Below are 56,477 nucleotides of genomic sequence, written 5' to 3' on the forward strand. Positions count from 1 at the left end.
AAGGTCACGCCGGCTGCGGTCATCCGGGCGTGGTCGCGGGCGAAGTCGTCCGTGTGCAGGAAGAACCCGACGCGTCCGCCGGTCTGGTCGCCGATCCGGCCGCGCTGGTCCTCGTCCTTGGCCCGGGCCAGTACCAGCCCGGTGGCGTTCGCGCCGCCGCCCGGCTCGACGACGACCCAGCGCGATCCGTCGGGACGCGGGGCGTCCTCGACGAGCCGGAACCCGAGGGCCTCGGTGTAGAAACGAATGGCCTCGTCGTAGTCGCCGACGACGAGGGTGACCAGGGCGACGCGTCGCATCGGTACCTTCCGATCCGGGGTGGTTAGCCGGTGAGGTTATACGTAAAACGTCACGGACGCCAGTCGCTGTTCTACGCGCGTCACCACCGGCGGGACACGGGCGCCGGGGATTCGTCCGGGACGGCGGCAGTGCCCCTCTCACCCTCGGACGCCCGGGACGGGCCGGAGGCGTTCCCGGGCGCGTTCGCGCGGGGCCCGGACCGGACGGGTGCGCCGCGCGCGGAGCCGGCCCGCCCGTCGTACTCCTCGTTCCGGCCGGATGGGGCGCCGTGGCGTCCTCGCGAGAGTCCCGGTACGGCGGGGTGGCGAGGTCAGACCGCCCGGGTGCGGGACTCGTCCAGCCGCGTCAGCTCCTCCTTGGTGAGCCGCAGCGCGCCCGCGGCGACGTTCTCGCCCAGGTGGTCGGGGTTGCCGGTGCCCGGGATGGCGAGGACGTGCGGGCCCTGGTGCAGCGTCCAGGCGATGCGGACCTGCGCGGGGCTCACACCGTGGGCGTCGGCGACGGAGAGCACCTCCTCGTCGTGCGCGGTCGTCGTGCCGCGCTCCCCGGCCCGCCCGGCGACGGCGTAGAACGGGACGAAGGCGATGCCGCGCTCACCGCACTGCCGCAGCACCTCGTCGTCGACCGGGTCGGGCCGGTCCACCGCGTACCGGTTCTGGACGCACACCACCGGCGCGATCTCCAGCGCCTCGGCGAGGTGGCGGGGCTCGACGCCGGAGACGCCGAGGTGCCGGATCAGGCCCTTCGCCCGCAGCTCGGCGAGGGAACCGAAGTGCTCCGCTATCGAATCCTGCCCCTGGCGGCGGAAGTTGACGACGTCGAGATGGTCCCGCCCGAGCTGGCGCAGGTTCTCCTCGACGTGCCCGCGCAGCTGGTCGGGCCGCGCCGCCGTACCCCATCCGCCCTGGTAGTCGCGGTAGGGGCCGACCTTGGTGACGACGACCAGATCGTCCGGGTACGGGGACAGCGCGCTGTTGATCAGTTCGTTTGCGGAGCGCAGCGAGGAGAAGTAGAAGGCCGCCGTGTCGATGTGGTTCACACCGAGTTCGACGGCCTTGCGCAGGACGGCCAGTGACCGCTCCCGGTCACTCGGTGTCCCGTGGTGGAAGGCGGCACTGCCCGTCAGCCGCATGGCACCGAACCCGAGGCGACGGACGGGCAGGTCGCCGAGGTGAAAGGTGCCCGAGGCGTCCGCTGTGATCGTTTCTGCTGTCATCGGCGGAGTCTGGCACACGGCGGCCGGCTGTGGACCGGCCCGGTCCCGGCCATCACGCGCGTCCGGGACGGGTCGGGCTTCGGAAGATCAGCTCAGCGGTTTGGACAGCACCGCCTTGCGGTGGCTGAACGTCTCGATGGAGTAGCGGCCGTGGTAGTTGCCCATGCCGCTCTCCCCCACACCGCCGAACGGCAGGTCGGAGACGGTGAGATGGGCGAGCGGCAGGCCGTAGCCCAGGCCGCCGGAGGACGTCTCGGCGGCGATGCGCGCACGGGTCTCCTCGGACTCGGTGAAGACGTACAGCGCGAGCGGTTTGTCCCGGTCGTTGATGAAACCGATCGCCTCGTCGAGGCCTGCCACGGTGACGATGGGCAGGATCGGGCCGAAGATCTCCTCCCGCATGACAGGCGCGTCGGGGGCGACGTCCGCGAGGACGGTGGGCGCGATGTACCTGTCCGTACGGTCGCTGCCGCCGCCGACCACGACACGGCCGGAGCCGAGCAGCCCGGACAGCCGGTCGAAGTGCCGCTCGTTGACGATCCGCCCGTACTCCGTCGAGGCGGCCGGGTCGGTGCCGAACAGGGCCGCCACGGCGCGGACCAGCGCACCTTCAAGGGCGGCGGCGGTGTCCGGGTCGGCCAGGACGTAGTCGGGGGCGACACAGGTCTGGCCGGCGTTGAGGAACTTGCCGCGCGCGAGCCGGTCGGCGACGACGTCGAGATCGGCGCCGCGGTCCACGAACGCCGGTGACTTGCCGCCCAGTTCGAGGGTGACCGGGGTGAGGTGCTCGGCGGCGGCGCGCAGCACGATGCGGCCGACGGTGCCGTTGCCGGTGTAGAAGATGTGGTCGAAGCGCTCGGCCAGCAGGGCCGTGGTCTGCGGGACCCCACCCTCCACGACGGCGACCGCCTCGGTGTCCAGATAGGCCGGGATGAGCTCGGCCAGCGCGGCCGAGGTGGCCGGGGCCAGCTCGCTCGGCTTGGCGAGGACCGCGTTGCCCGAGGCGAGCGCGCCGACCATGGGGGCGAGCAGAAGCTGGGCCGGGTAGTTCCAGGGCGCGATGATCAGGACGACACCGAGCGGGTCGTACTGCGTCCAGGCCGTCGCGTCGGCACCCAGGTGCGCCGGGGCGGGCGCGGGCTCGGGGCGCAGCCATGCGTCCAGGTGGCCGAGCGTGTGGTCGATCTCCCGGACGGTGAAGTCGATTTCGGTGCGGTAGGCCTCGGTCCGGCTCTTGCCGAGGTCGGCGTTGAGGGCGGCGGCGAGGTCGGCGCCGCGTTCCGTGAGCATGGCGCGCAGCCGGCGCAGCTGCTCGGTGCGCCACTCGACGGGCTTGGTGCGCCCGGTGTCGAAGGTGGCGCGCAGCCGGGCCACGACGTCGGCGGGCTGCTCGGTGCTGGAATGAGTCACGGGTGCCTCGCTGGTGGCGGCCCGGGCCGGATCGGCCCGGGCCTGGGGTCTCGGTCAGTAAGATGTATATACCAACCTTTCATGACCTCAAGTTGATTCCGGGTCTGCCAGTGAGCGGAGTCACGTGCCCGGAGGCGGCGGGGCCTCGGTGGGTCACGTCTCCGGAGGGGAGGTCTCGCGTCGGCGGCGCTCCAGATACGCGCGTTCGGCCTCGCTCTCGGCCAGCTCGGCGGCGGTGCCGTACTCGTCGGCGGCCTCAGCGGGCCGGCCGAGCCGGCGCAGCAGATCCGCGCGGACGGCGTGCAGCACGTGGTAGCGGCCCAGTTCGAGCGCGTCCACCAGGTCCAGGGCGCGAGCGGGCCCCTCGACCTCGGCCACCGCGACGGCCCGGTTCAGGGCGACGACAGGAGACGGCGCGACAGTCATGAGCTGGTCGTACAGGCACAGGATCTGCCGCCAGTCGGTGGCGGCGGCGGTGGACGCGTCGCTGTGCACCGCGTTGATCGCCGCCTGGATCTGGTACGGGCCCGGCTGGTTGCGGCGCAGACAGCGGCGGACCAGCTCCTGGCCCTCGGCGATCAGCGCCCCCTCCCAGCGGGTCCGGTCCTGACCGGGCAGTGGCACCAGGGAGCCGTCCGTGTCCCGCCGGGCCGGCCGCCGGGCCTCGATCAGCAGCATCAACGCCAGGAGGCCGGTGACCTCCGGCTCGTCGGGCATCAGCGTGGCGAGCAGCCGCCCGAGGCGCAACGCCTGCGCGCAGAGGCCGGCATCGCCGGTGTAGCCCTCGTTGAAGATCAGGTAGACGACGGCGAGGACCGCGTCCAGCCGCTCGGGCAGATCGGCCTCGCGCGGCACCCGGTACGGGATGCCCGCGGCACGGATCTTGGCCTTGGCACGCACCAGGCGCTGGGCGAGGGTCGGCTCGGGCACGAGGAAGGCGCGGGCGATCTGGGTGGTGCTCAGGCCGCCGAGCAGCCGCAGGGTGAGGGCGACGCGGGCCTGCGGGGCCAGCGCGGGGTGGCAGCAGGTGAAGATCAGCCGGAGTCGGTCGTCGCGCACGGGCCCCTCCTCGGGCGGTGCGTCGGTCGCCTGCAGCCGGGCGGCCTCGGCGTGCCGGGCCGGCCGTGAGGACTCACGGCGCAGCCGGTCGACGGCCCGGTTGCGGGCCGTGGTGATGATCCAGCCGGCCGGGCTCGGCGGCGGGCCGGTCCGCGGCCACCTGTCCAGCGCCGTGGTGAAGGCGTCCTGCACCGCTTCCTCGGCGAGGTCGATGTCGCCGAGGAAGCGTACGAGGACGGAGACCGCGCGCCCGTACTCGGCACGGAAGACGGTCTCGATGTCGCGGGGCCGGGTCATGGCGCCGCGTTCACGGTCGGTGCCGCTTTCGCCATCGGTGCCGCGCTCGCCGTGGGTGCCGCGCTCGCCGTGGGTGCCGTTCTGGCTGTGGGTGCCGTTCTCGCCATGGGTGCCGTTGTCGGCGTCGCCGCCGGGTCTCATCGCCGTACCCGGGCCGGTCGTCGTCCACTGGTCCGTCGTCAGTGCTGGTCCGCGAAGGGGCGGACCTCGATGGGCAGGGTGGTGGCGAGGGCGGCCTTGCGGCCCCATGCCAGGGCCTCGTCCAGATCGGCGGCGCGGATCAGGCACACCCCGCCCAGGTACTCCTTGCCCTCGGCGTAGGGGCCGTCGGTGACGAGGACGTCACCGCCCTCGGGGCGGAGCATGGTCGCGGTCTCCGGGCCGTGCAGGCCGCCCGAGAAGACCCAGGCCCCCGCCGCGCGCAGCTCGTCGTTGAACGCCTCGACGTTGCGCATGATCTCGGCGAGCTCCTCGGTGGCGGGCGGACGGCCGTCGGCCGGCTGGACCACACTGAGCAGGTAGTGCTGCATGACGTCCTCCATGGCGTCGTGCCCGGATCGGGCTGTCTGTCACCTCCTACACGAACGGCCGGGCCCCGGATCGACACCGCGCCCCGGACCGGGCGGAAAAACTTCGGAAGAATCCCCTCCGTGCGGGGGCGTCGAGACCCTCGCTGCTCTCGCGGCTGCCACGCGGACATCGCGTGCGGCGCCACCGGTTCGCTCAGGCCCCGGCCCCGCCGGTGCTCGCGCTCGCCCCCGCGATCGCCACCGCCTGCCCGCTCACCCGCACGCGCCCGTCCGCGGTGGAGGCATCGACCCGGAGCAGGCTGGGCCGGCCGAGATCCTCCCCCTGGCGGATGGTGAAGGCGCCGGAGGGCGGAAGGGCGGCGACGGCGCGCAGGTAGCCGCCGAGGGCGGCCGCAGCGGCGCCGGTGGCCGGATCCTCGACGACACCGCCGATCGGGAAGGGGTCGCGGGCGTGGAAGAGTTCCGGGGTCTCACGCCAGACCAACTGGAGCGTGGTCCAGCCGTGCCGGTGCATCACGTCGGCCAGAGCGTCGAAGTCGTAGTCGAGGGCCGCGAGACGCTCGCGGGTGGCGACGGCCAGGACCAGGTGCTCGTTTCCGCCGAAGGCGACGTGCGGCGGCAGGGCGGGGTCGAGGTCCTCCGAGGACCAGCGCAGGGCCGTGAGGGAGGCGTGCACCTCCGCTTCGCTCGCCGGCCGGGAGCGGGTAGGGACGCTGGTGAGCGTCGCCGTCACGGAGCCCGCGGGCGTTGTCGAGGTGTCCAGGGCGATCTCACCCACCGGGGTGTCGAAGACGAGCGGGCCGGGGCCGATCCGCTCGGCCAGGGCGACCGCGGTGGCGACGGTGGCGTGACCGCAGAACGCAACCTCGGCCAGCGGGCTGAAGTAGCGCAGCCGGAATCGGCGCGCCGCCTGGTCCGCGGCGGTGATGAACGCGGTCTCGGAGTAGCCGACCTCGGCGGCGGTCGCGAGCATGGCGGCGGCGTCCAGCGCGGTCGCGTCGAGCACGACGCCGGCCGGGTTGCCGCCGACGGCGTCGGTGCTGAAGGCGGTGTAACGAAGGATCTCGGGGCGTGTCTGCGGGCTCATGCCCCTACCGTGGCACCGAGCAGGCATCCGGACAAACGATGGTTTGCGATCCTTCCCATCACATTCCTCGATGGCAGGTTATCGTCGACGGCATGGACACCCGGCTGCTGCGCACCTTCGCCACCGTCGCCCGAACCGAGAACCTCACCGCCGCCGCGGAGCGCCTGCATCTCGTCCAGTCCACCGTGACCGCCCAGGTGCAGGCGCTGGAGAGGGAACTCGACCTGCGCCTGTTCGACCGGCTGCCGCGCGGAGTGGTGCTCACCGGCGCCGGACGCGAGGTGCTTGCGCGAGCCGAGGAGGTGCTGGAGGCCGAGTCCCGGCTGCGGGCGGTCGCCGCCTCGGCCGGTGGCGCGGACGGTCGGGCGACCGGACGTGTGACGCTCTCGGCCGGGGAGACGCTGGTGTCCGCGCGGCTGCCGGGAGTCATCGCCGCGCTCAGGCGCAGCCACCCGGGGGTCGAGGTGGATCTGCGCACGATGGGCACCGCGTCCGCCGTCGCCGCGCTCCGCACCGGCGAACTGGACCTGGCGCTGCTGCTCGAAGACGAGGCGGCGTACCGCGACATCGAGTGCACGCCGCTGGCCCGCGAGCCCTTGGTGCTCGTCTGCTCGCCCGAGCACCCCGCCGCCGGCCGAGCCGCCGACTGGGCGGAGCTGGCCCGTGAGGACTACTTCCTGCACGAGCAGGGCTGCTCGTACAGCGACCGCTTCATCGAGCGCCTGCTCGCCGCAGCCGAGGGCGCGCCGCCCCGGATCACCCGCTTCGGCAGCCTGGAGGCCGCCAGGTCCTGCGTGGCGGCCGGTCTCGGCCTCAGCCTGCTGGCCCGCGCCAATGTCACGGAGGCGCTCGCGGCGGGCCGTCTGACGCAGGTGTCCGGCCCGCGGTTCCCCGACGTCACCGTCCAACTGGCTCGCCACCGCCGGCGCTGGCTCTCCCCGGCGGCGGCCGCGCTCACCACGGAGCTGCCGCACCACTTCCCACACTGAGCGCGATCGCGCCGGCGTACAGCGGGCCAAACCCGCGTGCCCCGTAGCCAGTCACTCGCGTTCGACCACTGATCGCTTCGGACTCACTCGTCTAGACTGCGCTCGCGGGGAGGGCGAGGCGCCGTATCGACCGTCGGCGGATCGGAGACGCACGGGGTATGACGAGCCAACTGTTCGCGATCTGCTTCCACGCGACCCGGCCCGAGGGCCTGGCGCGGTTCTGGTCCGGGGTGCTGGGCTGGGAGTTGGCCGACGATCCGGACCACGACGTCGCGATCCTCCCCCCTGACACCACCGGGTTCCGCATCCGGTTCCTGCCGAGCCGGGAGCCGAAGGCCGGCAGGAACCGGGCACACTTCGACCTGACGAGCACCACCCCGGAGGATCAGCGGCAGACGGTGGCCAGGGCGCTCGAGCTCGGCGCGACGCACATCGATGTGGGCCAACTCCCGCACGAGGGGCACGTGGTGCTCGCCGACCCGGACGGCAACGAGTTCTGCGTCATCGAGGCCGGCAACAAGTTCCTCGCCGACACCGGCTTCATCGGAGCCCTGGCCTGCGACGGCACGCGGGAGGTCGGCTACTTCTGGAGCGAGGCCCTGCGGTGGCCGCTGGTCTGGGACCAAGACCAGGAGACCGCGATCCAGGCGCCGAGCGGTGGTACGAAGATCACGTGGGGTGGTCCCCCGGTGGCGCCGAAGACGGGCACGAACAGGCTGCACTTCGAGCTGGCGCTCCCCGCGGGCGCCGACTGGGCCGCGGAGGTCGACCGGTTGACCTCGCTCGGCGCGACGCGGTCCGAGATCGGCGAGGACGACGGCGGCCGGTTGTCGATGCTCGACCCCGACGGCAACGAGTTCGCCGTGCGCAGGCCCCGGTAGGGGCACCCCGGTTCGCCGTGCGCAGGCCCCGGTAGGTACACCCCGCCGTCGACGGCGGACGGCCGTCGAGCGACTCGTGGGTGTGCTGGGCGAGTGCGTGGGTGCCGACGGCCGCCACGGTGGCGAACGCGAGTAGCCGGGCGATGTCCCGCGGGCGGGCGGGGCGCGGGACTCCGGGCCCGAGGCGGCCCCCGGTGCGCCACCCGTCAGCGGCCGCGGCGGCCCGTACCACCGGCCCGTACGACGGCCATCATGGCGAGCGAGCGGCGTACCGGACTCGCGCCGGTCCATGGCCTCCGGGCGCCGCACCTGCTCGGGCGGCGCGGGGAACCGTTCAACCCGGCACGGGATACGGGTCCGTGGCCGGCGCGGCACCACCACGACCTCCTCGCTGCCGTGCACGGCCCGCGCCGCGAGCAGACCCCGAGTCGCCTCCGTGGACGGGGTGTTCACGACCCGGTCCAGGGGGCCGTAGTCCGCGGGGCGGGTCGCTCAGCCCACGAACGGGACCTGCGCGGCGCGGACGCCGGTCTCCGCGTCCGGGTGCGTCCACAGTCCCTGCGCCGCCAGGCGGGGCAGTACGCCCTCCCCGAACCAGTAGGCCTCCTCCAGATGTGGATACCCGGAGAGCACGAACTCGTCGATGCCGAGGGCGTGGTACTCCTTGATCCGTTCGGCGACCTCCTCGTGGCTGCCGACCAGCGCCGTGCCCGCTCCGCCGCGCACCAATCCGATACCGGCCCACAGGTTGGGGTGGATCTCCAGGCTGTCCCGGCTGCCGCCGTGCAGGGCGAGCATGCGCCGCTGGCCCTCGGACTCGCTGCGGGCGAGGCCCGTCTGCACGGACCGTACGGTCTCCGGGTCGAAGCCGTCGAGCAACCGGTGCGCCTCCGCCCAGGCCTGTTCGGAGGTGTCCCGGGTGATGACGTGCAGCCGGATGCCGAAGCGCGGGGCGCGGCCGTGCCCGGCGGCCAGGCCCCTGATCCAGGCGATCTTCTCCGCGACCTGAGCGGGTGGTTCGCCCCAGGTCAGGTACACGTCCGCGTGCCGGGCCGCGATCTGCCCGGCCACGGGCGAGGAGCCGCCGAAGTACACCTCGGGCACCGGGTCGGGCACCCGGCTCAGCCTCGCGTCCGCCACCCGGAGGTGTTCGCCGTGCAGGTCGACGCTCTTGCCCGCCCACAACTCCCGAACCACCTGGAGGAATTCGCCGGTACGGCGGTAGCGTGCGTCCTTGTCCAGGAAGTCCCCGTAGGCCCGCTGCTCGTGGCTCTCACCGCCGGTGACGACGTTCAGCAGCAGCCGTCCGCCGGTCTGCCGCTGGAAGGTGGAGGCCATCTGCGCGGCGAGCGTCGGCGAGACGAAGCCGGGCCGGAAGGCGACGAGGAACTTCAGCCGCTCGGTGTGCTGGCTGACCATCGCGGTGGTCAGCCACGCGTCCTCGCACCAGGCCCCGGTCGGGGTGAGCGCACCGACGAAGCCGAGGTCCTCGGCGGCGCGGGCGATCTGGCTCAGATAGCCGACCGTCGGCGGCCGGTCCCGGCCGGAGGCGGTCGCCGGGGTGCCGTGGCCGCCGCCGACGACATGGCGGCTGTCGCCGTTGGTGGGCAGGAACCAGTGGAAGGTGAGGGACATACGGGTCTCCGATCGGGGCGGGCCGTGCCGGGGCGGCCGGGCATGCGTTCGGCACGTCGGTGACGGCGGCTCACCGTGAGCCCGCGCGCCGCCGTCGACGACGTGGGCGGTCACGGCCGGTCGACTCGCGACCGCCAAGGCCGGCGGCCGGTCAACTCGCGACCGCCAGGGCCGGCGTCCGGTCGAGGGCGGCCGAGAACTGGTCCACCACCTGCTCCAGCGCCTCGGCGGTGCCGGGCGCCACGGTGAGCGAACCGTCCTCCCGCACGGTGATGTCCTTGTCGAGGGTGAACCAGCCCTGGACTATGTGGCCGGCACCCATGGAGTTCAGCACCGGCCGCAGCGCGTAGTCGATGGCGAGGACATGTGCGGTGGAGCCACCGGTGGCGAGCGGCAGCACGGTCTTCCCGGTCAGCGCGTACTGCGGGAGCAAGTCCAGCAGCGCCTTCAGGACACCGGAGTACGACGCCTTGTAGACGGGGGTCGCGACCACGACGCCGTCGGCGCGGGCGAAGAGTTCGGTGGCCTCGACGATGGCCGGATGCCGGAAGTCCGCGCCGAGCAGGGCCTCCGCCGGGATGGTGCGCACGTCGAGCGGGACGACCCGGTGGCCCTGCGCGATGAGGCGCTCGTCCAGGTGGCGCAGCAGACGACCGGTGCGCGAGGACGCGGAGGGACTGCCGGAGACGGACAGGACGGTGGCCATGGGTACCTCGTTTCTGTGGCGCGCCGGACGCCCTACCGGGACAACGCCCGCGGGGAACGCGTCGGTCCGGTCGGAGTTCGTGCGGCGGCGCGGCGCGGTGCCGTACGGGTGTGCTCGAGAGGGGGTTCGGCCGGCCGTCCTGTCACGGCCCCCACTGTGGGATCGGACGCGGACCGCTCGCACCGTGACTGGGGGCGATGTCGGGCACACCGGATTCCGGCACGGAAAGCAGCGGGGAACGCGGACGTGAAGGGGCGCCCGGATCGAAGGGGCTGGAAGCGGCGGTCAGCCCGCGAGGCGACAGGAGGCGCTGGATACGCGCGCGAGGTCGACATGGCGTCGCCGCGTGAGGTCCAGTCGCATCGTCATGCCGCCGATCGTGGCAGCAGCCCCGAAGAACCGTCAAGGAAATCCCGGCCGGTCTCGTATCGCGGACCGCCGAACTCCGCGCGCGACGGCCGGACTCCCTGGCGCTGCCCGACGCCGCGCCGGGCGTGCCGGTTCCGCGCGGCGCCGGGTCCGACGGCTCCGACGCGGCACGGGCGTTGCGAGTACCGGTGCTGCGCGTAGCCCCGGCGCGGTGCGGCGGTCACGGCTGTGGCCCGACAGGGCCCGGCCGCCCCGGCCGCTGCTGACGCGGCTCCCCGTGGTCCTGGGTCCGCGGCTGCCGCGTCCGCTGCCTGACCCACCCGGACTCCCCGTCGGCTCCGCTCACCGTCTCCCGGGACGGACTGACCGCCCCCGTAGCGGTGTTCGGGGCCGGCGGCGACTGCGCGGCCGTGCCGTGTTCCAGTCGAGGCCCTGGCCCCGGATCGCGGAATCCCACGCGTCCTGCGAGGGGAGCACACCGTCTGCATGGCGTACACGCCGCACATTGTCCCGAGTGGGCGGCGGCCTCGGCGCGCTGAGCGGCCGGCCCCCGCCAGGTGTCGACCCGGGAACACGTCCACACGGCGTGTCCGGCGCCGTCCGGCAGCCGCTGTTCGGCGAAGTCCGAAGTGTGCACTGGTGGCCCGGACGCGCTGGCGTTCGCGGAGAGGGCGGTGTTGTGTGCTCGCGGCCCGGCAGCCGGGGCGTCACCGGCCCCCGGTCGGCGGGGACGTGATGTGACCGCCGCGCGGATGTGGTCGCACGCCGGCGGTCCGGGCGCCCGAGGGTTCCCGGGCCAGGGCGCGGGCCCGGCTGGGCACGGGCGCGGGGACGAGCCGCGCGGGACGGGACTGGCGGAACCGGCCGGCCGCCGGGGCGGGACGGCCCCGAACCAAGCCGGTGTGTGTGACGTCAGACGCCTTCGTCGTCGTGGCCCTCGACCACGACGAGGAAGGCGTCCGAGCTGAGGTCCATCACCACGGTCGCGGGCTCTCCCTCCGCACGCCGGGCGGCGGCGAACTCCTCCGCCGGCCAGGATCCACGCGGTGAGCCTGCGGGAAAACGCTCCAACACCTTCGCACTCATGGCGGCGGTCACCTCCGGAAAGACGGTCGGACGGAACGTACAGCCTGTATTTCCCCGCTTGCCCTGGTTCCGCGCGCACATGTCACCCCTTTCCCGCACAGGATCAGCCCATCGGGGGACACGCATCCGCGGCCCCGGCCGAGCGGGAAGTGATCTCCGGGAGACCACCGACGCGGAGGACGCGGAGCCATGGACGACGACGGGTCGAGGGACGGACTGCGCTGCCTGGTGACGGGCGCCACGGGCTACATCGGCGGCCGGCTGGTGCCGGAGCTGCTGGCCGCCGGGCACCGGGTGCGCTGCCTCGCGCGCTCCCCCGGCAAACTGCGCGACCATCCGTGGGCCGGTGAGGCGGAGGTGGTGCGGGGCGACGTCACCGACGCGGACTCCGTGGCCGAGGCGATGCGGGGCGTCGACGTGGCGTACTACCTGGTGCACGCCCTGGGCAGCGGCAAGGACTTCGAGGCGACCGACCGCCGCGCGGCCGGCGTCTTCGCGCGGAGCGCGAAAGCCGCCGGTGTGCGGCGGATCGTGTACCTCGGCGGGCTGACGCCCGCCGGGGTCCCCGAGGGCGAACTCTCCCCGCACCTCAGGTCCCGGACGGAGGTGGGCCGCATCCTGCTGGATTCCGGGGTGCCGACCGCGGTGCTGCGGGCCGCCGTCATCATCGGCTCGGGCTCGGCCTCCTTCGAGATGCTGCGCTACCTCACCGAACGCCTCCCGGTGATGATCACCCCCAGTTGGGTGCACACCCGCATCCAGCCCATCGCCGTACGTGACGTCCTGCGCCTCCTCGTCGCCGCCGCGAGCCTTCCCGACGACGTCAACCGCACCTTCGACATCGGCGGCCCGGAGGTCCTGACGTACCAGGACATGATGCTCGGGTACGCGCGCGTGGCGGGCCTGCCGCGGCGGCTCATCCTGCCCGTGCCGGTCCTGACCCCGGGGCTGTCCAGCCACTGGGTGGGGCTGGTCACGCCGGTGCCCGCGTCCATCGCGCGGCCGTTGACCGAGTCACTGCGCCACGAGGTGGTGTGCCGTGAGCACGACATCGCGCGGTATGTGCCGGATCCGCCGGGGCATCCGCTCGGCTTCGACCAGGCGGTGCGGCTGGCGCTGCGCCGGGTGCGCGAGGCGAGGGTGATCACGCGCTGGTCGTCCGCCGCGGTGCCCGGCGCGCCCAGCGATCCGCTGCCCACCGACCCCGACTGGGCCGGCGGCAGCCTGTACACCGACCGACGCGAGGCGGTGGTGGACTCCTCGGTGCACGATCTGTGGCGGGTCATCGAGGGCGTGGGCGGCGAGAACGGCTGGTACTCCTTCCCGCTCGCCTGGAGCCTGCGGGGCTGGCTGGACCGGCTGGTCGGCGGGGTCGGCCTGCGCCGGGGCCGGCGCGACGCCGAGCGGCTGCGGGCGGGCGACTCGCTGGACTTCTGGCGCGTGGAGGAGATCGAGCCCGGACGTCTGCTGCGGCTGCGGGCGGAGATGCGGCTGCCGGGCCTGGCCTGGCTGGAGATGTCGGCGGAGCCGGACGGCGACGGCCGCAGCCGGTACCGCCAGCGGGCCCTGTTCCACCCGCGCGGGCTGCTCGGCCACGCCTACTGGTGGAGCGTCTCCCCCTTCCACGCCATCGTGTTCGGCGGTATGGCCCGCAACATCGCACGGGCGGCGGCCCGCCAGACCCACGCGCGCGGCCGATGACCGACGAGGGGCGGAAGCGGGAACCGGCACGGGGCGGCACGGGCGCGTCGCGGGACCGTGGTCGAGTGGATCACACCCGGTCCTGACCGACACCGACCCACGGGGAGGCCGGGGTCGCGCGCCCCCCGCATCCGTTGGGCCCGCGGGTCCGGAACTGCTCAGCGTCGTCCGTATCCCTCGCTCCGGAGTCGCGCCATGTACGTCTCGGTCGTCCTGTTCACCGCCGACCTGCGCCTGCACGACCACCCGCCCCTGCGGGCCGCGCTGGACGGCCGTCGTGAGGTGGTCCCGCTCTTCGTGCGCGACAGCGGGGTGGCGGATGCGGGCTTCGCGGCGCCCAACCGGCTGGCGTTCCTCGCCGACTGTCTGCACGACCTGGACGCCGGGCTGCGCCGGCGCGGCGGGCGGCTGGTGGTGCGCTCCGGCGACGTCGTGGCGCGGGTGTGCGAGGTGGCGGCTGAGGCCGAGGCCGACGAGGTGCACATGGCGGCCGACGTGAGCGCCTACGCCCGGCTGCGGGAGCGGCGGCTGCGACGCGCCCTGGAGGCCGACGGACGCCGGCTGCACGTCCACGAGTCGGTGACCACGGCGGTGCCCCCCGGGCTGGTGACCCCGGCCTCCTCCGACCACTTCGCGGTGTTCACGCCGTACTTCCGCCAGTGGACGGGACAGCGGCTGCGCGACGTCCTCGACGCGCCCCGTTCGGTCGTTGTACCGGCCGGGGTCGGGTCCGAGGAACTGCCGTCGCGGGCCTCGCTGCGGGACCTGTCGCCGGCGCTGGCCGCGGGCGGGGAGACGGAGGGCAGGAGACGGGCCACCGCGTGGCTGCGTTCGGGCGTGGCCGCCTACGAGGACCGGCACGACGACCTCGCCGGGGACGCGACCTCCCGGCTCTCGCCGCACCTGCACTTCGGCACGCTGTCCCCCGTGGAGCTCGTGCACCGCGCGCGCCGGTCGGGCGGGCCAGGCGCGGAGGCGTTCGTACGGCAGGTCGCCTGGCGTGACTTCCACCGCCAGGTGCTGGCGGCGCGGCCCGCCGCGGGCACCGCCGACTACCGCACCAAGCACGACCGCTGGCGGTCCGAGCGGACGGCCGGCGCCGACATCGAGGCGTGGCGGGAGGGCCGTACCGGCTATCCGGTGGTCGACGCGGCGATGCGCCAACTGCTGCACGAGGGCTGGATGCACAACCGGGCCCGCCTGCTCACTGCCAGCTTCCTCACCAAGACGCTGTACGTCGACTGGCGCATCGGGGCGCGGCACTTCCTGGAGCTGCTGGTGGACGGGGACCTGGCCAACAACCAGCTGAACTGGCAGTGGGTCGCGGGCACCGGCACGGACACCCGTCCGAACCGGGTCCTGAACCCCGTCACCCAGGGCAGACGGCACGACCCCGACGGCGCGTACGTGCGGCGCTGGGTACCGGAGTTGAAGGGTGTGGCGGGTGCCGCGGTCCACGAGCCGTGGAAGCTGCGGGGTGCGGACCGGTCCGGTGTCGAGGGGTATCCGGATCCGATCGTCGACCTCGCCGAGGGCCTGGCCCGCTTCAGACGGGCCCGGGACCGGGGCTGAGCGGGGCCGGTGCCGGAGCCGTGGGGTGACGGTCGCGCACGCCGGCGGACCGCCGGCTCGTCAGCGCCCGGCCCAGGTCTCGGCCGCGTCGTCTCGGAGCGGTTCGCCGGGGGGCGTCGGGGCGTAGGCCGCCGCCAGGGTGTCGAGCGCCTCGGACAGGCCGGTCGGGCGGCGCATGCCGTGGCTGGGCCGGCCGGCCCAGCCGGGGCCGCCGAGCATCATCAGGGGCTGGCTGCGGGCTCCCTTGACGCCCCACTCCAGGGCGGCGATCTGTTCGGCCAGCGGCAGGCTCGCGGTGGAACGCGCCTGTGCCCAGAGCACCACGGCGGCCGGGCCCAGGCGTCGTACCGCCGCCGCGAGCGCCTCCGCCGGAACGGCGGCGCCGAACATCCGCGTCGGGACACCGCGGTGGCTCAGCGCGGCGTTGAGCGCCTCCAGCGCGAGGGTGTGCTGCTCGTCGGGGACGCAGGCCAGCAGCACCGGCCCGGCCCCGGGTGACCCGGCCGGTGTCGCGGGCACGCGCGTGTGGCGCCGCAGGGTGGTGGACACGTGCCAGGACAGCAGGTGCTCCACCTCGATGTACCGGTCCTCCGACGACGCCCACTTGCGGCCCACGGCGTGCAGGGTCGGCAGCATGACCTCCTGCCAGGCGGTCACGACGCCGTAGCGGATCACGGCGGTGTCCAGCTGTTCCCCGACGGCGGCGGCGTCGAGCCGGACCGCCGCGCGGGCCAGGCCCCGGCCGTCCTGACGGGCGGCGGCGGAGGCCGATGTGCCGGGCGCCGCCGCCCAGGGCCCCTCGTCCTCCCCCGCGGACGGGCCCGGTACGGGCCGAGGCACGAGCAGCGGCCGGGGCGGGGGCGCGATGCCCTCCGGGGGCCGGACGGCTGCCTGGTCCGCCTGCTGTTTCGCGGCCCGGGCGGCCTCGGCGGGCGGCACTCCGGACGCGGTGAGCCGGCACATCGTCTCCAGCATCGTGACGTCCTCGGGTGTCCAGCGCCGGTGCCGGCCGTCGGTGCGTGCGGCGGGGCCGATGCCGTAACGCCGGTCCCAGGACCGCAGCGTGGTGGGCGAGACACCGAGGCGGCGGGCCAGCGCGCCCGTCGTCAGCCTGGGTTCGGCCGCCCGCGAAGGACGGGCCGCCTTCGCGGTGCTCCGTGCGGCCGTGGACTCGTCCATGCGGCAACTATACGACGCAGAAACGATGCAAGTTGTGGGGCCTGTGGAACAGCTCACACGATGACCACGCCCGGGATCCGCTCCCGGGGAGGTCCCGGTCCGCCGTGGTGAAACGGGCACGTGCCATGCCCGTCACGTCCCGGCCGGCCATACGCGAAGGAGCCGTCATGAGCCCGTACACGACCACCGTCGGCCGCGGGCCGGCCGTGCCCTGCGCCGACCCGCCCGTCGCCACGTCCCCCCGGGCGTCGGCGTGGCCGTCCGCCGGGGAGCCGCTCGGCGACGAGGAACTGGCGCGGGGCCTGGTGGCCGGCGACGACGCCTGTCTCGTCGCGGCCTACCGGCGCTGGTCGGGCCTGGTGCACACCCTGGCGGCGCGCACGCTGGGCGATGCGAAGGAGGCCGAGGACGTCACCCAGCAGGTGTTCCTCGGGGTCTGGCGCGGACGCGCCGGTTACCGGCCGGAGCGCGGGACGCTGGCGGGGTGGATCGTCGGCATCACCCGCCGCAAGGTCGCCGACGCGCTCTCCGCGCGGACGCGCCGCGGCGAGCTGATCGCGGCCGCCGGCGCGGCCCTGCCACCGGACGACTCGGCCGCCGGGCGCCCCGACGCCGTTTTGGAGCGCGTCTTCGTGCGCGGCGAACTCGCCCGGCTGCCCGCGCCGCAACAGCGCGTGCTGCGCCTGACCTACTACGAGGACCTCACCCAGACCCAGATCGCGGAGCGCACCGGCTGGCCGCTGGGCACGGTGAAGAGCCATGCGCGGCGCGGCCTGCGCCAGCTGCGCCGGAATCTGACCGACGAACTACCCGCAGCCCCCTACACATAAAGGACAAATAAGAGCAAACTAGGAATGCGGTGTTGTTCCCGTACCGCACCGAAAGCGCTCTGGCCCACGCAGTCGAAGGAGACGAGTCATGGCCAACGTCTCGCACAGGGGTGACATGTCGACCCACCCCGATGTCCCCGAGATGCGCGATCGCTACGACCGCGTGCTCGGAGGTCGTGATGTGGCGCTCGTGGACGGGCCGGTCTTCCTGCTCGGCCTGTACTGCGCGGCATCTCCGTGGATCGTGCACTACTCCGCGAGCCAGCCCTCGCTCATGACCCACAACCTGATCATGGGCATAGCGATAGGTCTGCTCGCACTGGGATTCACCCGAGCCCCCGAGCGGATGTACGGCCTGAGCTGGGCCATGTGCGCCCTGGGCATCTGGATGATCATCGCACCGTGGATCGTGGGCAGTGGACCGGACAAGGGCGTGATCATCAACAACATCATCATCGGTGCGCTGGCGCTCGTCCTCGGACTCGTGTGCGCCGGTACGGCGATGAGGAGCACTCCCAGGCCGTAGGAGGGGCCCCGAGGAAAGGAAGGAATGGAAGTACAAGGGAAGAAGCAGGAACAACAACCGGAACAAACAGGGGCCGGTCCGCCCGGGCGGACCGGCCTTCCCCATGCCGGCCCGCGTTCGTACCGGGTCTCTCCGGCTGCCGGTGGCGGCGCCTGTCGCGCGGTTCCCGGCGCGATCGGGTAATCAGGAACGGTGAACAAGGACGCGAGCGACACCTTCGTGCATGTCCGGGGCGCCACCGAGAACAACCTGCGCAACATCGACGTCGACGTTCCGCGGGACGCGATGGTCGCCTTCACCGGCGTCTCCGGCTCGGGCAAGTCCTCGCTCGCGTTCGGCACGCTCTACGCCGAGGCGCAGCGGCGCTACTTCGAGTCCGTGGCACCGTACGCCCGACGGCTGTTGCAACAGGTCGGCGCACCGCACGTGCAGGAAATCACCGGACTGCCACCGGCCGTGGCCCTGCAGCAGCGACGCGGGTCGCCCAGCTCACGCTCGACCGTCGGCACCATCACCACGCTCTCCAATCTGCTGCGCATTCTGTACTCCCGCGCCGGTACCTATCCGCCCGGGGCCGCACGGCTGGACGCCGAGTCGTTCTCACCCAACACCGCGGCCGGCGCCTGCCCGCAGTGCCACGGACTGGGGGTCGTGCACGACGTCGCCGAGGACCTGCTCGTCCCGGACCCCTCGCTGAGCATCCGCGAGGGGGCGATCGCCGCCTGGCCGGGCGCCTGGCAGGGCGCCAACCTGCGCAGCGTCGTGAGCAACCTGGGGATCGACATCGACCGGCCGTGGCGCCGGCTCAGGAAGAAGGACCGGGACTGGCTGCTGTACACGGACGAGCAGCCCTCCGTGTACATCGAGCCGGAGGAGGACCGCATCGACTACGGCTACCAGGGCAAGTTCTGGAGCGCCCGCAAACACGTCATGCACGTCCTCGCCGACTCCAAGAGCGAGAAGATGCGCGAACGGGCGCTCCGGTTCGTCAGGAGTGTGCCCTGCCCCGAGTGTCACGGCAGCGGACTGCGGCCCGAGGCGCTCGCCGTGACCTTCGCCGGACGTTCGATCGCCGAGATCAACGCGATGCCGCTCACCGAGGTGGTGGCGCTGCTGCGGCCCGTCGCGGGGCGGTCCGAGGCCGACGCCACCACGTCGACCGCCCGATCCGGGGAGACGACCGAGGTCGCGGTCCGCATCTGCGGCGATCTGGTCGCGCGGATCGACGTACTGCTCGACCTGGGCCTCGGATATCTCAGCCTCGGGCGCCGCTCGACGACCCTCTCACCCGGCGAGGCGCAGCGCCTGCGGATCGCCACCCAGCTGCGCTCGGGGCTGTTCGGCGTGGTCTACGTCCTCGACGAACCCTCCGCGGGCCTGCACCCGGCCGACGCGGAACCGCTGCTGGACGTGCTGGACCGCCTCAAGGCGGCGGGCAACTCGCTGTTCGTCGTCGAGCACGACATGGACGTCGTACGGCGGGCGGACTGGGTGGTCGACATCGGCCCCGGCGCGGGCGAGGGCGGCGGACGCGTGCTGTACAGCGGCCCGGTCGCAGGGCTCGAGCGGGTCGCGGAGTCGGCCACGAGCCGGTACCTGTTCGGGCGCGCCCAGCCGCCCGATCACCGCCCGCGCTCACCGCACGGCTGGCTGCGTCTGCGCGGCGTCTCCCGACACAATCTGCACGACGTGTCCGTCGACGTACCGCTGTGCGTGCTGACGGCGGTGACGGGCGTGTCCGGTTCCGGAAAGTCGACGCTGGTGACGCAGGTGCTCGCCGAGGTCGTCCGCGGCCACCTCGGAGTCGTACCCGAGGAGCCCGACGAGGCGCGGCTGGAGGTCGACGTCCAGGACGCCTCGGGGGTCGAGTCGTTCGACCGGCTGGTCCTGGTCGACCAACGGCCCATCGGCCGGACCCCCCGGTCCAACCTGGCCACGTACACCGGGATGTTCGACGCCGTGCGCAAGCTGTACGCGGCGACGGACGAGGCCAGGGCGCGCGGCTACTCGGCCGGCCGGTTCTCCTTCAACGTGCCCGAGGGGCGGTGCGAGACCTGCCAGGGCGAGGGGTTCGTCGCCGTGGAACTGCTGTTCCTGCCCGGCACCTACGCGCCGTGCCCGACCTGCCACGGCGCCCGGTACAACGCCGAGACGCTGGAGGTCACCTACCGCGGCAGGAACATCGCGGAAGTGCTGGCGCTGTCCGTCGACGCCGCCGCCACGTTCCTGTCCGCCGTCCCGGCCGCCTCCCGCAGTCTGGAGACGTTGCGCGAGGTGGGACTGGGGTACCTGCGGCTGGGCCAGCCCGCGACGGAACTCAGCGGCGGTGAGGCGCAGCGCATCAAACTCGCCACCGAACTGCAGCGAGCCCGCCGCGGGCACGCGCTCTACCTGCTCGACGAGCCGACGGCGGGGCTGCACCCCTCGGACATCGCGCTGCTGCTGCGACAGCTGCACCGGCTCGTCGACGCCGGCAACACGGTCGTCCTCGTCGAGCACGACCTGGACACCATCGCCACCGCCGACTGGGTCGTCGACCTCGGGCCGGGCGGCGGCGACGCGGGCGGCCGGGTGGTCGCGGCGGGCCCGCCGGCCAAGGTGGCGAAGGCCCGCCGCAGCGCCACCGCGCCCTATCTCGCGGCCCGGCTAGCGCGCTCCTGACGACGCCGCGAGGAGCCGAGCACCGGTCAGCCGGTTCAGGGGCGCGGGGGGAGGCGCGCGTCGCCATGCCCGTCGTCCACCCGCCGAGGAACGACGTGGAAGTGCAGGTGGGGAACGGACTGCTCCGATCCCGGTCCGCCGGCGCGTCCGTGAGGTGGGGCCGGAGCCCGGGAGCGGGCAGCAGATGTTCAGGTCAGTTCCAGCGCCTCGTACTCCTCGCTCTCCTCGCCGGTCTCCCGCGCGCCGAACGGCCACACCCTCTCCCGTCGCGCCCAGACCGCGAAGGCCACACAGCCGAGGGCGAGCCAGGCGAGGGACCACTCGATGGGATGGCGGCCCGGGGAGTTCCTGTCGGCGTACCCGTAGATCACGCACCAGCCGGCGAAGGCGACGATGCTCGGCAGGGGGTAGAGCCACATCCGGTACGGGCGGTTCATCTCCGGCCGGCGTCTGCGCAGCACGGTCAGCGCGACGATCTGGGCGAGGGCCTGGACGAGGACCATCACCGTGGTGAGCAACTGGATCAGCGTCGCCAGGTCCGTGTGGCGGCCGATCAGGAAGCCGACGGCGGTGATCACGCCCATGGTCGCGAGGCCCAGCGTGGGGAAGCGGTGCCGGGGGTGCAGCCGCTCGTACGGGCGGAAGAAGACCCGGTCGCGGGCGGCGTCGTAGGGCACCCGGGACCCGCCCAGCAGTCCGGCGAAGACGGAGGCGAACGCGGTGATCAGGATGAGTACGGTCACCGTGTCGGCCGCGCCGCCGCCCCAGGTCTCCTCCAGCACCGCCGAGGCCACCGAGGTGGAGGCGATGTCGTGCGGGTCGGTCATCCGGTGCCAGTCCACGACCCCGAGGGTGCCGATCTGGAGCAGCAGGTAGATGGCCATGATGCCGAGGATGGAGTAGACGATCGAGCGGGGCAGTACGCGGCCGGGGGCCTTGATCTCGGCGCCCATGTAGGCGGTGGTGTTGTAGCCGAGGTAGTCGTAGATGCCGATGGTCAGGCCGGCCGCGAAGCCCGGCCAGAAGTGCTCGCTCGTGAGGTCGAAGGCGTGCGCCGGATAGGTGAAGGCCAGGTGCGGGCTGAAGTGCGTGGCGGCGGCCACGATCACCAGGAGCACCGAGGCGATCATCACGACCCACATCACGGCGGTGATCCGGGCGATGTGCTCGATGCCGCGCCAGAGCAGGAGCACCACCAGGGCGATCACGCCGAGCCCGATCAGGTCACCGGAGGTGCGGCCCAGGTCCGGGGCGAGATAGCCCAGGTACTGGACGAATCCGACCACGCCCGTGGACATGATCAGGGGGATGAACAGCATCGCCGTCCACACGAACAGGAACGGCATGAGGCGGCCGGTGCGATAGCGGAAGGCCTGGCGCAGATAGACGTAGCTGCCGCCGCTGCCGGGCATCGAGGCGCCGAGCTCGGCCCAGACCAGCCCGTCGCAGAGCGCCAGGACCGCGCCCGCGACGAACCCGACGACCGCCTGCGGGCCACCGAACGCCGCGACCATCAGCGGGATGGTCACGAACGGGCCGATGCCGCACATCTGGCTCATGTTGATGGCCGTCGCCTGGAACAGGCCGACGCGACGGACGAAGCCACCCGGGGGCGGCGGGCTACCGGACATGCGCACTCCTGACGCGGCGGGCGCCGGACGGCACCCGGCGGGACGACTGGCGGATAAAGTTAAAGAGCCTTACTAGAGGCGTCAAGTACGCGTCAGGAATGCACGAGAATGGTGCGATGCCCGCCGGAGACGTCATCGAGCAGCAGGGACAGCCCTGGAACCGCCGACGGCTGCGCAGTACCAACGAGCGCCTGCTCCTGGACCGGCTGCGCGGCCTCGGTGCCGCCTCGCGCGCGCAACTGGCCCGCGAGACCGGCCTGTCGAAACCGACGGTGTCCAGCGCACTGGCCTCGCTGGCGGCGGCCGGACTGGTCCACGAGGTCGGCACGCACGCCCCCGAGCGCGGGCGCACCGCCGTGCTCTACGCCCCCGACCCGGCGGCCGGGCACGTGCTCGGGGTGGACATCGGCCGGGGCTGGCTGCGGGTCGCGGTGGTCGACCTGGACGGCACGGTCGTCGCCCGGACCGACGTGCGCAATCGGGCCCGCGCCTCCGCCGCGCTGGCCGGCCTCGTGGTGGACACCGCCCGCCAGGTGATCGCCCACTCGGGGGTGGACCCGGCGGACGTGGTGCACGGGGTGGTGGGCACGCCCGGCGTGTACGACGCGCGGCAGCGGCGGGTGCGGTACGCGATGCACCTGCCCGGCTGGGGGCGTGCGGGGATCGTCGACCGGCTGGGCGATGAGCTGGGGGTGCCGCTGGAGGTGCACAACGACGCCAACCTCGCGGCGCTCGGCGAGTACACCTACGGCGTCGGCGCGGGCAGCCGGCTCTTCGCGTACCTCCTCATAGGTACCGGCCTGGGCATGGGGGTGGTCAGCGAGGGGCGGCTGTTCACGGGCGCGCACGGGCTGGCCGGGGAGATCGGCTTCCTGCCCTGGCCCGGCGGCCACAAACCGGAGCGGCTGGAGGACGCGGTGTCCGGGGTGGCGGTGGTCGAGGCCGCGCGGCGGTTCGGTATGAGCGGGCAGTTGTCGGCGAAGGCCGTGTTCGACGCGGCCCGGCGGGGCGATCGGGCCGCCCTGCGCGCGGTGGAACTGGAGGGCGAGCGGATCGCGCACACCGTCGCCGCGGCCACCGCGGTGCTCGACCCGGATCTGGTGGTGCTCGGCGGCGGGGTCGGCCACAGCGTGGACCTGCTGCTGGAGCCGGTCCGGGAGCGGCTGCGTGACCTCACCCCGCTGCGCCCGCGAATCGCCCCGAGCCGGCTCGGCGAGGACGCGGTGCTGCTGGGGGCGGTGGCGACGGCGCTGGACACCGCGCGGGACGTGGTGTTCGAGCGCAGGACGGCCGGAACCTGACGCGGCCGACACCCGCCACGGCCACGCTCGTTGACACGGTCCGGCCGGCGTCCTAGCGTGGGCCAGATTAGTAAAGTTTCCTAACTTTACGAGGCTGGAGACCCCCGTGTTCCCTCGCCGCGCACTCGCACGCCGGTACACCGCCACCGCCCTCGTCCTCGGTCTGCTCTCCACACCGGCCTCCGCCGCCTGGGCCGGGGACCGGCACCCGGCCCCGTCGCGCGGGCGTCCCGCGGTGACGCGCGTCCCCTCCACCGCCGGATCGAGCACCCCGCTGGCCGGTTACGGCGTGCAGTCCACGGCGAAGGTCGGCGACCCGGCGTCGGCGGTCTCCTCCCCCGGCTATCCGATGGCCGGCTGGCATCCGGCGGGCCCGCACTCCACGGTCCTCGGCGCCCTCCTCGACGACGGCGTGTACGCCGACCCGTTCCACTCCACCAACCTGAAGGAGATCGCGCGGTCCGACTTCCAGGTTCCCTGGTGGTACCGGTCCGACTTCACCGTCGAGGACACCGCGCGGCGCACCTTCCTCGACTTCAGCGGCGTGGTCTCGGCGGCCGACGTCTACGTCAACGGCCGGCAGGTCGCTTCGGCCCAGGAGGTCACCGGTGCCTACACCCACCACGAACTGGACATCACCTCGCTGGTCCGGTCCGGCACGAACACGGTCGCCTTCCGCGTCCGGCCCAACGACCCGGACAAGGACCTCACCATGGGCTGGCTGGACTGGCTCCAGCCGCCGCCCGACCGGAACATGGGCCTCGTCCGCGACGTCCTCGTGCGCAGGAGCGGCCCGGTGGCGCTGCGCGACGCCCACGTGACCGGCAGGCTCGCCGTGCCCTCGCTCGCCACCGCGGACCTGACGGTGAAGGCGCGGGCCCGCAACGACTCCGGGGCGGCCGTCACGGCGGAGATCTCCGGCAGCGTCGCCGGGACGGCCTTCTCCAGGACCGTGCCGCTCGCCGCCCACGAGACGAAGACCGTCACCTTCTCCCCCGCCGACGTGCCCGGACTGCACCTCGACTCGCCGAAGGTGTGGTGGCCCGCCGGCATGGGCGGCCAGCCGCTGTACGACCTCGACCTCACCGCCGGCGTCGCGGGTGCCACCTCGGACACCGCGCACCAGCGCTTCGGCATCCGGGACGTCCAGGCACCGCTGAACTCCGACGGCGCCCGCCAGTACCTGATCAACGGCCGCAGGCTGCTGGTCAAGGGCGGCGGCTGGTCACCGGACGAGTTCCTGCGCTGGGATCGCGGCTACGCCGAGGACCGCCTGAGATACGCCGTCGACCTGGGTCTGAACACCATCCGTCTGGAAGGCCACCTGGAACCCGACGAGTTCTTCGACCTGGCCGACCGCTACGGCGTGCTCACCCTGCCCGGCTGGGAGTGCTGCGACAAGTGGGAGGGCGAGGTCAACCCCAGCGGCTCCGGACAGAAGTGGACCGAGGCCGACCATGTCGTCGCTAAGGCGTCCATGGCCGCGGAGGCCGCCCGGCTGCGCGGCCACCCGAGTGTGCTCTCCTTCCTGATCGGCAGCGACGCCGCCCCGAACGCGGCCATCGAGAAGGACTATCTGGACGCCCTGGGGGCCGCCGACTGGACCGCCCCCGTCGTGCCGGCGGCCTCCGAGAACTCCTCACCGCGGCTGGGCCGTTCGGGCATGAAGATGACCGGCCCCTACGACTGGGTGCCGCCCGGTTACTGGTACGCCAAGCGCGAGGGCGGGGCGACCGGCTTCAACTCCGAGACCAGCGCGGGGCCGAGCATCCCCACCCTCGACACGCTGCGCCGGATGATGACACCCGCCGAACTGGACACCCTCTGGAAGGACCCCGGCGCCCGGCAGTACCACCGCTCGCCGTCCTCCGTCTTCGGCACCCTCAAGATCTACGACGACGCCCTGGCCGCCCGCTACGGCCGCCCCACCGGCCTCGCCGACTATGTGCGCAAGGCCCAGCTGGCCCAGTACGAGAACGTCCGCGCCCAGTTCGAGGCGTACGGGCGGGGCGCGACGGATCCGGACCGACCGGCCACCGGTGTGATCCACTGGATGTTCAACAGCGGCTGGACCTCCCTGCACTGGCAGCTGACGGACCGCTATCTCGACCAGAACGGCAGCTACTTCGGCGCGAAGAAGGCCAACGAGCCGCTGCATGTGCAGTACTCCTACGACAACCGCTCCGTCGTGGTGGTGAACAACCGCACCGCGCCGGAGAGGGACCTCACGGTGCGGGCCACGCTGTTCGACCCCGACGGCACGCCGCGCTACGACCGGACCGTGAACGGCGTGGCGGTGAACGGGGACGGGGCGCACACGGCACCGCTCACCCTGCCGTCCTCCGTGAGCGGGCTCGCGCGGACGCATCTGCTGCGCCTGGTGCTGACGGACGCGGACGGCACGGAGGTGAGCCGGAACGTGTACTGGCTGTCCACCGAGCCCGACACCCTCGACTGGAACGGCACCACCTGGTACTACACACCGACGACACACTCCGCCGATCTCTCGGGGCTGGCCTCGATGGCTCGGGTGCAGGTGTCGGCGACGGCGACGACCACGTCGTCCGGTGACACGTCGACCACGACGGTGACCGTGCGCCACGCGTCGGACGGAAGCACGCCCGCACTGCTGACGGACGTCCATCTGGTGGACGCGCAGGGCAGGCCGGTGCTGCCGGTGCGCTGGTCGGACAACGAGGTGAGTCTGTGGCCGGGCGAGTCGGCGACGCTCACCGCCACCTACCGCACGGCCGATCTGCACGGCTCGGCACCGGGCGTGCGGGTCTCCGGATGGAACACGCCGGAACGGACGGTTCCGGCGGGGTGACCGGACGGGGCGGGCCGGCGGGCCCGCCCCTCTTCGGCCTCAGCCGACGTCGAGCGAGGTGTCGTCGATGACGAACGAGGTCTGGAGGGTGGAACCCTCGGTGCCGGTGAACTTGACCGTGACCGTCTGGCCCGCGTAGCTCGTGAGGTCGAAGCTGCGCTGGGTGTATCCGCTCGCCGCGTTCAGGTTCGAGTAGGTGGCGAGCGTCGACAGCACGGTGCCACCGCTGTTCACCACCTGCGCCTTGAGGGTGTCGTAGGCCGTCGAGGTGGTCGTCTCGGCGGTGTCGACGTGCAGGTAGAAGCTCAGGGTGGCCTTGGTGCAGCCGGCGGGAATGGTGACCTGCTGCGCGAGGGTGTCGGTGCGGGCCGAGCCGTAGCCGTCCAGCCAGGCCTTGTAGGAGCCGGTGCGGGCGGCTTCGCCGCTGTCGCTGGTGATGACTCCGCTGGAGGCGGTCCAGGTGGTGGCGCCGGACTCGAAGCCGTTGTTGCCGAGGAGCTGGGCGGCGGTGCAGCCGCCGGTGCCGCCGCCTCCCCCGCCACCGGTGCTGCCCGAACCGGCCAGCCAGGCGGTGGCGTTCAGGGCGAGGGGCGCGTTGGTGGCGCTGGAGTCGTGCCAGCCGTCGTAGAGGGTGTTGCCGGACTGGCCGGTGCCGTCGTCGATGGGCGAGCTGTCACCCCAGAAGGCGACCCGGCCGCTGCCGAAGGTGCTGGTCGCGAAGAAGGCGCCGGTGTTGCCGGAGTAACCGCTGCGGTAGAGCAGGCCCTTGACGGCGGGGTTGTCGGCGGGCTTGAGGGTGGCGGTCGTGCCGTCGGCGATCAGGCTCTTGGTGACCGTACCGAAGGGGCCGTGCAGCACCGGGTCGCCGCTGTCGCTGATCGCGGCCGGGTTGCCGGAGCCGATGTCGAGCGCGTCGATGGAGAAGCCGAACGGGTCGGTGGAGTCGACGCTGTTGTTCGTCATCAGGTCGTTGAAGATCTCGACCGCGTCGTAGCCGTCGTTGTTGCGGTCGGCGCCGGTGTGGTCGGAGATCATGAACAGGCCGCCGCCGTTCTTCACGAAGTTCATGATCGCCGTCTTCTCGGCGCTCGTGAACAGCGTGTTCGGCTCCGGCAGCACCAGCGTGTCGAAGTGGGACAGGTCGGTCGCGGACGAGCCGCCGTAGCCGAGGGAGGAGCCCGAGGGCAGCGTCTTCAGGCTGTACCCGCCGGCCTTCTGCAGCGCGACGCCCCAGGAGGAGAGGGCACCGGTCCAGTCGGTCTCGGCGGACGGGGAGGGGTTCTGGCCGAGCGGGTCGGGCTGACTGGTGGAGATGATCCAGTCGGCGTTGCCGGCCGTCTCGGCATGGGCGTTGTCGAACAGGACGCGATGCGTGGTCGCCGCGTGTGCGGGGGTACCGGCGCCGACCTGCAGGACGGTTCCGGTCAGGAACAGCCCGAGTCCGGCCAGGGCAGTGGTGAGTCTGCGAGGGGATCTCCTGGATCCAGGCATCCGGCGAACCTCCATGAGAGTGGGGAGAGGGTGGTGCGGGCGCCAAGTCTGCGCGCGTAGAACCGGCTTGAGGGTTCTACACGCGTCAAGTGGTTGAAAGCTACATGGCGTGAAGGGTGGGTGAACAGAAAGTCCCGGCAATAAGCGGAGCGGCTTGCCCCACGCCCGCGGCGGGCACATCCCCCCAGACGGCGTTCACGCCAAGAACACCGAATGCCTGGAAGGGGAGGGGCCATGGAGGTTTCCGGCGTCATCAGCGCCCTCGTGATCGGGCTCGTCATCGGCGTGCTGGGCCGACTGGTCGTGCCGGGGCGCCAGCACATCGGCGTGCTGTGGACGATTGTCGTCGGCATCGTGGCGGCGCTGCTGGGCTCGGCGATCGCCGCCGGTCTCGGGGTCGCCGACACCAAGGGGCCGGACTGGATCGAGTGGTTCATCCAGATCGGGCTGGCCGCGGTGGGTATCGCGGCGCTCGACCGGTCCCGGAGCCGCCGCTGACCCCGCCCGGGCCCCGAGGAGGGCGACTCCCCCGCGGTCGGGCGGCGTTCGGCCTTCGCCTCGGCCGGTGGCGGTCAACTCCCGTACAGGTACGGAGTCGTTGTGCTCAGCGCGTGGAAGCCGAGACGCTCCAGGATCGGGCGGCTCATCGCCGAGGCGTCGACCTGGAGATAGCGGTATCCGTGGGCGGCGGCGACCCGGGCACGGTGGGCGACCAGGGCGCGGTAGACGCCCCGGCCCCGCCAGGCCTCGACCGTGCCGCCGCCCCACAGTCCGGCGAACCCGGTACCGGGTAGGAGTTCCATCCGGGCCGCGGTGACGGGTTCGTCACCGGCGAGCGCGACCACCGCGACGACCGTGCCGGGGTCGGCGGCCAGCCGCGCGAGCAGCCGGTGCCGCAGCCGGGTGCCGTCGGTGCCGAAGGCCCGTTCGTGCACGTCCACGACCAGGTGGACACCGGCCGGATCGGTGGCCGTCACCAGCCGGATGCCCGCCGGTGGTTCGGCGTCGAGGGCGAGCCGGTCCACCTCGCCGATCAGCAGGGTCTCCGCGGGCTCGGCCCGGAACCCCGCAGCGAGGAGCCGGGCGCCCAGATCCGGCGGCCCGTCATGGCCGTAGAGCTTCCACTCGAAGTCGCGGCCGAGGCCGGTGAAGCGGGTGATCTGCTCGCCGATCACCCGGTCCGCGTCGGCCGCGTCCAGCCCCGACCAGAGCACCCCGTTCCAGCCCTGCGCGTCCGCCACCTGGCGCACCACCGCGCCGGCCCGCTCGATCCGGGCGCCGGGGCCGTCGGGGCGGGCGCCACGGCGCACCTCCCGGTCGTAGCGGGCGAGCACCGCCGTGTGATCCATGCGACCACCGAACCATGATCGCCTGTCGTGCACCAACAGGATTACCGGTCCGGCACGGCGCGTGCCGCCGGGGACGGGACGGGTGGGCGCTCCGGTGGGGCCGGGGCGGATCGGGGCTCGCCGGGGCATCATGACGACGCGGAGCGACCGTTCGCCCCGGCTGCGGCGGCGCCCGCGTGGCCGGGAAGGGATACCGGTGCCCCGCGGCCCCCTCACGAGCGGCCGCGAGAGCGCGGGCAGGCCGGTCCTCGGCGGCCCCCGGCGCCCGGCGCGGCCGGTGTCACACCGCCGGTGGGCGAACCGGCGACGATGCCCGCGTCGCCCACCGTGGTCCGCGGCGCCGTCGCCACCTCGCGGCCGGTCGGGCCCGTACACCACCAGTTCGGACGGGGCGGGGCGAACCCGCCCCCGATTCAGCCGAGTTCGAGGGTGGTGACCCCGTACACCCGCTCTTGGGCGTACGCGCGCACCGGACCCGTGTACATGCGGGCGGTCTCGAACGAGGGACGGAATCCGGCCTCTTCGGCGAGCGCGACGCCGGCCGTGTTCGGCTCGGGCACGTCGATGGCGACCTCGCGGCCGGCGGCATCCGCGGCGAGGGCGGTGAACAGTGCCCTGGCGTCCTCGGCGGTGTCGGCGAAGAGGGGCCCGATGCGCGGGCGGTCCAGGCCGGGGCGGATTACGCCGTAGCCGGTGAGGCGCTCCCCGTCGTGGCGGACGAAGACGCGGTGGCCGGGGCCCGCGAGCCACGCGGTGAGGAAGCGCGGCCGGTCGGCGGGGCAGCAGGCATTGTCGTAGGTGGCGATCGCGGCCAGGTCGGCGGGGCGGGCGAGCCGTACGCCCGGCGCCACCTCGCCCTCGGGGCCGGTCCCGGTGAACCGGATCGTGCGGTAGGCGAGTTCGAAGCCGGACTGGCGGTAGTTGTCCTGCTGGGCGACGACCCCGTCGAGGCCGACCGTGCGGTTGCCGGCGTGGGCGAGGGCGGTCTTCCAGGTGGTGAGGCCGTGGCCGTGACCGCGCAGGTCGGGGCGGACGAGGTAGCAGCCGAGGAAGGCGTAGTCGGAGCCGTAGTTGACGACGGAGACGGCCGACACCGGCTCCCCGTCGATCCGGCCGAGGAAGAACCCCTCGGGGTCCTGGGCGAAGAACGCGGGCCCGTCGGACAACCCGGGGTTCCAGCCCTCCGCGGCCGCCCATCCGCTGATCACCGGCCAGTCGGCGAGGGTGGCCTGCGTGACGACGAGGTCCTGGGGGGCCGCAGAGGTCATCGGTGTGCTCCGTTGTGCGTCGGGGTCGGATCTGCCGCGCAGCATCCTCGCGGATCAACGGGGCGCACGCCATGGGGGGATCGGCCGTTGTGGATCACTCGGCCGACGGGATGCCACGACCGTGGTGCGTCAGACGGCCGTCGTGCGTCTCCCGGCGACTGTCGATGCCGCGACCCTCGTGCGTCACGCGGCTCGGTGGTTTCGCGCGGACGCGTCGTCCGGCGGGACCGGTGTGGCGAGGGGTGCCCCCGGGCGGCGGCGGACGGCAGCCTCGGGCCCCACCGGGCCGGCGACCGGTGGGGGCTCGAGGAGGCCGCTCAGCGGGTGCGGCCCGGGGCGAACCGGCGGTACAGGACCGTGCCGGTGAGCAGCAGCGCGGCGCTGCCCGCGACGGCGGGGGTGGTCAGGTCCGTACCGGTGTGGGCCAGTGACGCCACCGCCGGCCGCGCGGCCGGACTGCGGTGCGCCGGGCGGGACTTGGCCGGGGCCGGGGGCTTGACGGCCGGGGTGCGCGGGGTACGGGGCGGCGTGGTGGGGCCGTTGACCGAGTGGTTGCCCTCGGCCGGGTTGCCCAGGCCGACCACGTTGACGCTGTTGCCGCTGATGTTCACCGGCAGGTGGACCGGCAACTGGATGCCGTTGCCGGAGAGCACGCCAGGGGAGCCGGTGGCTCCGCCCCGGGCCGCTGCCCCGCCGGACGCGTCGGAGCCGTGCCCGCCGGTGCCGCCGGCGTGCGCCGTGCCGGTGTTGGCGCAGGTGTTGCCCGCGGCCGGATTGAGCAGCCCCACGACGTTCACGGTGTTGCCGCACACGTTCACCGGCACGTGGACCGGGAGCTGGATGCCGTTGCCGGAGATCAGTCCGGGCGAGCCGGCAGCCGTGCCGTCCGTCGTGGCACCGTCCGCCGCGAAGGCGGCGGACACCGGCAGTGCCACGGCCATCGCGCCGGACGCGGCGGCGACGGCGATCACACCGTTTCGGGTAGCCCGTCTCATAGGTTCCTGCCTTCCAGACATCGTGGCGGGCATTCGCCCGCGCCTCTTAAAACGCGGGCGAACCATCCGAGTTATGGCTTATCGGTCTTTCACCCCATCGAGTGGCAGGTTTATCGAACCTCATGTAAAGCCGCCAATGATCGTCAAGGGGGTGCCGGACGGATGCGGAAGGTACGGCGCCGGGGCCCCTCGTTCCGCCCGGAGGCGGGTTGTGCGGGGCCCGCTTATGGTGGTCCGAGGGCGCCGTCCCCCCGGTCCTTGGCGGGCGTCCCGGGAGGCTAACGATGCTGGCCATGCTGTCCCCGCGGCCCGCCGTGCGGCGTTGCACGGGTGCCGGAGCCCTCGCCCTGGCGCTGCTCGGCGCCGGGCTGCCCGCGGCCGCCGCCGACACCTCGCAGCCCGATCTGTCGCGCTTCTACCGGCAGAAGGTGGCGTGGGCCGCCTGCGAGGGTCCGGACATGCCGAAGGACCTTCAGTGCGCCAAGGTCACCGTGCCGCTGGACTACGCCCGCCCGCGCGCGGGCACGCTGGACGTGGCCCTGGCCCGCTACCGCGCCACCGGCCCGTCGCGTGGCTCGGTGCTGCTGAACTTCGGTGGCCCGGGCGGCGCGGGGGTGGATGAACTGGTCTCGGACGGGCGCCAGTTCATGGAGCTGACCAATGGCTACGACGTGGTCACCTTCGATCCGCGCGGGGTCGGCCGCTCCTCCCCCGTCAGCTGTGCCGACGCCGGCGACGACGCCTCGGCCGTGACGAACGAGAACGCCGATCTGAGTCATCCGCAGCCGCTGCTGAAGCGGTTGCGGCAGACCGCCGACCGGTGTGCCCGGCGCTCCGGTCCCGTACTTCCCCACATAGGCACCGTGAACGCCTCACGGGACCTGGACGTGATCCGCGCGGCCCTCGGCGACGACAAGCTGAACTACCTCGGTTTCTCCTACGGCACACGGCTCGGGGCGGTGTACGCGGCGCAGTTCCCGGACAAGGTGGGCCGGATCGCGCTGGACGGCGTGGACACGCTGACCGAGCCGCTGTCCGAGCAGGGGCTCGCCGGCGCCGAGGGGCAGCAGACCGCGCTGGACGACTTCCTGGACTGGTGCGTGACGGACGTGGCGTGTCCGTTCGGCAAGGACCGGCGCGCGGCCGGGGCCGAGGTCGTCCGGGTCGTGCGTTCCCTGGACGAGAAGGCGCTGCAGACGGACTTCGGCGGCTCGTTCTCCGGCCAGGATCTGGTGGGCGCCATCGGGCAGGCCCTGTACAGCAAGGAGATGTGGCCCTCGCTGGAGCGCGCGCTGGCCTCCCTGATCGAGGACGGCGACGTCCGGGGCGTGCTCAACTTCTCCGCCGGCGGCGCCGTCCTGCCCCGCGACCGGCAGCCGGGCAACGGCGGCCTGGTCGACGCCGACGAGGTCCCGGCGGACAACCTGCCGGCCGCGTTGATGGCGATCAACTGCGCCGACGACCCGGACCGGCCCGGCGCCGCCCGGATCACCGAGGACCTCAAGGAGCTGCGGCCCGCGTACGAGAAGGCCTCCCCCGTCTTCGGCCGCTACCGGCTCACCCAGCTGCTGATGTGCTACGGCCGCCCCCGGGGCACGGACTTCATCCGCGACCGGGTCAAGGACGTCCCGTCGTCGAAGATGCTGCTCGTGGGCACGCGCGGCGATCCGGCGACGCCGTACCGGTGGGCCGTGGAGACGGCGGAGCGGCTCGGCCCGTCGGCCGTGCTCCTCGACAACAGGGGCGACGGTCACACCGGCTACTCCTCCTCCACGTGTGTGCACCGCAAGGTCGACGACTTCCTGCTCTACGGCTCCCTGCCGGCGAACGGCAGCTCCTGCCCGGCGGACGGCCGGGGCTGGAGCGGCGTCCCGTCATCCGGCTGAACGGGTGACGGGACGCCGACCGGGACAACCTTCCGTTCGTCCCGACCGTCTCACCGGGCAGACCGGCCGAGCCGCCGTGTCCCGTGTGAACCGCCGACAGGGGAATCGATATGCGTATCCGTACCGCCGTCGTACCCGCCGCCTCGGCCGCCGCCGTGGCGCTGCTGCTGGCCGCGCCGGAGAGCCAGGCCGCGGCGGGCCTTGCCGGGCCCGCGCGCTGTGCGGAGCGGGTGCTGACCGTCCGGGCCGGGGCGGTGCCCGCCCACCCGACCGTGGTGCGGATGAGCGTCACCAACCGCGGCGTCCGCGTCTGCCTGGTCGACCGGGTTCCGACGGTGACCTTCGGGGATCTGGACGGGGCCGCGCTGCCGGTACCGGCGGGCGGCACCGGCGGTTACCGGCTCGCGGCGGGCGGCACGGCCTACGCGGCCGTGCGGACCATCGGCGACCCGGCGGATCCCGAGGCCCGCCGGACCGACTCGCTCACCGTGGCCGCGTCGGCGGCGCACTGGGGCCGCTCCTTCACCGCCGCCCGGCTCGGCACCGGGAGGAAGATCCCGGTGTGGGAGCCGGTGACGACGTGGTGGCAGCGTACGGCGGCGGCCGCGGACCGCGGGATCGGCCTCAGCTGAGCGTCAGTTCCGGCGTGTAGAGGTCCAGCCACCGGGCGAGGTCCAGGGCGCGTTCCAGACCGCGTCGGGCCACCGAGGTGACGACCGGTGCGTCCCGTTCGGCGGCCGTCCGGAGCCGGTCCCGGTCGACCAGGTCGAAGACGCGGTGGGAGGGGCGCGAGAGCAGGTCCTTGGCCTGCTCCTGCAGGGCGCGCCCGTAGCGCGGGTCCTGGGTGGACGGGTAGGGGCTCTTGACCCGGTCGTACACCGAGCGCGGCAGGACGTCGGCGGCGGCCTCCCGCAGCAGGCTCTTCTCCCGTCCGTCGAAGGACTTCAGCGCCCAGGGGGCGTTGTAGACGTACTCGACCAGCCGGTGGTCGCAGAACGGCACCCGGACCTCCAGGCCGACGGCCATGCTCATCCGGTCCTTGCGGTCGAGCAGGGCGCGGACGAAGCGGGTGAGGTGCAGATGGCTGATCCGGCGCATGCGGTACTCGAAGTCGCTCTCGCCGGCGAGCCGGTCGATGCCGGCGACGGCGGTGCGGTAGCCGTCGGCGACATACCCCTCCAGGTCGAGGGCCTTGGTGAGGTCGGTGCGCAGGACCTCGGTGTCGTCGCCGAAGTGGCGGCCGAAGCGCACCAGCCAGGGGAAGGTGTCGGCGCGGCGCGCCTCCTCGTCGAAGAACTGCAGGTAGCCGCCGAAGACCTCGTCGGCCGACTCGCCGGACAGGGCGACCGTGGACTTGCCGCGGACGGCGCGGAACAACAGCAGGAGCGAGGTGTCCATGTCGCCGAAGCCGGCGGGCAGGTCGCGGGCGCGGATCACCAGGTCGCGTACCGCGGGGTCGGCGAGGGCCTGGGCGTCGAGCACGATGTCCTGGTGGTCGGTGTTCGCCAGCCGGGCCACGTCGTGCACGAAGGGGGTGTCGGGGGTGCCACGCAGTTCGTCGGCGACGAAGTTGTCGGCCTGGCCGACGAAGTCGACGGAGAAGCTGCGTACCGTCTCGCCGTGCTCGGCCAGCCGACGGGCGGCCAGCGCGGTCATCACCGAGGAGTCGAGGCCGCCGGAGAGCAGGGTGCAGCGCGGTACGTCGGCGACCAACTGGCGGCGCACGATGTCGTCGAGGAGCGAGCGCACGGTGGCGATGGTGGTGTCGCGGTCGTCGGTGTGCGGGCGGGTCTCCAGACGCCAGTAGACGCGGGTGGAGAGGCCGGAGCGGTCGACCGTGACCACCGTGCCGGGCTCGACCTCGCGCATACCGTCCCAGATCGCGTGCCCGGGGGTCTTGACCATGACGAACAGCTCGCGCAGACCGTCCAGCGCGACGCGGGGGCGCGCCAGCGGGTTGGCCAGGATCGCCTTGGGCTCGGAGCCGAACAGGACGCCGTCGGGGGTCGGGTAGTAGTAGAACGGCTTGATGCCCATGCGGTCCCGTATCATCACGAGCTTGCCGTGACGGCCGTCCCACACGGCGAACGCGTACATGCCGTTGAGGCGTTCGGCGACCGCGTCGCCCCATTCGAGGTAGCCGTGCAGGACGACCTCGGTGTCGGAGTCGGTGGTGAACCGGTGGCCGCGGTCCGCGAGTTCCCGGCGCAGTTCGGTGAAGTTGTACGCCTCCCCGGAGTAGACCAGGGCGACGTTTCCCTCGGGGGTGGCGAGGGACATCGGCTGGCGTCCGCCGGGGAGGTCGATGATGGCGAGCCGGCGGTGTCCGAGGGCGGCGGGCCCCTCGGTCCAGCTGCCGCGGTCGTCCGGGCCGCGGCAGGCCATCGTCTCGGTCATCGCATGCAATGTGGTGGCCTCGGTGGTCAGGTCACGGTCGAAGGAGACCCATCCGGTGATGCCGCACATGCGCTACCTCCTGCCTCCGGCTCGCCGACGGCCCCGCACCCACCTGCGCTTTCGCCGGAGGGGAGGCCCCGAGGGCAAACCAGTTGTATCGAGCACCTATATGACGAGCCTCCGCCTGTAGGGGGCCGCGGTCAACGCGGCCGTAACACCCGCGGCACCCGCGCCCCCATGGATTCGGCCGGGTTTTGCCCGCGCGAGATCCGGTGAGGCCCGTGCCGCCTGGCCTGTGGGGTCGGGAACCGGCCAGCGGTAAAAACTTCCCCAACCGCCCGGTCAGGGCGTCCCGGCCAGGAACCGGTCCAGCACGGTGGTCAGCTCGGCCGGCTTCTCCACGGGCAGCTCGTGACCCGCGTCCAGAACGCGCACGACCGCGTCCGGGTAGGCCTTGGCCAGCCGGAGCATCTGCCGCACCGGCAGCTGGACGTCGTGGTAGCCGTGCACCATCAGGGTGGGCGTGCCGATCTCACCGGCCCGGTCGAGGAGGTCGAAGGCGCGCATCGCGCCGTACAGCGTCATGACGACCTCGCGCGGGGTGCCCGCCGAGGCGCGGATGCGCGCCCGGACCTCCTCCCGCGGATATCCGGGCGCGAAGGCCCGCCGGATGTTGGCGGCGACGAACAGCTTGAAGGGCACCAGCGTGGAGGCCGCCATCAGCAGGCCCCGGCCGCGGCTGTACGTCATCCGCCCGATGGAGTTGACCAGCACCATGCGTTCGACCCGGGCGGGGTGCGTGAGGGCGATGGTCTGCGCGATCATCCCGCCCATCGAGTGGCCGATCAGCACGAACCGCTCGACTTCGAGGTGGTCCAGCAGCGCGAGGACGTCCTCGGCGAGCGCGGCGATCGTGGGGACCCCGGCGCCGGTGCTCTCCCCGTGGCCGCGCAGGTCGAGGCGGATCACCCGCCGTCCGTCGCGGAAGTGCGTCAGCTGGTGGTCCCAGCGGTGCCGGTCGGCCGTCCAGCCGTGCACGAACACCAACGGCGTCCGCGCCCCGTCGCGAGGCCCCTCGTCGTCGTACGTCAGGGCCGCTCCGGCGACTTCGAGCTGCGGCATGGGGGCCTCCTGGGGCACGGTACCGTCCGGTTACTGACCGGTACGGTATCCGGCGCGGCGGCACCGCGTCACCGGGCACCGGCCCCCGGACGCGTCCTCGCTCCGGCCCGGTTTACCCCGAATGCCGTAATGCCGGATTCGCCCTATCGTTCTGTCATGGAGCACGCACTGAGTCCCGCCACCCTCGCCGAACTGCGGCGCCCGCGCCCCTATCCGGCGGTGTCCGTGCTGACGCCGACGCACCGCCGGGGACCCGAGAACGGCCAGGATCCGGTCCGGCTGCGCAACGTCGTGGCCGAGGCCCGCAAACGCCTGGAGTCCGATCCGGCCGTCACCCGTGACCGGCGCGCCGAGGTCGTGGCGCAACTGGACCTCGCGGTGGCGGAGGTGGACCTGACGCACTCCGAGGACGGCCTGGTGATCTTCGCCGCCCCGGGCGAGCACCAGGTCTGGTCGCTGGGGCGCAGGGTGCCGGAGCGGGTCGTGCTCTCGGACACCTTCCTCACCCGCAACCTGGTCGCGGCGCAGGCCGCCGAGCGGCCCTTCTGGGTGCTGTCGGTCTCGGCCGACCGCGCGACGCTGTGGAGCGGCGGTCCGGACCGGGTCGTCGAAGACCACGCCGGGGGCTTCCCGCTGTTCCACGACAGGAAGAACTTCGACGCCGAACGGCAGATGCGGGTCGGCGAGGTGCCGAGCACGTTCAGCGACGAGGGCACCCGGCGGTTCCTGCGGGAGGCGGACACCGCGATGGCCGCGGTCCTGCGCGAGGAGCCCCGTCCGGTGTACGTCACCGGGGACCAGGAGGCGCTCGCCCTGCTGGAGGAGGTCGGCGGTGTGGCCCGGACCGCCGTGCAGGTGCGCAAGGGCGGCCTCGCGCACGCCGCTCCCGAGGTCGTGCGGCAGGCCATCGTGCCGGTCCTGGAGGCGGAGACGGCCAAGGGCACCACGTCCGTGGTCCGCGAACTCACCTCCGCCCGCGGCCACCGCGCCTTCGCGGCCGGGCTGGACGAGCTGTGGCAGACCGCCCGTGAGGGCCGGGTCCGGTTGCTGGCGGTGGAGGAGAACTACCGCGCGACCGTCCGCGACCTCGGCGTCCATCTGATGCCGGCCGAGCCCGGCGACCCGGACGCCCGCGACGACATCGTGGACGAACTCGTCGAACAGTGCCTGGAGACCGGCGCCGACGTGCGGTTCGTTCCCGACGGCACCCTGGAGGACGCGCAGGGCATCGCGGGCGTGCTGCGGTACTGACACCCCCGTGCGGCCACCGCCGAGCCGCTCAGGGGCGGCCCTTCCGTCGGCGTACGCTACGGCGTGATCGTCGGTGGGAGGGAGCACACACATGGGTGACCTGCTGGGCGTGGCGGTACTGGGTGCCGGCCACATGGGTGCCGACCACATACGGCGACTCGATCAGGTGGTCAGCGGCGCAAGGGTCGCCGCCGTGGCCGACCCGGACCTGGAGCGGGCGAGGGAAGCGGTGGCGGGCATGACCGGTGTGAGCGTGCACGCCGATCCGTCGGCCGCGCTCGACGCGCCCGGTGTGCGCGCCGTGCTGATCGCCTCGCCCGGTCCCGCCCACGAGGAGGCGCTGCTCGGCTGCTTCGCCCGCGGGCTGCCGGTGCTGTGCGAGAAGCCCATGGTGCCGGACTCCGCAGGCGCGCTGTGCGTGGCGGAGGCGGAGGCCCGGCTCGGCCGCCGGCTGGCCCAGATCGGTTTCATGCGCCGCTACGACACCGAGTACCGGCGGCTGAAGACCCTGCTGGACGGGGGGAGCCTCGGCCGGCCCCTGATGCTGCACTGCGTCCATCGCAACGTCTCCTCCCCCGCCGGGTTCACCAGCGCCATGCTGATCAACAGCTCCGCCTCGCACGAGATCGACGCGGCGCGCTGGCTGCTCGCCCAGGAGGTGACGGCGGTGACCGCGCTGCGGCCCGCCTCTTCCCCCGGCGCGCCCGAGGGCCTGATCGATCCGCAGTTGCTGTTGTTCGAGACCGAGCGGGGCGCCCTCGTCGACGTCGAGGTGTTCGTCAACAGCGGCTTCGGCTACCAGGTGCGCTGCGAGGCCGTGTGCGAGGCGGGCAGCGCCCGGATCGGCGACGAGCACACCATGGTGGTCACTTCCCGGGGCGGCGCCACCCAGGAGGTCGCGCAGGACTACCTGGTGCGGTTCGCCGACGCCTACGACCGCCAGGTGCAGGCCTGGGTCGACGCCACCCGACGGGGCCGCGTCGCCGGCCCCGGCGTCTGGGACGGGTACGCCGCGTCCGCCGTCGCCGAGGCGGGGGTCCGGTCCCTGGAGACAGGCCGCCGGGTCGCGGTCGACCTCGCCCCGCGTCCCACCCGGCCCTAGCCGGGGCGCGGTCCACCGCTGGTGCGACGGGCCCCGGCCCAGGGGGCGTCCCCGCCCGGCGGGTCGTGGCTCACACCCCGTCGAACAGGGCACCCAGCCCCCGCTCCACCACCGCCGCCATGTCCTCCTGCCCGGCCGACACCGCCTCGTAGGTGCGCAGGAGGAAGCGGCGCAGCGCGGAGGCCTGGAACTGCAGCAGGGCCAGACCGTAGGGCGAGTGGAACTCCAGCACCGTCCGGGTGCGGCCGTACGGCCATATCTGCACGTCGCCGTGGCCGGCCGGGGCCCGCAGCCCCTGGTCGAGCAGGGAGCGCGCGAAGGTCCAGGTGACCTCCTCGCCGGCCAGCGACGCCTCGGCGGGGAAGTCCACGAAGACGGCGAGCGGATCGTCCGGCGTGTATCTCAGGGTCGCCGACACCGGGATCTCCCGGTCCTCGGCGGTGATGAGCCGGGCATGGGTGGGCTGTTCGATGCAGACGTCCATGCCTTTATGGAGTGCGCGGAGGCCCTCCGCATGGCGCCAGATCCGGTCAGAATTCGATGAATACACGCCGGTCGAGCGCGGCTTGGAACACCTGACCCTCGAACACCCGGGCGACTGCGCCGAGTAGGCCGCCGCTATGCGACAACTCCCGTAGAGCCTCTACGACTTGACCGCGCCGCGCAGTAGGCCGCATGTACCCCCGGGGACACTCCGGGAAGACTCTGGCATATGCCGGAAGCACCACCGTATCGTGTGTTGCCGAATCCCTTACGGGGCGTCGCGGGCTGTGCCACAGTCGTAGCGGTCCCCCGCCCCCTCTGGCCATACCGTCCCCCCTTCGGAGTGCGCATGCCGTCCCCAGTCTCCGCGGACCGCTCAGCCGCCCAGCCGCCCGGGCGCGACTCGGTCGAGACGTTGATAACGCAGGCGCGGCGGCTCAAGGGCGACGTGGACGCCGTACGACGGGACACCCGGAGCGACGCGGCGGACCCGGAGGAGCGCTGGCAGCGCGCCCTGTACGACCTCGCCCTGCATCAACTGGACGACCTGGACGCCCACTTGGCCCAGCTGCGGGACGGGCCGCAGCCCACTGCGCCGGTGCCGGCCGCGACAGCGGCCGTCCGGCCGGCGCCGCCCGGGACCCCGCGCGGATCGTTGCTCACCCGCGTGGGCAGCGCGGAGTGGAACATGCTGACGGACGAGGCCACCTGGTCCGGCGAGCTGTACCAGATCCTCGGACGCGACCCGGCCGGACCCGCCCTCACCCTGGACGAACTCCCCTCCCTCGTCCTGGAGGAGGACCGGCCGCGGCTAACGGCGATGGTGACGGACTGTCTGATCGACGGCAGGCCGATCGACGGGGAGTTCCGCATCGTGCGGCCCGACGGCGACTTGCGGACCGTCCACATGATGGGCGAGCCGGTGCTCGGCGCCGACGGCGGCACCGCCTCGATGTGGGCCGTGCTGCGGGACGTCAGCGAACTGCGCCGCAGCCAGCTCGCGGTGCGCGAGACCCGTGACTCGCTGCACCGCCACCGCCGCCGGGAGCAGACCGAGCACCGGATCGCGGCCGAGCTGCAGGAGGCCGTGGTGCCGCCGTGGCGCGGCTCCCCGCGACTCCCGCACGAGGCACCACCGGCCCTCGAACTCGCCGCCCACCGACTGTCGACGGCACCGAGCGGCGCCATCGGCGGAGACTGGTACGACGCGCTCGAACTCGGCGACGGCCAGACCCTGCTGAGCGTCGGTGACCTCACCGGACACGGAGTGGCCGTCGCCTCGGGCATGGCGATGCTGCTGGGCGCCGTACGCGGCATGGCCATGGCCGGCACGGCGCCCGGCCCCTTGCTCACCCTGCTCAACCGGTTACTGGACACCGCCGTACAACCCGCCCTGGGCAGCGCCGTCTGCTGCCGCTACCGGCCCGGCAGCCGCACCCTGGTCTGGGCGCGGGCCGGGCACCCCGCCCCGGTGCTGTACCGCGACGGGGCGGGGCGCAGGCTGGACACGCCGGACGGTGTCCTGCTCGGCGCCACCCCGGGCGCCGTCTACGGGCAGGCCGAGGTGACCCTGCGGCCGGGCGACCTCCTCCTGCTGCACACCGACGGACTGGCCCCGGGACACGGTGGCCCCGGGGGCGGGGACCCGCTGCTCGACCTCGCCCCGCGTCTCGGCGCGGCGCGCAGCGCGCAGGACTGCGTGCGCATGATCGTCGAGGCGTTCGGTGGCTCCGGGCGCGCGAACGACGCGTGCGTGCTCGTCGCCGAGGTCACCTCGTGAGCTGACCCTCGACCGGTCTCACCGGCATCCACCGGCGCACAGGCTCCCTATGCCTGTGCGCTGCCTGCTCCCTTGGCTCTCGGCTTGGGCAGGGCGAGCCTGATCTCCTCCCGCAGTTGGTGGATCCCCGGGTATCCGGAGTACTCCGCGGTGAGCCGGTACATCTGGCGCAGCCGGTCCCAGGTGCGCCGCGAGGAGTTCGACCCCATCGACATCAGGGCCAGTCGGGCGTAGCGGTCGGCCTGTTCGGGGTCGTCCGCGATGAAGCAGGCCGACGCCATGGACAGATGGTCGAAGATCTTCGACCGCTCACGCCCGTCCACGCGCAGGGCGAGGGCCTTCTCCGCGTAGTACTGGGCGTGCGTGGCCGCGCTCGGGTCGAACTCGGCCAGGGTGCGGTAGGCCAGGGCCTGCATGCCGTACAGATCCTCGTCCTTGAAGGTCTGCATCCAGTCCGGCGGCTCCACGTCCTGCCGGTCGGAGACGAAGAGGTCCTCCGCCCGGCCGAGCGTGCGCCGCATCGCCTGGCCCTTGCCCATCGCCGCCTGCGCCCAGGCCTCGATGGTGTGGAACATCGCCTTGGTACGCGGCTGGAGGCGGTCGCCGGCGCCGGACTGGGCGAGATTCATCAGCTCCAGCGCGTCGTCCGGCCGGCCGAGGTGCACCATCTGCCGGGCCGCCCGGGACAGTGCCTCGCCGGCGCGGGGCCGGTCCCCGCCCTCGCGGGCCGCGTGTGCGGCGATGACGAAGTACTTCTGTGCCGTGGGCTCCAGGCCGACGTCGTGCGACATCCAGCCCGCGAGGACGGCGAGGTTGGCGGCGACGCCCCACAGGCGCCGCTGGAGGTGGGGTGGATGGTGGTAGGCGAGCATGCCGCCCACCTCGTTCAGCTGGCCCACCACCGCCTTGCGTTGCAGCCCGCCACCGCGGGCGGCGTCCCAGGCGCGGAACACCTCGACCGAGCGCTCCAGCTCCTCGATCTCCTGCGATCCGATGGGGGCGGCCTCGTACCGGTCGAACCCGGCGGGGTCGGCGTGCAGAGGGTCGTCGAGGACAGGGGCGTCGGCCTTGAGGGCCGGGTCGGTGTGCAGCCAGTCGTACATGGCGCTGCTGAGTGTGGATCCCGCGGCGAGCGCGGCACCCGCGCCCACCAAGCCGCGTCGGTTGAGCATGAGGTCCATTCCCGTGAATTCGGTGAGGACCGCGGCGGTCCGCTCGGGCGCCCACGGCACACCGTCGGGATGTTCCTCGATCCCGGCGCCCTGCCGTTTCCCCGCACGCCCGTGCCGTACCAGACCAAGGTCCTCCATGGTCACGACACGGCCGAGACGCTCGGTGAACAGAGCCGCCAGCACCCGCGGCACCGGATCGCGCGGGATCTCTCCCGTGTCGATCCACCGCCGCACCCGGGAGGTGTCGGTCGACAGCTGGGGGTGGCCCATGGCCGCCGCCTGCTTGTTGACCATCCTCGCGAGTTCGCCCTTGGACCAGCCGGCCAGGCCGAACAGGTCCGCAAGGCGGGTGTTGGGTTGTCCGCTCACGTCAAGCCCCCAGGTACTCGGCTGAGTTGACAGTAGCCCGCCGGAGGTTGCCGGGCGACTATTCGCCACGGTTCGCCAGGGTCCGCCAGATGGTGTGCCACTGGGCGCCGGGTGTCAGGTAGGAAAGCGCCACCCCGACCCGGTCGCCGCCTTCCCAGCGAGGGCGTTCGACGGCATATGACGGGCACATTCCCCAGGGTGTGCCCGGCGACCGGGCCGGGTCACGCGTGAGAAGCACAGGCAGGCACCGCAGGCACACGAAGGGATCTGTATCTCCCATGTACGCAGCATCGTCCTCCGTGTCCGCCCCGTCCCGGCCGCTACGCCCCCGTCCGGCGGGTGTTGGCGGACCGTACCTCGACCCGGCGGCGCGACCGGGCGGTCCCGTGCTGGGCACGGGCCGGCCCCGGCGGGTGCCGGGTCAACCCGGCACCCAACCGCTCAGCGGGAGACTCGACTTGTCCGGCCCCCAGGGCGCGCAGCTGCGCACCGCGATCGCCTCGGTGCACCGGATCTGCCCGGAGTTCGCTCCGGTGCAGGTGCTGCGGCGCAGCGGCCGGTCGGTCCTGCTCGTCGGGACGACGGGGCGCAGCACGGCCGTCGCCAAGTGCCTGCTGGACCAGTCACCGGCGTGGGCCGAGCGGATCCGCCACGAAATAGCGGCATACCGCTCGTTCGTCCGGCACCGGCCACCGGTCCGTGTGCCGAGGCTGATCGCGGCGGACCCGGACAACTGCACCCTGGTCATCGAGCGGATGCCGGGCCGGGTGGCGGCGCTGCAACGTCACCCGCTGGAGGCCCCGCCCCGCACGGACATCCGGGCCGCACTCGGTGCCGTCTGCCGGCTGAACGCCTGGCGCCCCCCGGCGGGCACCTTCGACATGCCGCTGGACTACGCCGCCCGGATCTCCCGGTATCACGAGCTGGGGCTGCTCACCGACCGGGACCTGGGGGACCTGCAGAAGCTGCTGCACGGCATCGCCCACGAGGTGGGCCGGCAGGCCATGCTCCAGTTCTGCCACGGCGACGCCCTGCTGTCCAACGTCCTGCTGTCACCGACCGGTCCGGTCCTGGTGGACTGGGAGCACGCGGGCTGGTATCTGCCGGGCTACGACCTGGCGACGCTGTGGCTGGTCCTCGGTGACGCACCGGTGGCCCGGCGGCAGATCAGCCAGATCGCCCAGTCGGCCGGCCCGGCCTCCCGGGACGCGTTCCTGGTGAACCTGATGCTCCTGCTCACCCGGGAGATCCGGACGTACGAGACGGCCGTGCAGCGTTCGATGCAGGACACGGCCCCGGTGCCGGCGGGTGCGCCCCACCCGGGTGCCGCGTCGTCCGGCGAGGAACAGCGGCTGCTGCTCAGGCGGTTGCACGACGACTGCCAGATGGCCCGCAAGGCCGTCCGCGCGGCGGTCGGCACTCGCTGACGACGGGAACGAAGGTCCGCGGTGCGCCCGGAGCGGCGGCGCACCGCGGACCTTCGCATGCCCGGCGTCGTGATGAACGGCTCGCCCACCGTCCCGTACGCCCGGCCCGGCCTCGTGCACGCCGGCACCGCGGGCCTTGGTGGGTACGGCCTTCGGGTGGGCGGCGCCCGCGGTCAGTGGTGTATGCCTGTGACGCTTCGCAGGCCCGCGCACCGCCGCCGCGAAACTCGCCGAAACCCTTCGTGACGTGGGAAATCCCGTCGGTGAAGGCATCATTGACGGATCGTCGGCGAGCCGGTACCACTGACCCAGCCTGGCGCCGCACGCCCCGCCACGCCCGCCCGTCACAGGAGGCCGCATTGCGAGGTTCCGCCACCGACCCCACGTCCACACCCGGTCACAGACATCTACGGCGGACCGCCGGCCCGCTCGCTTCCGCGGCCCTGCTGCTGCCGCTGCTCGGCGCGGCCCCGGCGCACGGCTCCGAGGAGTCCTCCGCCGGGAGGCTGCAGCAGGCGTTCGCCACCGCCGCGGCCGATCACCACGTGCCGCAGAGCGTCCTGCTGGCCGTCTCCTATCTGCAGTCCCGCTGGGACCGGCATGGCGGAGCGCCCAGTGTGACCGGCGGCTACGGCCCGATGCACCTCACCGACGCCCGCGCCGCGCTCGCCACCACGGAGCATCTCTCCAAGGGCACGGAGGACGCCCGGGGCGACTCCGCCCGCGCCGCCCTGCACCCCGACGTCCAGGAGCCGGCCAGCTCCGCGGTCCCGGCCCGGCTGCGGACCCTGCCGAGGGCGGCGGAGCTGACCGGCATCCCGGCCGAGCGGCTGCGCACCGACCCGGCGGCGAACGTGGCCGGCGGCGCCGCCCTGCTCGCCGCCGCGCAGAAGGAGCTGGGCGAGCCGCCGAGCGCGGACCCGGCCGACTGGTACGGCGCGGTGGCCCGCTTCTCCGGTGCCGACGACATGGCGACCGCGGCGGCCTACGCCGACGACGTCTACGACATCCTGCGCACGGGTGAGGAACGCACGACGGACGACGGCCAGCTGGTCGCCCTCGCCGCCCGGCCGGGGCTGGCCCCCGACACCGCCCAGCTGAAGCGGACCGGCCTGCGCACCCTGCCCACCGACGACACCGAGTGCCCGAGGTCGGTGTCCTGCGAGTCCGTCCCGGCGCCGTACGCCCAGTTCGGGAACGACGACTACGGCAACCACGACCTCGGTGACCGCCCGGCCTCCCAGCGCATCAAGTACATCGTCATCCACGACACGGAGGGCACCTGGGACGGGGTGCTCAACCTGGTTCAGGACCCCACCTATGTGTCGTGGAACTACACGATCCGCTCCACCGACGGGCTGATCGCCCAGCATGTCAAGGCCAAGGACGTGGCCTGGCACGCCGGCAACTGGGACGTCAACGCGCGCTCCGTCGGCATCGAGCACGAGGGCTTCCTCGCGAACCCGGACGCCTGGTACACCGAGGCGATGTACCGGTCCTCGGCGCGACTGGTGAAGTACCTGAGCCGGAAGTACGACATCCCCCTGGACCGGCAGCACATCCTCGGCCACGACAACGTGCCCGGACCGACGGCGTCCACCATCCCGGGCATGCACACGGACCCCGGCCCGTACTGGGACTGGCGGCACTACTTCCAGCTGCTCGGCCACCCCTTCAAGCGCACGGCCGGCAAGCGGGCCGCGCTGGTGACGATCCTTCCGGACTACGCCGCGAACCGGCCCGTCTACACCGGCTGCGCCACCTCCGGCCAGCCCTGCGCGGACCACGGTTCCAGCGAGGTGCGGCTGTACTCGGACCACGACGTGAACGCGCCGCTGATCAAGGACATCGGCCTCGGCACGGCTCCGACCGAGGGGGTGAACGATCTGTCCTCGCGGGTCTCCACCGGTCAGCAGTACGCCGTCGCCGACCGCTGGGGCGACTGGACGGCGATCTGGTACCTGGGGCAGAAGGCCTGGTTCGAGAATCCGCCCCGTGAGCCGTCCGCGGTGCCCGCGAAGGGGTTCGTGGTGACTCCGAAGGACGGCGCGGCCGGTGTCCCGGTGTACGGCCGCGCCTACCCGGAGAAGGAGGCCTATCCGGCGGGTGTCCCCGCGCAGACGGTGGTGCCGCTGCCGTACACGATCCCGGCCGGGCAGAAGTACGTGGTCGGTGACGAGATGCCGGGCGAGTACTACTACGCGGTCACCTTCACCACCGACTCGCACCGGGTCGTGGTGGGCAAGGACCTGTACTACGAGATCCAGTACGGCCACCGGGTCGCGTTCGTGCGCGCCGCCGACGTACGCCTGGAGGGCTCGGCCGGCTAGCGCAACGCCGCTGCCTCCGCGCTCGCCCCGCGTCCTCAGCCCTGCTGGAAAAGCTCCGCCGGGAGCGGCTTCAGCAGGGCGTACAGGTCGTCGGTGATGGGGCGGTCCCAGGCGGCGATGGTCACCAGGACGCCGTCACTGCGGTCGAACTGCACGCAGGAGATCCGGCTCTCGGAGAGCTTCAGGCGCCGCACGATGAGGAGGTTGTCGCCCTGGAGGACCGGCGTGTCCTCGGTCTCGACGACGGTGACCTCCTCGTCGTTCTCCAGCGCCAGCAGCAGCTGGCCGACCTCGAAGGGGACCTCTCCCTCGGCGACGTCGCGGGCCGGGGAGCCCTGCGGCAGATTGCCGATGATCATCGCGGGACCGCGGCCGCCGAAGAGGTCGTAGCGCAGGAAGACACCCTGGCAGGTGCCGTCGGGAGCGGGCAGCAGGCCCGCGCCGAGATTGCCCGGCCAGTCGCCCGGGTCCATGGCCAGCACGTCGAATTCGGGTCCGGCGGGAGTGGCGCTGCGGCGGCGGAGGAACGACATGCGGCCATGGTACGTGTCCGGGCCCCGGTGGGTGACCTGTGGGCGCCGGGTGGCGCAACGCCGGACGCGCGTACCGCCGGCCGGGTCGTCCGCGGCCCGGCCGCCTCGCGAGGGGCGCACGTGTCCCGGCCCGTTCGAGCGGTGCCTGGAAAGACTCATGGGGGCGGGCGCGTCAGTCCTCCGGCGGGACCGGTGGGACCACCGCGACCGGGCTCGCCGCGTGCAGGAGTACGGCCTGGGTGACCGAGCCCATCATCCGGGCCGGCGCGAGCAGCCGCCGCCGGTGCCGTCCCACGACGACCAGTTCGGCGTCCCGGGACGCGGCGACGAGATGGCCGGCCGCGTCACCGGGCAGCGCCTCGGCGTCGGCGCGGACCTCCGGGTGCCGCTTGCGGTGGGGGGCGAGGAACCCCTCGGCGAGGACCCGGGTCTCGTGCTCGACGGCGTCCTGGTCGATCGGGGGCGGCACCAGCTGGCCGGGGGCGGACCAGGTCTGCACGGGCCAGGGGTAGGCGGCGATCACCTGGACCCGGGCGTCGCGCAGGGCGGCCTCGTCGAAGGCGAAGGCGAGGAGGTTCTCGTCGGGGCTGTCGACGTGGAGGCCGACGACCACCCGGGGCCCCGGCTCGGCGGGTCCGTCCCCGTGCACCTCGCGCCCGGGCGGGGGTACGACGACCACCGGGCAGGCGGCGTCCCGGGCGACCGCGAGGCCGTTGGAGCCCAGCAGAAGGCTGGCGAAACCGCCGCGGCCCCGGGAGCCGAGGACCAACAGCTGGGCGTCCGCGCCCAGTTCGGGCAGGACGGCGCCCGGTACGCCCTCCAGGGCGACGTACTCGAGGCCCGGTTCCCCGGCGCGGCCCGCGAGGCGGGTGCGCACCTCGTCGAGGACCGGGTCACCCTCCGCTTCGGGCGGTCCGGCGATCAGTACGTCGGCCTGGCCCCAGGCAGCGTACTGCCGTACGTGCACCACCCGCAGTGGTGCCGCGCGGCGGTGGGCGTCGGCCAGGGCCCACTCCAGGGCCCGGATGCTGTCCTCGGAACCGTCGACCGCGGCGATGACCGGCGCAGCGCTCATGCTTCCTCACCTCCGGAACACGACCTTCCCCTTGCCGGGGCCAGCCTGGCTCAGGCCGGCCCCCGGCGGGGCGCTGCTGATCGCGTGTCCGCGAAACCGGCCGGAACACCCCCGGTTCGGCGGCGGGCACCGGCGACGGCGGAGGTCAGGTCAGGTCAGGTCGAACTCGCCTTCCCGTGCTCCCGAGACGAAGGCGCCCCATTCCGCGGGAGTGAAGATCAGGGAAGGACTCTCCGGCCGGCCGCTGTTGCGCATCGCGATGAAGCCCTCGACAAAGGCGATCTGGACATCGCCCTTCCCTCGGCTGCTGGACTGCCACTCGGCCCCGCTGAGATCCAGTTCCGGCTTGTCCCAGCCCGCGAGCGGGTGCTGCTGGATGGTGCTCTCGGCCACGTCCGTGCTCCTCCCGGTTCGTCGTCCGCGGCCAGCCTAGCGACCGGCCCCGGCGGCGGACAGGCCACGCGAGGGGGAGCTTCGGGGACTCCGGGGCCTTCCTTTCGGATCTTGCCGGGACAGACCGTGCGGCGCCCCTGGCTCGGGCCGGCCTGATCCGGAGGGAAGGCCCTCCGCCATGCCCTGAGGGGCGCGTGTCAGGCATCGGGTGGCTCCGACCCCACGAGCCACATGGAGAAGAACTGCGAGCCGCCGCCGTAGGCGTGTCCGAGTACCCGGCGGGCGCCGTCCACCTGGTGTTCGCCGGCCTGTCCGCGTACCTGGAGGGCCGCCTCGGCGAAGCGGATCATGCCGGAGGCGCCGATGGGGTTGGTGGACAGCACCCCGCCCGACATGTTGACGGGCAGGTCCCCGTCGAGTTCGGTCACCCCGGACTCGGTGAGCTTCCAGCCCTCGCCCTCCGCGGCGAAGCCCAGGTTCTCCAGCCACATGGGCTCGTACCAGGAGAACGGCACGTACATCTCGACGGCGTCGATCTCCCGGCGCGGGTCGGCGATGCCGGCCTGCCGGTAGACGTCGGCGGCGCAGTCCTTTCCGGCCTGCGGGGAGACGAAGTCCTTGCCCGCGAAGAGGGTCGGCTCGCTGCGCATGGCGCCTCCGAGCAGCCAGGCGGCCGGCCGTGGCGCGCGGGCGGCTCCGGCTCGGTCGGTGAGGACCATGGCGCAGGCGCCGTCGGAGGACGGGCAGGTCTCGGAGTAGCGGATGGGGTCCCACAACATCGGCGAGGCCTGGACCCCCTCCAGGGTGATGTCGTGTTCGTGCAGGTGGGCGTAGGGGTTCTTCAGGGCGTTGCGCCGGTCCTTATAGGCGACCAGGGAGCCGACGGTGTCGGGGGCGCCGCTGCGCCGCATGTAGGCGCGTACGTGTGGGGCGAAGAAGCCGCCGGCCCCGGCGAGCAGCGGCTGCTGGAAGGGGATCGGCAGGGAGAGCCCCCACATGGCGTTGGACTCGGACTGTTTTTCGAAGGCGAGGGTGAGGACCGTGCCGTGGACGCGGGCCGCGATCAGGTTGGCGGCGACGAGCGCGGTGGACCCGCCGACGGAGCCGGCGGTGTGCACCCGGAGCATGGGTTTGCCGACGGCGCCGAGGGCGTCGGCGAGGTACAGCTCGGGCATCATGACGCCCTCGAAGAAGTCGGGCGCCTTGCCGATGACCACGGCCTCGATGTCCGCCCAGGTCAGCTCGGCGTCCCGCAGGGCACGCCGGGCGGCCTCGCGGACGAGTCCGGCGATCGACACGTCCCGGCGTGCGGCCACGTGTTTGGTCTGGCCGATCCCTACGACGGCCACGGGCTCCTTGCTCATCGTGGATCCCCTTCGAGTACGGCGACCAGGTTCTGCTGCAGGCAGGGTCCCGAGGTGGCGTGGGCGAGGGCGCGGTCCGACGCGCCGCGGTGGATGCGGGCGGCGGCCTCGCCGACACGGATCAGCCCGGCGGCCATGACCGGGTTGGCGGCGAGGGCGCCCCCGGAGGGGTTGACGCGGACGTCGTCGCCGAGCCGGAGCGCCTTGCGCAGCACGACCTCCTGCGCGGTGAAGGGGGCGTGCAACTCGGCGGTGTCCACGGGGCGTTCGAAGGCTCCGGCCTTCTGCGCGGCCAGCCGGGCGGAGGGCGAGTCGGTGAGGTCGCGCACGCCGAGTCCGTGGGCCTCGACGCGGTGGTCGATGCCCCGGATCCAGGCTGGCCGCTCGCACAGTTCCCGGGCCCGCTCCCCCGCCGCGAGGACGACCGCGGCGGCCCCGTCGCCGATGGGCGGGCAGTCGCCGGTGCGCAGCGGACCGACCACCTGATCGCCGTGCGGGACACTGCCCCCGAGCTGGGCGTGGGGGTTGGCTCGCGCGTCGGCCCGGCTGCGCGCGGCGACGGCGGCGAGCGCCTCCTCGTCGGTGTCGCCCGCGTCGATGAGGGCCTGTGCCTGGAGTGCGGCGAGGGCGACGGCGTCGGGCCACAGGGGGGCCACGTAGTACGGGTCGAGCTGGCGGGTCAGTACGTCCCGCACCGAGCCGGGTGAGCACTTTCCGTAGGAGTAGACGAGCGCGGTGTCGGCGTCGCCGGTCAGGAGCTTGACCCAGGCCTCGTACAGCGCCCAGGCGCCGTCCATCTCGACGTGCGACTCGGAGATGGGCGGCCAGGCGCCGACGCCGTCGAGGGCGAGGGTGAAGGAGAAGGCGCGGCCGGCCAGGTAGTCGCTGGAGCCGGAGCAGGTGAAGCCGATGTCCGCGGTCTTCAGGCCGGTCCGGGCGAGGACCTCGTGCAGGACCGGCATGAGCATCTCGACTTCGGAGGACTCCTCGGTGGAGCGCCGGTGGTCGCTCTGGGCGAAGGCGACGACGGCCACGTCCCGGACGGCGGGGGCTCCTTCGCTGGTCACAGCAGCTCCTTGTAGGTGTCGTAGTCCGCGTCGGGTTCGCCGGTGGGCCGGTAGTGGTCGGGGTGGCGGGCGCCTTCGGTCCAGACCGGTTCCACGCGCAGGCCCATGCGGACCCGGTCGTAGGGGATGCCGCCGATCCGGGCGTGCAGGGCGAGGTCGGCGCCATCCAGGGCGATGTGCGCGTAGACGTACGGCACCTCGATGTCCAGGTTCCTGGCCTTGATGTTGACGATGCAGTAGGTGGTGACCGTGCCCCGGGGACCCACTTCGACCTGTTCGTATGTGGCGAGGCCACATGTGGGGCAGGCGCCTCTCGGCGGGACGTACACCTTGCGGCAGGAGGGGCAGCGTTCGCCGACGATGCGCCGTTCGGCGAGCGCCTCGATGTAGGCGGACTGGGCGCGGCCGGGCGAGTAGGTGTAGTCGAGACGGGCGGGGGCGACGATGCCGGTGATCGGATCCTCGAACTCGCCGGTGTGGCCTGCCGGGGGTGCGGGGTCGCCGTCGTACGGCTCGAAGCAGGCGATGTCGGTGATGGCGCCGGTGCGGTTCTCGGCCCAGCGGACGCGCACCCGCATGCCGGAGCGCACGGTGTCGGGGCCCGGGGCGTCGAGGGCGTGCAGCAGCGCGGTGTCGGCGCCGTCGAGCCGGACCAGGACCCAGGCGAAGGGGGTGGCGAGCGGCTGGCCGCGGCGGGGCTCGTGGTTCCAGGCCCAGGTGGTGACGGTGCCGGTGGGGGCGACCTCGACCAGGTCGCGGAGTTCGTCGGCGGTGACGGGGTCGTACTCGACGGGCGGGACGAGGGTGCGGCCGTCGGTGGTCCTCACGCCGAGGAGGACGCGTTCGCGCAGGCCGGTGAGGAAGGCGCTCTGGACGGGTCCGAGGGAGCGGGTGAAGGGGAACTCGACGACGAGTGGGGCTTTGAGGACTTCGGGCATGGCGGGCTCCTCGGGTCAGGCGCGCTTGTAGACGGGGGGCCGTTTCTCCGCGAAGGCGCGGGCTCCCTCCTTGGCGTCGGCGGTGTCGAAGATCGGCCATCCGCGGGTCAGTTCGGCGGCGAGTCCGTCGGTCTCCGTCATCTCGGCGCTCTCGTACACGCTGGCCTTGACGGCCTCGACGGCCAGCGGTCCGCAGGCGTTGATCCGTCCGGCGATCTCCAGTGCCTTGGCGAGCGCGGTGCCGTCGGGCACGACATGGCCGATCAGACCGATGCCGGCGGCCTCGCGGGCGTTGTAGGGCCGTCCGGTCAGCAGCATCTCCAGGGCGTGGGTGCGTGGGATCTGGCGTGGCAGCCGGACGGTGGAGCCGCCGATCGGGAAGAGTCCGCGCCGGACCTCGAACAGGCCGAAGGTCGCGGACTCGCCGGCGACGCGGATGTCGGTGCCCTGGAGGATCTCGGTGCCGCCGGCGACGCAGGGCCCTTCGACGGCCGCGATCACCGGTTTGCGCGGGCGGTGATGGCGCAGCATCGCCTTCCAGTGCAGGTCGGGGTCGGCCTTGAGCCGGTCGCGGTAGTGCTCGCCCCGCATGCCGTCGCCGGCCAGTGCCTTGAGGTCCATGCCGGCGCAGAACGCGCCGCCGGCCCCGGTGAGCACGACCGATCGGATGGTGTCGTCCTCGTCGGCCTGGATCCAGCCGTCGTACAGGCCGACGAGCATCGGGAGCGAGAGTGCGTTCCTGGCGTCGGGTCTGTCGAGCGTGAGCACCAGTGTGGCGTCCTCGCGCCGCACGGTGAGGTGTTCCGTCCCGGCCATGGGCCATCTCCCCTCGGTGAGAACGAGAACAGGTTGCAGGAGGGAAGGGGGCACTTCAAGGGTTTTCTGATAGTCAGTCAGTTTTTCTGCGCGGGCTCTTCCAAGTTGCGGCCCGCTTTGCTCTGATGACCGCGAACCGTCGGATGCTTCCTCCTTCGGGCTGTGTCCTTTCCCGGTCTTCTTCAGCTTTTCTTCTCTTCTTCAGCCTTTCTTCGTCCGGGGCGCCGGGAGTGCCGGAGCGCCGGGGTCAGGGGGAGCGGTGGAGTACAACCTCGCCGATCTGTTCGAGTCGGTCGTCGACGTGGTCGCGGACCGCGAGGCGCTCGTGTACGTCGACCACCCCGGCACGGGCGCGGAGCGCCGGCTGACCTACGCCGAGCTGGACGCGGCCGCCAACCGCGTCGCACACCACCTGCTCGACAGTGGCGTACGGCCCGGCGAGCACCTCGGACTGCACCTGTACAACGGGGTCGAGTACCTGCAGACGGTGCTGGGCTGCCTGAAGGCCAGGGTCGTTCCGGTCAATGTGAACTACCGCTACGTGGAAGAGGAGTTGGTGTACCTCTACCGGGACGCCGATCTCGCGGCGCTGGTGTTCGACGCCGAGTTCGAGGACCGGGTGGCGGGGGCGCTGCCGCGGGTGCCGGGGCTCCGGCATCTGCTGCGGGTGGGGGCGGGGCCGGCGTCGGGCCCGGGGGTGCCGGGGGCGGTGCCGTTCGCCGAGGCGGAGGCCGCCGGGTCGCCGGAGCGGGGTTTTCCCGCCCGGTCGGGAGACGATCAGTTCATCGTCTACACCGGTGGCACGACGGGGATGCCCAAGGGGGTGATGTGGCGTCAGGAGGACCTGTTCTTCGCGGGGCTGGGGGGCGGGGCGCCGACCGGGGAGCCGGTGCGCACGCCGCGGGAGCTGGCCGACCGGGTGGCCGCGAGCGGCTCGGGGATCACGTTCTTCCCCACTCCCCCGCTGATGCACGGCACCTCGACGCTGACCGCGTTCATCGGCTTCAACTTCGGCCAACGCGTGGTCGTCCACCGTAAGTTCGTGCCGGAGGAGGTGCTGCGGACCATCGAGCGGGAGAAGGTCACCAGCATGTCGCTGGTGGGTGACGCGATGCTTCGGCCGCTGATCGACGCGCTCGCCGGACCGATGAAGGGCACGGACTGCTCGTCCCTGTTCAGCGTCTCCTCGTCCGGCGCGATCATGTCGGAGACGGTACGCAGACAGTTCGCCGAGCTGGTCCCGGGCGCCATGCTGCTGAACAACTACGGTTCCTCCGAATCCGGTTTCAACGGGACGGCCACGGACGACTCCGGACCCGAGCGGGGATTTCGCCTGCGGGTCAACTCCCGTACCAGGGTGGTGGATCCGGTCACACACCAGCCGGTGTCCGCCGGCGAGACCGGCCGGGTGGCCCAGTGCGGCCATGTCCCGCTCGGCTACTACAACGATCCGGGGAAGTCGGCCGAGACGTTCTTCGAGAAGGACGGGCGGCGCTGGGTGCTGCTGGGCGACATGGCGACGGTCGACGAGGAGGGTGTGGTCACCGTCCTCGGCCGGGGTTCCCAGTGCATCAACACCGGGGGCGAGAAGGTCTACCCGGAGGAGGTCGAGCAGGCGCTCAAGGCGCATCCGGATGTGTACGACGCCCTGGTCGCGGGCGTGCCGGATGCCACCTGGGGCCATCATGTGGCGGCGGTGGTGCAGCTGCGGCGGGGGGCGCCGCGCCCGTCGCTGGCCGACATCCAGGCCCACTGCCGCACCCGGCTCGCCGGCTACAAGGTGCCCCGCCAGCTGGTCGTCACGGACACCGTCCAGCGTTCCCCCAGCGGCAAGGCCGACTACCGGTGGGCACGCGAGGTGGCGGTGGCGGCGGACCACCCGTGACGCCCCCCGCGCGCTCACTCCGCGAGGAACCCCGAGACGGCGGAGAGGAACTCCTCCGGCCGGACCTCGTGCACCAGGTGCCCGGCGTCGACGGTCACCAGTCGGGCGTTCGGGATCAGCTCCGCCAGCTGTGCGACCTGCCGCTGCGGGATGGGACTGGAGGGTCCGCCCCCGATGACCAGGGTGGGCATGGTGATCCGGGCCATGTGGTCCCACCACATGGGATTCGGCGCGTTGCGCTGCTCGTCCGCGGTCCGCACCATCTCCCAGTCGAACGGCAGCTCGTCTTCGGGCCGCTCGGCGGGCGGCCGGGGCGGATCGAGCGGCACCGGCGCGCAGACGTCCTCCAGGACCAGACGCCGTACGACACCGGGGTGCCGCTGGGCGAGGAGGTAGGCGACGAGACCGCCCAGCGAGTGTCCGACGACGTCGGCGCCGTCGATCCCGAGGGCGGCCATGAGGGCGTGGACGTCGTCGCTCATCGTCTCGGCCGTGTAGTCGCCGGGCCACGCGCTGCGGCCGTGGCCGCGCAGGTCCGGGGCGTACACCCGCCGGGGGCGCGGGGGTGCCGCGAGCCGCTCGGCGATCCGGGTCCAGTCCGCGCCGTCGGCACCTCGGCAGTGCAACAGGACGACGGGCGGCGCGTCCGCCGGGCCCCACGCGCGCACGGCCAGGGTGATGCCGTTCGCCTCGACGGTGTACGGCGCTGCGGTCTCCATGGCCGCACGCTAGTCGGCGATGCGGCCCGGTGCTCCGGGCGCGGAAAATCCTCGCAGCCCTCTTGCCTCCCGGCGGATGGCCTGAATTACTGACCCCGGACGGTTCGACCGAATGATCGGTCGTCCGGAATGTGAGGACGGGCGAGGGAGAGGTTTCGATGGCCGACGCGACGGACGCGCTCGACGCGGGCGAACGGCTCGGGCCCGAGGAGCTGCGGGTACTTCAGCTGGAACGGCTGCGAGCCTCGCTGCGGCACGCCTATGACCACGTGCCGTTCTACCGCGAGTCGTTCGACAAGGCCGGCGTCCGCCCGGAGGACTGCCGCACGCTCGCGGATCTCGCCCGTTTCCCGTTCACGACCAAGGCCGACCTGCGGGAGAACTACCCCTACGGCATGTTCGCCGTGCCCCGTGAGCGGATCCGCCGACTGCACGCCTCCAGCGGCACCACGGGACGGCCCACGGTGGTCGGCTACACGGACAACGACCTCTCCATGTGGGCCGACATGGTGGCGCGGTCGATCCGCGCGGCCGGCGGCCGGCCCGGGGACATCGTCCATGTGGCATACGGCTATGGGCTGTTCACCGGCGGCCTGGGTGCCCACTACGGCGCCGAGCGCCTGGGCTGTACGGTCGTCCCGGCGTCCGGCGGGATGACGGCGCGGCAGGTGCAGCTGATCCAGGATCTGCGACCGTCCGTGATCATGGTGACGCCCTCGTACATGCTCACGCTGCTGGACGAGTTCGAACGGCAGGGCGTGGACCCGCGTGACACCTCGCTGCGGGTGGGCGTCTTCGGCGCGGAGCCGTGGACCGAGCGGATGCGGCGCGAGATCGAGGAGCGGTTCGCGATCGACGCGGTCGACATCTACGGGCTGTCCGAGGTGATCGGCCCGGGGGTGGCCCAGGAGTGCGTGGAGACCAAGGACGGCCTGACCGTGTGGGAGGACCACTTCTATCCGGAGGTGGTCGACCCGATCACCGGTGAGGTGCTGCCGGAGGGTGAGCGGGGCGAGCTGGTGTTCACCTCGCTGACCAAGGAGGCCATGCCGATCGTCCGGTACCGGACCAGGGACCTGACCCGGCTGCTGCCCGGCACGGCCCGGGTGTTCCGGCGGATGGAGAAGGTCAGGGGGCGCAGCGACGACCTGGTGATCCTGCGTGGGGTCAACCTCTTCCCCACCCAGATCGAGGAGATCGTGCTGCGGACGCCGGGGGTGGCGCCGCACTTCCAGCTCCGCCTCACCCGGGAGGGCCGTATGGACGCGCTGACCGTGCGGGCGGAGGCCCGCCCGGGGGCGACACCGCGGGCGCGGCAGGAGGCGGCGCGGTCCATCGTCGCGGCCGTGAAGGAGGGCATCGGCGTCTCGGTCGACGTGGAGATCGTGGAGCCGGAGTCGCTGGAGCGCTCGGTGGGCAAGATCCGCCGGATCGTGGACCTGCGTCCGCGCTGAGTCCGCGTCCGGCGAGGC

The 56,477-nt window shown here is 72.9% G+C and carries 47 protein-coding genes and 1 pseudogene (1 of these 48 only partly in view); 19 read left to right on the top strand and 29 right to left on the bottom strand.

Translation table 11 applies throughout. The features are described 5' to 3' along the window. The 6 genes from ACIBA9_RS07030 to ACIBA9_RS07055 form a co-directional block, all read right to left on the bottom strand. On the bottom strand, positions 1–299 hold the 5' portion of the coding sequence (locus ACIBA9_RS07030; RefSeq protein ID WP_362159000.1) for a VOC family protein. Its footprint begins 94 nt before the window's first position; 299 of the gene's 393 nt are visible here — the first part of the coding sequence; its start codon is at positions 297–299; its stop codon lies beyond the left edge, outside the window. A 311-nt stretch (positions 300–610) separates the two neighbouring features. Further along, the gene (locus ACIBA9_RS07035) at positions 611–1,516 is read right to left on the bottom strand and encodes an aldo/keto reductase (protein WP_399360397.1); all 906 of its coding nucleotides are present in this window, start codon (positions 1,514–1,516) and stop codon (positions 611–613) included. Positions 1,517–1,603: 87 nt separating this feature from the next. Further along, positions 1,604–2,926 (bottom strand): aldehyde dehydrogenase family protein, encoded by a 1,323-nt coding sequence (locus ACIBA9_RS07040; protein ID WP_399360399.1) that lies wholly within the window; start codon positions 2,924–2,926, stop codon positions 1,604–1,606. 153 nt (positions 2,927–3,079) lie between these two features. After that, on the bottom strand, positions 3,080–4,282 hold the full coding sequence (locus ACIBA9_RS07045; RefSeq protein WP_399361242.1) for an RNA polymerase sigma factor: 1,203 nt from the start codon (positions 4,280–4,282) through the stop codon (positions 3,080–3,082). A gap of 179 nt (positions 4,283–4,461) precedes the next feature. After that, positions 4,462–4,812: a YciI family protein gene (locus ACIBA9_RS07050; RefSeq protein ID WP_399360401.1), complete on the bottom strand. Its 351-nt coding sequence runs from the start codon at positions 4,810–4,812 to the stop codon at positions 4,462–4,464. A gap of 193 nt (positions 4,813–5,005) precedes the next feature. After that, a complete protein-coding gene (locus ACIBA9_RS07055) occupies positions 5,006–5,899 on the bottom strand; it encodes a PhzF family phenazine biosynthesis isomerase (protein ID WP_399360403.1) in 894 nt (297 codons plus the stop codon). A gap of 92 nt (positions 5,900–5,991) precedes the next feature. On the opposite strand from ACIBA9_RS07055, the gene ACIBA9_RS07060 reads away from it, so the two are divergent. Both ACIBA9_RS07060 and ACIBA9_RS07065 read left to right on the top strand, forming a co-directional pair. Next, a complete protein-coding gene (locus ACIBA9_RS07060; RefSeq protein ID WP_399360405.1) occupies positions 5,992–6,888 on the top strand; it encodes a LysR family transcriptional regulator in 897 nt (298 codons plus the stop codon). A gap of 158 nt (positions 6,889–7,046) precedes the next feature. Continuing rightward, the gene (locus tag ACIBA9_RS07065; protein WP_399360407.1) at positions 7,047–7,769 is read left to right on the top strand and encodes a VOC family protein; all 723 of its coding nucleotides are present in this window, start codon (positions 7,047–7,049) and stop codon (positions 7,767–7,769) included. Between the two features lie 492 nt (positions 7,770–8,261). On the opposite strand, the gene ACIBA9_RS07070 is transcribed toward ACIBA9_RS07065, so the two are convergent. From ACIBA9_RS07070 to ACIBA9_RS07085, 4 genes are all read right to left on the bottom strand, one after another. Next, a complete protein-coding gene (locus tag ACIBA9_RS07070; RefSeq protein ID WP_399360409.1) occupies positions 8,262–9,404 on the bottom strand; it encodes an LLM class flavin-dependent oxidoreductase in 1,143 nt (380 codons plus the stop codon). 151 nt (positions 9,405–9,555) lie between these two features. Next, complete coding sequence (ssuE, locus tag ACIBA9_RS07075; RefSeq protein ID WP_399360411.1) at positions 9,556–10,110, bottom strand: NADPH-dependent FMN reductase; 555 nt, start codon at positions 10,108–10,110, stop codon at positions 9,556–9,558. Positions 10,111–10,395: 285 nt separating this feature from the next. Beyond that, a complete protein-coding gene (locus tag ACIBA9_RS07080; protein ID WP_362159247.1) occupies positions 10,396–10,479 on the bottom strand; it encodes a putative leader peptide in 84 nt (27 codons plus the stop codon). Between the two features lie 912 nt (positions 10,480–11,391). Then, a complete protein-coding gene (locus tag ACIBA9_RS07085) occupies positions 11,392–11,565 on the bottom strand; it encodes a hypothetical protein (protein ID WP_399360413.1) in 174 nt (57 codons plus the stop codon). A gap of 189 nt (positions 11,566–11,754) precedes the next feature. Here ACIBA9_RS07085 and ACIBA9_RS07090 point away from each other — a divergent pair, with 189 nt between their 5' ends. Continuing rightward, complete coding sequence (locus ACIBA9_RS07090; protein ID WP_399360415.1) at positions 11,755–13,266, top strand: SDR family oxidoreductase; 1,512 nt, start codon at positions 11,755–11,757, stop codon at positions 13,264–13,266. A gap of 195 nt (positions 13,267–13,461) precedes the next feature. Continuing rightward, positions 13,462–14,838 (top strand): cryptochrome/photolyase family protein, encoded by a 1,377-nt coding sequence (locus tag ACIBA9_RS07095; RefSeq protein ID WP_399360417.1) that lies wholly within the window; start codon positions 13,462–13,464, stop codon positions 14,836–14,838. Positions 14,839–14,898: 60 nt separating this feature from the next. Here the strand turns inward: ACIBA9_RS07095 and ACIBA9_RS07100 are convergent, their stop codons facing one another. After that, the gene (locus tag ACIBA9_RS07100; protein ID WP_399360419.1) at positions 14,899–16,017 is read right to left on the bottom strand and encodes a MerR family transcriptional regulator; all 1,119 of its coding nucleotides are present in this window, start codon (positions 16,015–16,017) and stop codon (positions 14,899–14,901) included. Between the two features lie 167 nt (positions 16,018–16,184). On the opposite strand from ACIBA9_RS07100, the gene ACIBA9_RS07105 reads away from it, so the two are divergent. The 3 genes from ACIBA9_RS07105 (at position 16,185) to uvrA (ending at position 20,034) form a co-directional block, all read left to right on the top strand. Then, positions 16,185–16,847, top strand: a complete 663-nt coding sequence (locus ACIBA9_RS07105) for a sigma-70 family RNA polymerase sigma factor (RefSeq protein ID WP_399360421.1) — start codon at positions 16,185–16,187, stop codon at positions 16,845–16,847. An 88-nt stretch (positions 16,848–16,935) separates the two neighbouring features. Then, positions 16,936–17,373, top strand: coding sequence for an SPW repeat protein (locus ACIBA9_RS07110; RefSeq protein ID WP_399360423.1), 438 nt, complete (start codon positions 16,936–16,938; stop codon positions 17,371–17,373). 192 nt (positions 17,374–17,565) lie between these two features. Next, positions 17,566–20,034: an excinuclease ABC subunit UvrA gene (gene uvrA / locus ACIBA9_RS07115; protein WP_399360425.1), complete on the top strand. Its 2,469-nt coding sequence runs from the start codon at positions 17,566–17,568 to the stop codon at positions 20,032–20,034. 35 nt (positions 20,035–20,069) lie between these two features. Here the strand turns inward: uvrA and ACIBA9_RS07120 are convergent. Further along, positions 20,070–20,165 (bottom strand): annotated as a pseudogene (locus ACIBA9_RS07120) (HIT domain-containing protein); the annotation flags it as partial. Between the two features lie 57 nt (positions 20,166–20,222). Continuing rightward, positions 20,223–21,665, bottom strand: a complete 1,443-nt coding sequence (locus tag ACIBA9_RS07125; protein WP_399360427.1) for an APC family permease — start codon at positions 21,663–21,665, stop codon at positions 20,223–20,225. 116 nt (positions 21,666–21,781) lie between these two features. On the opposite strand from ACIBA9_RS07125, the gene ACIBA9_RS07130 reads away from it, so the two are divergent. After that, complete coding sequence (locus ACIBA9_RS07130) at positions 21,782–22,966, top strand: ROK family protein (protein ID WP_399360429.1); 1,185 nt, start codon at positions 21,782–21,784, stop codon at positions 22,964–22,966. 106 nt (positions 22,967–23,072) lie between these two features. After that, positions 23,073–25,793, top strand: a complete 2,721-nt coding sequence (locus ACIBA9_RS07135; RefSeq protein WP_399360432.1) for a glycosyl hydrolase 2 galactose-binding domain-containing protein — start codon at positions 23,073–23,075, stop codon at positions 25,791–25,793. A 39-nt stretch (positions 25,794–25,832) separates the two neighbouring features. Here ACIBA9_RS07135 and ACIBA9_RS07140 read toward each other — a convergent pair whose 3' ends face one another. Further along, a complete protein-coding gene (locus ACIBA9_RS07140) occupies positions 25,833–27,284 on the bottom strand; it encodes a hydrolase (RefSeq protein ID WP_399360434.1) in 1,452 nt (483 codons plus the stop codon). A 234-nt stretch (positions 27,285–27,518) separates the two neighbouring features. Here ACIBA9_RS07140 and ACIBA9_RS07145 point away from each other — a divergent pair, with 234 nt between their 5' ends. Further along, positions 27,519–27,782 carry a GlsB/YeaQ/YmgE family stress response membrane protein gene (locus ACIBA9_RS07145; RefSeq protein WP_399360436.1) on the top strand — a complete coding sequence of 88 codons (264 nt, stop codon included), beginning with the start codon at positions 27,519–27,521 and terminating at the stop codon, positions 27,780–27,782. Between the two features lie 74 nt (positions 27,783–27,856). Here ACIBA9_RS07145 and ACIBA9_RS07150 read toward each other — a convergent pair whose 3' ends face one another. The 3 genes from ACIBA9_RS07150 to ACIBA9_RS07160 form a co-directional block, all read right to left on the bottom strand. Beyond that, positions 27,857–28,633 carry a GNAT family N-acetyltransferase gene (locus tag ACIBA9_RS07150; protein WP_399360438.1) on the bottom strand — a complete coding sequence of 259 codons (777 nt, stop codon included), beginning with the start codon at positions 28,631–28,633 and terminating at the stop codon, positions 27,857–27,859. Between the two features lie 413 nt (positions 28,634–29,046). Further along, positions 29,047–29,901 carry a GNAT family N-acetyltransferase gene (locus ACIBA9_RS07155; RefSeq protein ID WP_399360440.1) on the bottom strand — a complete coding sequence of 285 codons (855 nt, stop codon included), beginning with the start codon at positions 29,899–29,901 and terminating at the stop codon, positions 29,047–29,049. Between the two features lie 317 nt (positions 29,902–30,218). After that, a complete protein-coding gene (locus tag ACIBA9_RS07160) occupies positions 30,219–30,872 on the bottom strand; it encodes a chaplin (protein ID WP_399360442.1) in 654 nt (217 codons plus the stop codon). A 308-nt stretch (positions 30,873–31,180) separates the two neighbouring features. Between ACIBA9_RS07160 and ACIBA9_RS07165 the strand changes: the two genes are divergently transcribed. Together ACIBA9_RS07165 and ACIBA9_RS07170 are read left to right on the top strand one after the other, a co-directional pair. Further along, positions 31,181–32,782, top strand: a complete 1,602-nt coding sequence (locus ACIBA9_RS07165; protein ID WP_399360444.1) for an alpha/beta hydrolase — start codon at positions 31,181–31,183, stop codon at positions 32,780–32,782. Positions 32,783–32,892: 110 nt separating this feature from the next. Then, positions 32,893–33,414 (top strand): DUF4232 domain-containing protein, encoded by a 522-nt coding sequence (locus ACIBA9_RS07170; protein WP_399360446.1) that lies wholly within the window; start codon positions 32,893–32,895, stop codon positions 33,412–33,414. Here the strand turns inward: ACIBA9_RS07170 and asnB are convergent. Both asnB and ACIBA9_RS07180 read right to left on the bottom strand, forming a co-directional pair. After that, a complete protein-coding gene (gene asnB, locus ACIBA9_RS07175) occupies positions 33,407–35,248 on the bottom strand; it encodes an asparagine synthase (glutamine-hydrolyzing) (protein ID WP_399360448.1) in 1,842 nt (613 codons plus the stop codon). The genes ACIBA9_RS07170 and asnB overlap by 8 nt on opposite strands. A gap of 273 nt (positions 35,249–35,521) precedes the next feature. Further along, complete coding sequence (locus ACIBA9_RS07180) at positions 35,522–36,301, bottom strand: alpha/beta fold hydrolase (protein ID WP_399360450.1); 780 nt, start codon at positions 36,299–36,301, stop codon at positions 35,522–35,524. A 156-nt stretch (positions 36,302–36,457) separates the two neighbouring features. On the opposite strand from ACIBA9_RS07180, the gene ACIBA9_RS07185 reads away from it, so the two are divergent. Both ACIBA9_RS07185 and ACIBA9_RS07190 read left to right on the top strand, forming a co-directional pair. Further along, positions 36,458–37,552: a chemotaxis protein gene (locus ACIBA9_RS07185; RefSeq protein WP_399360452.1), complete on the top strand. Its 1,095-nt coding sequence runs from the start codon at positions 36,458–36,460 to the stop codon at positions 37,550–37,552. 91 nt (positions 37,553–37,643) lie between these two features. Beyond that, the gene (locus ACIBA9_RS07190) at positions 37,644–38,654 is read left to right on the top strand and encodes a Gfo/Idh/MocA family protein (protein WP_399360453.1); all 1,011 of its coding nucleotides are present in this window, start codon (positions 37,644–37,646) and stop codon (positions 38,652–38,654) included. A gap of 70 nt (positions 38,655–38,724) precedes the next feature. On the opposite strand, the gene ACIBA9_RS07195 is transcribed toward ACIBA9_RS07190, so the two are convergent. Continuing rightward, positions 38,725–39,138: an SsgA family sporulation/cell division regulator gene (locus tag ACIBA9_RS07195; RefSeq protein WP_362159076.1), complete on the bottom strand. Its 414-nt coding sequence runs from the start codon at positions 39,136–39,138 to the stop codon at positions 38,725–38,727. Between the two features lie 348 nt (positions 39,139–39,486). Here ACIBA9_RS07195 and ACIBA9_RS07200 point away from each other — a divergent pair, with 348 nt between their 5' ends. Further along, a complete protein-coding gene (locus ACIBA9_RS07200; RefSeq protein WP_399360456.1) occupies positions 39,487–40,917 on the top strand; it encodes a PP2C family protein-serine/threonine phosphatase in 1,431 nt (476 codons plus the stop codon). A 47-nt stretch (positions 40,918–40,964) separates the two neighbouring features. Here the strand turns inward: ACIBA9_RS07200 and ACIBA9_RS07205 are convergent, their stop codons facing one another. Then, positions 40,965–42,458: a hypothetical protein gene (locus ACIBA9_RS07205; RefSeq protein WP_399360458.1), complete on the bottom strand. Its 1,494-nt coding sequence runs from the start codon at positions 42,456–42,458 to the stop codon at positions 40,965–40,967. Between the two features lie 278 nt (positions 42,459–42,736). Between ACIBA9_RS07205 and ACIBA9_RS07210 the strand changes: the two genes are divergently transcribed. Further along, positions 42,737–43,885, top strand: coding sequence for an aminoglycoside phosphotransferase family protein (locus ACIBA9_RS07210; protein WP_399360460.1), 1,149 nt, complete (start codon positions 42,737–42,739; stop codon positions 43,883–43,885). A 359-nt stretch (positions 43,886–44,244) separates the two neighbouring features. Further along, on the top strand, positions 44,245–46,215 hold the full coding sequence (locus ACIBA9_RS07215) for an N-acetylmuramoyl-L-alanine amidase (RefSeq protein WP_399360462.1): 1,971 nt from the start codon (positions 44,245–44,247) through the stop codon (positions 46,213–46,215). Positions 46,216–46,250: 35 nt separating this feature from the next. On the opposite strand, the gene ACIBA9_RS07220 is transcribed toward ACIBA9_RS07215, so the two are convergent. From ACIBA9_RS07220 to ACIBA9_RS07250, 7 genes are all read right to left on the bottom strand, one after another. After that, positions 46,251–46,748: a hypothetical protein gene (locus ACIBA9_RS07220; protein WP_362159089.1), complete on the bottom strand. Its 498-nt coding sequence runs from the start codon at positions 46,746–46,748 to the stop codon at positions 46,251–46,253. Positions 46,749–46,920: 172 nt separating this feature from the next. Next, complete coding sequence (locus tag ACIBA9_RS07225) at positions 46,921–47,823, bottom strand: universal stress protein (RefSeq protein WP_399360464.1); 903 nt, start codon at positions 47,821–47,823, stop codon at positions 46,921–46,923. 150 nt (positions 47,824–47,973) lie between these two features. Beyond that, complete coding sequence (locus ACIBA9_RS07230; protein ID WP_362159094.1) at positions 47,974–48,216, bottom strand: DUF397 domain-containing protein; 243 nt, start codon at positions 48,214–48,216, stop codon at positions 47,974–47,976. Positions 48,217–48,413: 197 nt separating this feature from the next. After that, on the bottom strand, positions 48,414–49,580 hold the full coding sequence (locus tag ACIBA9_RS07235; RefSeq protein WP_399360466.1) for a thiolase domain-containing protein: 1,167 nt from the start codon (positions 49,578–49,580) through the stop codon (positions 48,414–48,416). Then, a complete protein-coding gene (locus tag ACIBA9_RS07240; RefSeq protein WP_399360468.1) occupies positions 49,577–50,647 on the bottom strand; it encodes a thiolase domain-containing protein in 1,071 nt (356 codons plus the stop codon). Before ACIBA9_RS07240 ends, ACIBA9_RS07235 begins: the two co-directional genes overlap by 4 nt. Continuing rightward, on the bottom strand, positions 50,644–51,585 hold the full coding sequence (locus tag ACIBA9_RS07245; RefSeq protein ID WP_399360470.1) for a Zn-ribbon domain-containing OB-fold protein: 942 nt from the start codon (positions 51,583–51,585) through the stop codon (positions 50,644–50,646). Before ACIBA9_RS07245 ends, ACIBA9_RS07240 begins: the two co-directional genes overlap by 4 nt. 15 nt (positions 51,586–51,600) lie before the next feature. Further along, entirely contained in the window at positions 51,601–52,401 is an 801-nt protein-coding gene (locus ACIBA9_RS07250; protein ID WP_399360471.1) for a crotonase/enoyl-CoA hydratase family protein, read from the bottom strand. A gap of 259 nt (positions 52,402–52,660) precedes the next feature. Between ACIBA9_RS07250 and ACIBA9_RS07255 the strand changes: the two genes are divergently transcribed. Beyond that, positions 52,661–54,286, top strand: coding sequence for an acyl-CoA synthetase (locus tag ACIBA9_RS07255; RefSeq protein ID WP_399360473.1), 1,626 nt, complete (start codon positions 52,661–52,663; stop codon positions 54,284–54,286). Positions 54,287–54,300: 14 nt separating this feature from the next. On the opposite strand, the gene ACIBA9_RS07260 is transcribed toward ACIBA9_RS07255, so the two are convergent. Continuing rightward, the gene (locus ACIBA9_RS07260) at positions 54,301–55,005 is read right to left on the bottom strand and encodes an alpha/beta fold hydrolase (RefSeq protein WP_399360475.1); all 705 of its coding nucleotides are present in this window, start codon (positions 55,003–55,005) and stop codon (positions 54,301–54,303) included. Positions 55,006–55,163: 158 nt separating this feature from the next. Between ACIBA9_RS07260 and paaK the strand changes: the two genes are divergently transcribed. Beyond that, positions 55,164–56,459 carry a phenylacetate--CoA ligase PaaK gene (gene paaK / locus ACIBA9_RS07265; protein WP_399360478.1) on the top strand — a complete coding sequence of 432 codons (1,296 nt, stop codon included), beginning with the start codon at positions 55,164–55,166 and terminating at the stop codon, positions 56,457–56,459. The last annotated feature ends 18 nt before the right edge of the window (positions 56,460–56,477 follow it).

The sequence above is a fragment of the Streptomyces sp. NPDC051452 genome, from assembly GCF_044454765.1.
GTDB lineage: Bacteria > Actinomycetota > Actinomycetes > Streptomycetales > Streptomycetaceae > Streptomyces.

What these genes read in the sequence shown, in the direction of transcription:
- ACIBA9_RS07250 (WP_399360471.1), bottom strand. Translation starts at nt 52,401, where the DNA reads ATGGCCGGGACGGAACACCTCACCGTGCGGCGCGAGGACGCCACACTG.
- ACIBA9_RS07070 (WP_399360409.1), bottom strand. Translation starts at nt 9,404, where the DNA reads ATGTCCCTCACCTTCCACTGGTTCCTGCCCACCAACGGCGACAGCCGC.
- ACIBA9_RS07065 (WP_399360407.1), top strand. Translation starts at nt 7,047, where the DNA reads ATGACGAGCCAACTGTTCGCGATCTGCTTCCACGCGACCCGGCCCGAG.
- ACIBA9_RS07095 (WP_399360417.1), top strand. Translation starts at nt 13,462, where the DNA reads ATGTACGTCTCGGTCGTCCTGTTCACCGCCGACCTGCGCCTGCACGAC.
- ACIBA9_RS07200 (WP_399360456.1), top strand. Translation starts at nt 39,487, where the DNA reads ATGCCGTCCCCAGTCTCCGCGGACCGCTCAGCCGCCCAGCCGCCCGGG.
- ACIBA9_RS07140 (WP_399360434.1), bottom strand. Translation starts at nt 27,284, where the DNA reads ATGCCTGGATCCAGGAGATCCCCTCGCAGACTCACCACTGCCCTGGCC.
- ACIBA9_RS07210 (WP_399360460.1), top strand. Translation starts at nt 42,737, where the DNA reads ATGTACGCAGCATCGTCCTCCGTGTCCGCCCCGTCCCGGCCGCTACGC.
- ACIBA9_RS07180 (WP_399360450.1), bottom strand. Translation starts at nt 36,301, where the DNA reads ATGCCGCAGCTCGAAGTCGCCGGAGCGGCCCTGACGTACGACGACGAG.
- ACIBA9_RS07130 (WP_399360429.1), top strand. Translation starts at nt 21,782, where the DNA reads ATGCCCGCCGGAGACGTCATCGAGCAGCAGGGACAGCCCTGGAACCGC.
- ACIBA9_RS07195 (WP_362159076.1), bottom strand. Translation starts at nt 39,138, where the DNA reads ATGGACGTCTGCATCGAACAGCCCACCCATGCCCGGCTCATCACCGCC.
- ACIBA9_RS07155 (WP_399360440.1), bottom strand. Translation starts at nt 29,901, where the DNA reads ATGACCTCTGCGGCCCCCCAGGACCTCGTCGTCACGCAGGCCACCCTC.
- ACIBA9_RS07050 (WP_399360401.1), bottom strand. Translation starts at nt 4,812, where the DNA reads ATGCAGCACTACCTGCTCAGTGTGGTCCAGCCGGCCGACGGCCGTCCG.
- ACIBA9_RS07260 (WP_399360475.1), bottom strand. Translation starts at nt 55,005, where the DNA reads ATGGAGACCGCAGCGCCGTACACCGTCGAGGCGAACGGCATCACCCTG.
- ACIBA9_RS07150 (WP_399360438.1), bottom strand. Translation starts at nt 28,633, where the DNA reads ATGGATCACACGGCGGTGCTCGCCCGCTACGACCGGGAGGTGCGCCGT.
- ACIBA9_RS07045 (WP_399361242.1), bottom strand. Translation starts at nt 4,282, where the DNA reads ATGACCCGGCCCCGCGACATCGAGACCGTCTTCCGTGCCGAGTACGGG.
- ACIBA9_RS07165 (WP_399360444.1), top strand. Translation starts at nt 31,181, where the DNA reads ATGCTGGCCATGCTGTCCCCGCGGCCCGCCGTGCGGCGTTGCACGGGT.
- ACIBA9_RS07245 (WP_399360470.1), bottom strand. Translation starts at nt 51,585, where the DNA reads ATGCCCGAAGTCCTCAAAGCCCCACTCGTCGTCGAGTTCCCCTTCACC.
- ACIBA9_RS07225 (WP_399360464.1), bottom strand. Translation starts at nt 47,823, where the DNA reads ATGAGCGCTGCGCCGGTCATCGCCGCGGTCGACGGTTCCGAGGACAGC.
- ACIBA9_RS07105 (WP_399360421.1), top strand. Translation starts at nt 16,185, where the DNA reads ATGAGCCCGTACACGACCACCGTCGGCCGCGGGCCGGCCGTGCCCTGC.
- ssuE (WP_399360411.1), bottom strand. Translation starts at nt 10,110, where the DNA reads ATGGCCACCGTCCTGTCCGTCTCCGGCAGTCCCTCCGCGTCCTCGCGC.
- ACIBA9_RS07055 (WP_399360403.1), bottom strand. Translation starts at nt 5,899, where the DNA reads ATGAGCCCGCAGACACGCCCCGAGATCCTTCGTTACACCGCCTTCAGC.
- ACIBA9_RS07170 (WP_399360446.1), top strand. Translation starts at nt 32,893, where the DNA reads ATGCGTATCCGTACCGCCGTCGTACCCGCCGCCTCGGCCGCCGCCGTG.
- ACIBA9_RS07125 (WP_399360427.1), bottom strand. Translation starts at nt 21,665, where the DNA reads ATGTCCGGTAGCCCGCCGCCCCCGGGTGGCTTCGTCCGTCGCGTCGGC.
- ACIBA9_RS07100 (WP_399360419.1), bottom strand. Translation starts at nt 16,017, where the DNA reads ATGGACGAGTCCACGGCCGCACGGAGCACCGCGAAGGCGGCCCGTCCT.
- asnB (WP_399360448.1), bottom strand. Translation starts at nt 35,248, where the DNA reads ATGTGCGGCATCACCGGATGGGTCTCCTTCGACCGTGACCTGACCACC.
- ACIBA9_RS07220 (WP_362159089.1), bottom strand. Translation starts at nt 46,748, where the DNA reads ATGTCGTTCCTCCGCCGCCGCAGCGCCACTCCCGCCGGACCCGAATTC.
- ACIBA9_RS07110 (WP_399360423.1), top strand. Translation starts at nt 16,936, where the DNA reads ATGGCCAACGTCTCGCACAGGGGTGACATGTCGACCCACCCCGATGTC.
- ACIBA9_RS07085 (WP_399360413.1), bottom strand. Translation starts at nt 11,565, where the DNA reads ATGAGTGCGAAGGTGTTGGAGCGTTTTCCCGCAGGCTCACCGCGTGGA.
- ACIBA9_RS07190 (WP_399360453.1), top strand. Translation starts at nt 37,644, where the DNA reads ATGGGTGACCTGCTGGGCGTGGCGGTACTGGGTGCCGGCCACATGGGT.
- ACIBA9_RS07090 (WP_399360415.1), top strand. Translation starts at nt 11,755, where the DNA reads ATGGACGACGACGGGTCGAGGGACGGACTGCGCTGCCTGGTGACGGGC.
- paaK (WP_399360478.1), top strand. Translation starts at nt 55,164, where the DNA reads ATGGCCGACGCGACGGACGCGCTCGACGCGGGCGAACGGCTCGGGCCC.
- ACIBA9_RS07035 (WP_399360397.1), bottom strand. Translation starts at nt 1,516, where the DNA reads ATGACAGCAGAAACGATCACAGCGGACGCCTCGGGCACCTTTCACCTC.
- ACIBA9_RS07060 (WP_399360405.1), top strand. Translation starts at nt 5,992, where the DNA reads ATGGACACCCGGCTGCTGCGCACCTTCGCCACCGTCGCCCGAACCGAG.
- ACIBA9_RS07235 (WP_399360466.1), bottom strand. Translation starts at nt 49,580, where the DNA reads ATGAGCAAGGAGCCCGTGGCCGTCGTAGGGATCGGCCAGACCAAACAC.
- ACIBA9_RS07185 (WP_399360452.1), top strand. Translation starts at nt 36,458, where the DNA reads ATGGAGCACGCACTGAGTCCCGCCACCCTCGCCGAACTGCGGCGCCCG.
- ACIBA9_RS07080 (WP_362159247.1), bottom strand. Translation starts at nt 10,479, where the DNA reads ATGACGATGCGACTGGACCTCACGCGGCGACGCCATGTCGACCTCGCG.
- ACIBA9_RS07145 (WP_399360436.1), top strand. Translation starts at nt 27,519, where the DNA reads ATGGAGGTTTCCGGCGTCATCAGCGCCCTCGTGATCGGGCTCGTCATC.